49 protein-coding genes, 1 tRNA gene and 1 pseudogene (2 of these 51 only partly in view) are annotated in these 57,671 nt (G+C 49.3%); 18 read left to right on the top strand and 33 right to left on the bottom strand.

The features are described from left to right. Together DESPODRAFT_RS02120 and DESPODRAFT_RS02115 are read left to right on the top strand one after the other, a co-directional pair. On the top strand, positions 1-52 hold the end of the coding sequence (locus tag DESPODRAFT_RS02120; protein WP_004071022.1) for a hypothetical protein. 770 nt of this gene lie to the left of the window's left edge; only the last 52 of its 822 coding nucleotides appear in the window; the start codon falls outside the window, past its left edge; the stop codon is at positions 50-52. A 554-nt stretch (positions 53-606) separates the two neighbouring features. Beyond that, positions 607-2,184 carry a diguanylate cyclase gene (locus DESPODRAFT_RS02115; protein ID WP_245531994.1) on the top strand — a complete coding sequence of 526 codons (1,578 nt, stop codon included), beginning with the start codon at positions 607-609 and terminating at the stop codon, positions 2,182-2,184. On the opposite strand, the gene DESPODRAFT_RS02110 is transcribed toward DESPODRAFT_RS02115, so the two are convergent. The 6 genes from DESPODRAFT_RS02110 to htpG form a co-directional block, all read right to left on the bottom strand. Next, on the bottom strand, positions 2,181-3,014 hold the full coding sequence (locus DESPODRAFT_RS02110; protein ID WP_004071018.1) for an SH3 domain-containing protein: 834 nt from the start codon (positions 3,012-3,014) through the stop codon (positions 2,181-2,183). The genes DESPODRAFT_RS02115 and DESPODRAFT_RS02110 overlap by 4 nt on opposite strands. 209 nt (positions 3,015-3,223) lie before the next feature. After that, a tRNA-Val gene (locus tag DESPODRAFT_RS02105) sits at positions 3,224-3,299 on the bottom strand. A 54-nt stretch (positions 3,300-3,353) separates the two neighbouring features. Further along, positions 3,354-4,667 carry a hypothetical protein gene (locus DESPODRAFT_RS02100; RefSeq protein ID WP_157488391.1) on the bottom strand — a complete coding sequence of 438 codons (1,314 nt, stop codon included), beginning with the start codon at positions 4,665-4,667 and terminating at the stop codon, positions 3,354-3,356. Positions 4,668-4,669: 2 nt separating this feature from the next. Beyond that, positions 4,670-5,653, bottom strand: a complete 984-nt coding sequence (locus DESPODRAFT_RS02095) for a polyprenyl synthetase family protein (RefSeq protein WP_004071014.1) — start codon at positions 5,651-5,653, stop codon at positions 4,670-4,672. Then, positions 5,650-6,981 carry a 30S ribosomal protein S12 methylthiotransferase RimO gene (rimO, locus tag DESPODRAFT_RS02090; protein WP_004071013.1) on the bottom strand — a complete coding sequence of 444 codons (1,332 nt, stop codon included), beginning with the start codon at positions 6,979-6,981 and terminating at the stop codon, positions 5,650-5,652. Before rimO ends, DESPODRAFT_RS02095 begins: the two co-directional genes overlap by 4 nt. Continuing rightward, the gene (htpG, locus tag DESPODRAFT_RS02085) at positions 6,978-8,900 is read right to left on the bottom strand and encodes a molecular chaperone HtpG (RefSeq protein WP_004071011.1); all 1,923 of its coding nucleotides are present in this window, start codon (positions 8,898-8,900) and stop codon (positions 6,978-6,980) included. Before htpG ends, rimO begins: the two co-directional genes overlap by 4 nt. A 171-nt stretch (positions 8,901-9,071) precedes the next feature. On the opposite strand from htpG, the gene DESPODRAFT_RS02080 reads away from it, so the two are divergent. Continuing rightward, the gene (locus tag DESPODRAFT_RS02080) at positions 9,072-9,647 is read left to right on the top strand and encodes an NUDIX hydrolase (RefSeq protein ID WP_004071008.1); all 576 of its coding nucleotides are present in this window, start codon (positions 9,072-9,074) and stop codon (positions 9,645-9,647) included. Position 9,648: 1 nt separating this feature from the next. Here DESPODRAFT_RS02080 and DESPODRAFT_RS02075 read toward each other — a convergent pair whose 3' ends face one another. Next, entirely contained in the window at positions 9,649-9,897 is a 249-nt protein-coding gene (locus DESPODRAFT_RS02075; protein WP_004071006.1) for a hypothetical protein, read from the bottom strand. A 158-nt stretch (positions 9,898-10,055) separates the two neighbouring features. Between DESPODRAFT_RS02075 and DESPODRAFT_RS02070 the strand changes: the two genes are divergently transcribed. From DESPODRAFT_RS02070 to DESPODRAFT_RS02035, 8 genes are all read left to right on the top strand, one after another. Next, positions 10,056-12,176: a ribonucleoside triphosphate reductase gene (locus DESPODRAFT_RS02070; RefSeq protein WP_004071004.1), complete on the top strand. Its 2,121-nt coding sequence runs from the start codon at positions 10,056-10,058 to the stop codon at positions 12,174-12,176. Positions 12,177-12,196: 20 nt separating this feature from the next. Continuing rightward, entirely contained in the window at positions 12,197-12,943 is a 747-nt protein-coding gene (locus tag DESPODRAFT_RS02065; RefSeq protein WP_004071002.1) for an anaerobic ribonucleoside-triphosphate reductase activating protein, read from the top strand. 25 nt (positions 12,944-12,968) lie between these two features. Next, positions 12,969-13,796, top strand: a complete 828-nt coding sequence (locus DESPODRAFT_RS02060; protein WP_004071000.1) for an EFR1 family ferrodoxin — start codon at positions 12,969-12,971, stop codon at positions 13,794-13,796. Between the two features lie 141 nt (positions 13,797-13,937). After that, positions 13,938-15,059 (top strand): DNA polymerase III subunit beta, encoded by a 1,122-nt coding sequence (gene dnaN / locus DESPODRAFT_RS02055; protein WP_004070998.1) that lies wholly within the window; start codon positions 13,938-13,940, stop codon positions 15,057-15,059. Further along, positions 15,056-17,470 (top strand): DNA topoisomerase (ATP-hydrolyzing) subunit B, encoded by a 2,415-nt coding sequence (gyrB, locus tag DESPODRAFT_RS02050; protein WP_004070996.1) that lies wholly within the window; start codon positions 15,056-15,058, stop codon positions 17,468-17,470. Before dnaN ends, gyrB begins: the two co-directional genes overlap by 4 nt. Before the next feature lie 20 nt (positions 17,471-17,490). Beyond that, on the top strand, positions 17,491-18,018 hold the full coding sequence (locus DESPODRAFT_RS02045) for a single-stranded DNA-binding protein (protein WP_004070994.1): 528 nt from the start codon (positions 17,491-17,493) through the stop codon (positions 18,016-18,018). Between the two features lie 60 nt (positions 18,019-18,078). Beyond that, positions 18,079-18,558 (top strand): chemotaxis protein CheD, encoded by a 480-nt coding sequence (locus tag DESPODRAFT_RS02040; RefSeq protein WP_004070992.1) that lies wholly within the window; start codon positions 18,079-18,081, stop codon positions 18,556-18,558. Continuing rightward, a complete protein-coding gene (locus DESPODRAFT_RS02035) occupies positions 18,555-19,403 on the top strand; it encodes an HDOD domain-containing protein (protein ID WP_004070990.1) in 849 nt (282 codons plus the stop codon). Before DESPODRAFT_RS02040 ends, DESPODRAFT_RS02035 begins: the two co-directional genes overlap by 4 nt. Before the next feature lie 15 nt (positions 19,404-19,418). On the opposite strand, the gene DESPODRAFT_RS02030 is transcribed toward DESPODRAFT_RS02035, so the two are convergent. From DESPODRAFT_RS02030 to DESPODRAFT_RS02005, 6 genes are all read right to left on the bottom strand, one after another. Then, the gene (locus tag DESPODRAFT_RS02030) at positions 19,419-21,008 is read right to left on the bottom strand and encodes an imidazole glycerol phosphate synthase HisHF (protein WP_004070988.1); all 1,590 of its coding nucleotides are present in this window, start codon (positions 21,006-21,008) and stop codon (positions 19,419-19,421) included. 152 nt (positions 21,009-21,160) lie between these two features. After that, the gene (locus tag DESPODRAFT_RS02025) at positions 21,161-21,733 is read right to left on the bottom strand and encodes a hypothetical protein (RefSeq protein WP_157488390.1); all 573 of its coding nucleotides are present in this window, start codon (positions 21,731-21,733) and stop codon (positions 21,161-21,163) included. 263 nt (positions 21,734-21,996) lie between these two features. Beyond that, a complete protein-coding gene (locus tag DESPODRAFT_RS02020) occupies positions 21,997-22,839 on the bottom strand; it encodes an ion transporter (RefSeq protein ID WP_004070979.1) in 843 nt (280 codons plus the stop codon). A 105-nt stretch (positions 22,840-22,944) separates the two neighbouring features. Then, positions 22,945-23,208 carry a Txe/YoeB family addiction module toxin gene (locus DESPODRAFT_RS02015; protein WP_004070971.1) on the bottom strand — a complete coding sequence of 88 codons (264 nt, stop codon included), beginning with the start codon at positions 23,206-23,208 and terminating at the stop codon, positions 22,945-22,947. After that, on the bottom strand, positions 23,205-23,447 hold the full coding sequence (locus DESPODRAFT_RS02010; RefSeq protein WP_004070970.1) for a type II toxin-antitoxin system Phd/YefM family antitoxin: 243 nt from the start codon (positions 23,445-23,447) through the stop codon (positions 23,205-23,207). Before DESPODRAFT_RS02010 ends, DESPODRAFT_RS02015 begins: the two co-directional genes overlap by 4 nt. A 115-nt stretch (positions 23,448-23,562) precedes the next feature. Further along, positions 23,563-23,919: a hypothetical protein gene (locus DESPODRAFT_RS02005; protein WP_245531992.1), complete on the bottom strand. Its 357-nt coding sequence runs from the start codon at positions 23,917-23,919 to the stop codon at positions 23,563-23,565. A 363-nt stretch (positions 23,920-24,282) separates the two neighbouring features. Here DESPODRAFT_RS02005 and panC point away from each other — a divergent pair, with 363 nt between their 5' ends. Further along, positions 24,283-25,131, top strand: a complete 849-nt coding sequence (gene panC, locus DESPODRAFT_RS02000) for a pantoate--beta-alanine ligase (protein ID WP_040016136.1) — start codon at positions 24,283-24,285, stop codon at positions 25,129-25,131. A 6-nt stretch (positions 25,132-25,137) separates the two neighbouring features. Here panC and DESPODRAFT_RS01995 read toward each other — a convergent pair whose 3' ends face one another. Together DESPODRAFT_RS01995 and mobB are read right to left on the bottom strand one after the other, a co-directional pair. Then, a complete protein-coding gene (locus DESPODRAFT_RS01995; protein WP_245531991.1) occupies positions 25,138-25,950 on the bottom strand; it encodes a TP0624 family protein in 813 nt (270 codons plus the stop codon). A 41-nt stretch (positions 25,951-25,991) separates the two neighbouring features. Beyond that, positions 25,992-26,543, bottom strand: a complete 552-nt coding sequence (gene mobB, locus DESPODRAFT_RS01990; protein ID WP_004070964.1) for a molybdopterin-guanine dinucleotide biosynthesis protein B — start codon at positions 26,541-26,543, stop codon at positions 25,992-25,994. Between the two features lie 97 nt (positions 26,544-26,640). Here mobB and DESPODRAFT_RS01985 point away from each other — a divergent pair, with 97 nt between their 5' ends. Continuing rightward, the gene (locus DESPODRAFT_RS01985; RefSeq protein WP_004070962.1) at positions 26,641-26,841 is read left to right on the top strand and encodes a hypothetical protein; all 201 of its coding nucleotides are present in this window, start codon (positions 26,641-26,643) and stop codon (positions 26,839-26,841) included. A gap of 87 nt (positions 26,842-26,928) precedes the next feature. After that, a complete protein-coding gene (locus DESPODRAFT_RS01980) occupies positions 26,929-27,378 on the top strand; it encodes a hypothetical protein (protein WP_157488389.1) in 450 nt (149 codons plus the stop codon). Positions 27,379-27,634: 256 nt separating this feature from the next. Here the strand turns inward: DESPODRAFT_RS01980 and DESPODRAFT_RS01975 are convergent, their stop codons facing one another. From DESPODRAFT_RS01975 to DESPODRAFT_RS01925, 12 genes are all read right to left on the bottom strand, one after another. Beyond that, positions 27,635-29,500, bottom strand: a complete 1,866-nt coding sequence (locus DESPODRAFT_RS01975; protein ID WP_004070959.1) for a bifunctional acetyl-CoA hydrolase/transferase family protein/GNAT family N-acetyltransferase — start codon at positions 29,498-29,500, stop codon at positions 27,635-27,637. A gap of 8 nt (positions 29,501-29,508) precedes the next feature. After that, a complete protein-coding gene (locus tag DESPODRAFT_RS01970) occupies positions 29,509-31,236 on the bottom strand; it encodes a YcaO-like family protein (protein WP_004070957.1) in 1,728 nt (575 codons plus the stop codon). Positions 31,237-31,440: 204 nt separating this feature from the next. Continuing rightward, positions 31,441-33,588, bottom strand: a complete 2,148-nt coding sequence (locus DESPODRAFT_RS18505) for a methyl-accepting chemotaxis protein (protein ID WP_004070955.1) — start codon at positions 33,586-33,588, stop codon at positions 31,441-31,443. A gap of 110 nt (positions 33,589-33,698) precedes the next feature. Beyond that, on the bottom strand, positions 33,699-36,485 hold the full coding sequence (locus tag DESPODRAFT_RS01960) for an AAA family ATPase (RefSeq protein WP_004070953.1): 2,787 nt from the start codon (positions 36,483-36,485) through the stop codon (positions 33,699-33,701). An 11-nt stretch (positions 36,486-36,496) separates the two neighbouring features. Further along, positions 36,497-37,753: an exonuclease SbcCD subunit D C-terminal domain-containing protein gene (locus tag DESPODRAFT_RS01955; RefSeq protein ID WP_004070951.1), complete on the bottom strand. Its 1,257-nt coding sequence runs from the start codon at positions 37,751-37,753 to the stop codon at positions 36,497-36,499. Then, on the bottom strand, positions 37,750-38,928 hold the full coding sequence (locus tag DESPODRAFT_RS20510) for an AAA family ATPase (protein WP_245532056.1): 1,179 nt from the start codon (positions 38,926-38,928) through the stop codon (positions 37,750-37,752). The genes DESPODRAFT_RS01955 and DESPODRAFT_RS20510 overlap by 4 nt, the downstream gene beginning before the upstream one ends. A gap of 79 nt (positions 38,929-39,007) precedes the next feature. After that, positions 39,008-39,673, bottom strand: coding sequence for an AAA family ATPase (locus DESPODRAFT_RS20505; protein WP_216594033.1), 666 nt, complete (start codon positions 39,671-39,673; stop codon positions 39,008-39,010). Between the two features lie 71 nt (positions 39,674-39,744). Beyond that, positions 39,745-40,074: a hypothetical protein gene (locus tag DESPODRAFT_RS01945; protein WP_040015798.1), complete on the bottom strand. Its 330-nt coding sequence runs from the start codon at positions 40,072-40,074 to the stop codon at positions 39,745-39,747. Between the two features lies 1 nt (position 40,075). Beyond that, positions 40,076-41,506, bottom strand: coding sequence for an ATP-binding protein (locus DESPODRAFT_RS01940; RefSeq protein WP_004070949.1), 1,431 nt, complete (start codon positions 41,504-41,506; stop codon positions 40,076-40,078). Then, positions 41,503-41,646 (bottom strand): hypothetical protein, encoded by a 144-nt coding sequence (locus tag DESPODRAFT_RS20840; protein WP_245531990.1) that lies wholly within the window; start codon positions 41,644-41,646, stop codon positions 41,503-41,505. The genes DESPODRAFT_RS01940 and DESPODRAFT_RS20840 overlap by 4 nt, the downstream gene beginning before the upstream one ends. A gap of 14 nt (positions 41,647-41,660) precedes the next feature. Beyond that, positions 41,661-42,692, bottom strand: a complete 1,032-nt coding sequence (gene mutY / locus DESPODRAFT_RS01930; protein WP_004070948.1) for an A/G-specific adenine glycosylase — start codon at positions 42,690-42,692, stop codon at positions 41,661-41,663. Positions 42,693-42,706: 14 nt separating this feature from the next. Continuing rightward, positions 42,707-44,248 (bottom strand): leucyl aminopeptidase, encoded by a 1,542-nt coding sequence (locus DESPODRAFT_RS01925; protein ID WP_004070946.1) that lies wholly within the window; start codon positions 44,246-44,248, stop codon positions 42,707-42,709. 220 nt (positions 44,249-44,468) lie between these two features. Here DESPODRAFT_RS01925 and DESPODRAFT_RS01920 point away from each other — a divergent pair, with 220 nt between their 5' ends. The 4 genes from DESPODRAFT_RS01920 (at position 44,469) to DESPODRAFT_RS01905 (ending at position 50,366) form a co-directional block, all read left to right on the top strand. Then, positions 44,469-45,521 (top strand): radical SAM protein, encoded by a 1,053-nt coding sequence (locus tag DESPODRAFT_RS01920; RefSeq protein WP_245531989.1) that lies wholly within the window; start codon positions 44,469-44,471, stop codon positions 45,519-45,521. 254 nt (positions 45,522-45,775) lie between these two features. Further along, a complete protein-coding gene (locus tag DESPODRAFT_RS01915; RefSeq protein WP_443112188.1) occupies positions 45,776-46,186 on the top strand; it encodes a type II secretion system protein GspG in 411 nt (136 codons plus the stop codon). Between the two features lie 15 nt (positions 46,187-46,201). After that, positions 46,202-48,283: an HD domain-containing phosphohydrolase gene (locus tag DESPODRAFT_RS01910; RefSeq protein WP_004070938.1), complete on the top strand. Its 2,082-nt coding sequence runs from the start codon at positions 46,202-46,204 to the stop codon at positions 48,281-48,283. A 238-nt stretch (positions 48,284-48,521) separates the two neighbouring features. Further along, positions 48,522-50,366 carry a hypothetical protein gene (locus tag DESPODRAFT_RS01905; protein ID WP_004070936.1) on the top strand — a complete coding sequence of 615 codons (1,845 nt, stop codon included), beginning with the start codon at positions 48,522-48,524 and terminating at the stop codon, positions 50,364-50,366. A gap of 104 nt (positions 50,367-50,470) precedes the next feature. Here the strand turns inward: DESPODRAFT_RS01905 and DESPODRAFT_RS01900 are convergent, their stop codons facing one another. The 6 genes and pseudogenes from DESPODRAFT_RS01900 to DESPODRAFT_RS01880 form a co-directional block, all read right to left on the bottom strand. Beyond that, the gene (locus tag DESPODRAFT_RS01900; protein ID WP_172635713.1) at positions 50,471-53,092 is read right to left on the bottom strand and encodes a S8 family serine peptidase; all 2,622 of its coding nucleotides are present in this window, start codon (positions 53,090-53,092) and stop codon (positions 50,471-50,473) included. A 9-nt stretch (positions 53,093-53,101) separates the two neighbouring features. Further along, positions 53,102-53,269, bottom strand: a pseudogene (locus DESPODRAFT_RS22020) (DUF8729 domain-containing protein); the annotation flags it as partial. 687 nt (positions 53,270-53,956) lie between these two features. After that, positions 53,957-55,750 (bottom strand): type I restriction endonuclease subunit R, encoded by a 1,794-nt coding sequence (locus tag DESPODRAFT_RS01895; RefSeq protein ID WP_371905020.1) that lies wholly within the window; start codon positions 55,748-55,750, stop codon positions 53,957-53,959. 16 nt (positions 55,751-55,766) lie between these two features. Then, complete coding sequence (locus DESPODRAFT_RS01890; RefSeq protein ID WP_004070931.1) at positions 55,767-56,759, bottom strand: virulence RhuM family protein/type II toxin-antitoxin system death-on-curing family toxin; 993 nt, start codon at positions 56,757-56,759, stop codon at positions 55,767-55,769. After that, positions 56,756-57,058 (bottom strand): type I restriction endonuclease, encoded by a 303-nt coding sequence (locus DESPODRAFT_RS01885; protein ID WP_004070929.1) that lies wholly within the window; start codon positions 57,056-57,058, stop codon positions 56,756-56,758. The genes DESPODRAFT_RS01890 and DESPODRAFT_RS01885 overlap by 4 nt, the downstream gene beginning before the upstream one ends. Positions 57,059-57,070: 12 nt before the next feature. Continuing rightward, positions 57,071-57,671, bottom strand: partial view of a S8 family peptidase gene (locus DESPODRAFT_RS01880; protein ID WP_004070926.1) — the final stretch only. It continues 1,832 nt past the right edge of the window; only the last 601 of its 2,433 coding nucleotides appear in the window; its start codon lies beyond the right edge, outside the window — the gene reads right to left on this strand; it ends in the stop codon at positions 57,071-57,073.

Raw genomic sequence — 57,671 nt, 5'->3', positions numbered from 1 at the left:
AAGCTCCCTGATAGGTGTGCTCATGGCCGTGTTTGCTTTTATGAAAAAGTGACAAGCCCGTCTAAGAGGTAAAAAAAATCGGTGTGTTTCCTGCACCGTCAAGGTTCCAGAGGGCTCCCGCCACAGGAACGATCTAAAAATCTGGTTGCCTTCATTGAAAATGACATTGTATAACAGCCATGGGCTGAAGTGACATATCAACTGCCAGGCATAGCCCACAACAAAGCTTGAAAGATCTGAGTAACTTACCCAGGCTTTCTTATAACGGCCATGTCTTGACGGACACAACAAACAATAAAAGATGTGAGTATTGAGTATTGAGAAAACAGCTTGTTTTAAATCTCACTACTCAATACTCATAACTTTATTATAAAAGAAATTAAAAGCAATTTTATCATCTCCACCTGCACTTGAGTATAAAGAAAAATCAAAAACAGTATTGAATCAATTATTATTAACTTTTGAAAGAAGTTTAATCCTTAGTGATCTATGGGCAAACAGAAAAATAAAAACAGATATCTATTTAGTATCAGGAACCGAATTTTTATTTTTGCGGTATTGATTACGGCCATACCGTCCCTGTCAATGGGGCTTTTACTCCAGAACATGCTGCAAACCACGCTGGAGGAAAAGGTTAAGCAAAAGTTTGCAGACTCTGCACAGATCATGGAACGGGAAATTTCCCTATGGCTGAAAAAGCGGGTTTATGATCTAACCGTGTTTTCCAATGCGTCAATTGTATCGGAAACCGTTACGGCTTATCTTAACACGCCTGAAAAAAAGGCGGATGACAATAAAAAACGGCGCCAACATATCAAAATACTTGAAACCTATCTCAGTACACTGCAGCATCAATTTAAAAATTATGTCCGGATTTTTGTTCTTTCCAAGACCGGCTCTGTTATCGCCGCCTCTGAAAGCGGCGGCCGGGCGCGGCCGTTTCCCTTTCCCAATGATTGCATCGAACAGATTTCAGACAAACAATGGTTCAAGGGAAACGCCTATATTGATTCAAGGGACAAGTCGCCCCTTATCCTGATCGGTGTTCCCTTTTTTCTGGATCAACTTTATGAATACGAAACATTGCTGGCGATTGAAGTCAGACTCACGGGATTACTGCCTTTATTGGATCCGGCGAAGTTTCGAGACTCCGGAGACTGGACCTATGAAGCCCTTGTGGATATAAAAACAGGTCGGCAATTTCTGTTCGGCAGGGGGGCCAAAAAAGTGCTCAATGAAATCTCTCTGGCACCGTCTGATGACAGCCAAAAGCTTCGTGAATATGTCAACGGCAGGGGTGAACGCTTAATGGGGCTGGTCGTCCCGTTTCGAGAACTTGAATGGGGACTTTTTATTACCGAGAATTATGAAAAGGCTTTCTCCGGACTGATCAACGCCCGTCATCGAAATATTATTATTCTCTGCTGTTTTACTGTTCTGATGGGTATTGTGGCTTATCTGCTGAGCAGGCAGATCATGGTGCCGCTGTCGGTTTTAACCAGAGGGGCTGAACGGGTGGCCGAAGGTGATCTGGATGTCCGGCTTCCAGTATACCGCAACGATGAAATTGGGTTTGCAACAACCGTTTTCAATGAAATGGTGGCCAAACTCAAGCTCAGCCAGACAAAACTGGAGCAACTGGCGACAATTGATCCTCTGACGGGTTTGAATAACAGAAAACAGGTGATGAGTATCCTGCGTGATCACTACAAATATTATCGCCGGTATAAAACAGGATTTTCCGTATTAATGATTGACGTGGATCATTTTAAAGATGTTAATGATACATACGGACACCAGGCCGGAGACACGGTATTAAAACAGGTGGCGGAACTCTTTGATGAAAATCTGCGTAATGTCGACTCTGCCGGTCGGTACGGCGGAGAGGAGTTTCTCGTGATCCTTGCAGAGTCCGGAATGGATGAATCCATCCAGGCGGCAGAACGTATCCGAAAAGCCGTTGCAAGCCATAAATTTATTCATGAAGATCAGGAAATCCAAGTCCACATTTCCGTTGGTATCGGCAGAATCCAGAAACAGGACGGGGATGAGCAAAAAGTCGTCAAGCGAGCTGATATGGCGCTCTACCGTGCCAAGAATGAGGGACGAAACCGGGTTGTTTACCAGGCTGATGACGACCAACAAAGGGACGCGGCAGAGGCGGGAAAATATCTGAGCCCTTAATAAAGAAGGGAGAGATGGATCCAGCCGGTCTCGTCAGTCTCTGCCAATTTGACTTTCACCCAATCCTGTTTATGGCCGACAACAGTAACACTGCGTCCTTCTTGAAGTACTTTTTTGACACCCGCCTTAATAGACGGGCCTTTCCGGAGATTCCCGGCTGTAAACAATTTCATCTGCAAGGGCGTTAGAAAAAATATTTCCTTTTCCGGCATATCAGCGGTGCTGCTGTCTTCACCTATATCAATGCTTTTTGCCTGCGCCATCGCTTCTCTGGACAAGTAGGCCGCATTTTCATAGTTTCCATTTGCCAGTTCCTGTTTACTCTCTTTAAGGTTTTCTAATGCTCTTTCCCGAACAATTTTCTGGGACTTATTCAAGGGTTTTTGTTCCACAGTGCTGATGACGGCCGTCGCCTCGGCAATAAGGGTGGCCGCTTCCAGTTTGCTGCCCCGGGTCGCCAGCTCAGCCTTGCTTTGCGAGAGTTCTTTGATCAATTTTTCGTTCGCCTGCCGGCAGGTATCGGTTTCTTTATGCCTTGTGAGCAATCTTTGCTGTAATTTTTTTGAAAGCCGTTTCTGCTCAGCCAACTTGCAGGTCAGCTCCGCATTTTCTTTCTCTATTTGACGAATCCGCGAATCATCGACAACCGTATTTTCTTTCTCTATATTTTCTTTCTCTAATTGACGACTCCGCGGATCATCGACCACCGCTACGGGCTTTTCCACTGTACAGGATGAAAAAAAAAGCAGCACCAACAGGCCGGCGGCCACTCTTGTAATGTATTGGAACGGCATGACCTTACCACCAGCGCTGAGTGTCTTTTGAATCATATGCTTATTGTGATTCCGTAATTTGATATAGATTAAACTGCTCAATACATTGAATTGTCAGGTATCATAGGACAAGAGATTGCTTCTTATCAACAAACGTACAAAAATCCCTGAGAAGTAAAAAACAACAATCACGTTCGAATTGAAACAAAGCGGCAACAAAAATTAAAAAGCACTTATGGGTTTTCCGTAAGTGCTTAATCTTTTTATGGTTGGCACGAGCGGACTTGAACCGCTGACTTCTACCGTGTCGAGGTAGCACTCTACCAACTGAGTTACGCGCCATTAAACATATATGACTTTTAACAGACCCTTGAAATTATGTCAAGAATATTGACGCTATTCCTGCAGTCTTTCCTGAACATTTTCCTGGCCGGTCGTTTTGGCTGATCCCTGGGAAAAGGTGTCCGGCTGCGGGACAATAACTTTTGGATCATCTTGGGAGGGCTCGGAGGCCGGGTTGTTTTTTGGGGAAGCCACAAATCTTATCTTAACCGCATCATCCAAGACCATTGACACCTCAACACCGAATTCTTCAAAGGTTCTCAGCATCACGGCATTGGCAAACTGCGCTGGCGTTCCTTGGTAGGTGACCTCCATAATGGCATGGGAAGATCCAAGCTCCCGTGGCGAAATATCTTCAATCTCCCGGATGTCTTTGAGCTGACGTTTCAGGGCAATAAATCGAGTCAGAAAATTATCCCCTTCCACATAAAGATCAAAGGTTTTTCCCTCTTTCATGTTCTGGGCCCAAAACCCTTCAATTTTTTCCCTCAAGGCCTGCCCGGCGCTCTCTGATGCCTGGGCAAGTGCCTGGTCTGCGCCCCGGGTATCTGTGCTTTTGGCTGCGGCCGTGGAGGTTTCATGGATCACCTCTTTCCGGGAAGCCGTATCCAGCACCGTAAAAGCAACACCTGCCTCAAAGGTTTTTTCATTGCCCATTCGATTAGCGGACTCCCGGGCTGATGCCAGGCCAAGGACAACCATATCGGCCTTAAGGGCCTGCCCCAGGGCCATGGCAGCAGTCTGATCACCCATGGCAGAAAATACGATATTATAAGCAGCGGGGTCGGGATAATTGTTTCCGGCCACCACCAAAGGGATACGAGCCTGCTCAAATACGACTTTCAGGCTTTTTTCCGCAACGGAGGCTGCGGGGTTACCTTCCGGCTGCCACCACCAGCACCGGGGTTGCGTATCTTCAGGCCCCTGTTCTGCAATGAGCAAAAGAACCTTTGGGTTGTTTTGAACCTGGTTGAATACTCCGGCATCACGCAAACGTTTTTCCATTAGTTCCAGGCTTATCTTTGATTCTACGCCCACAAGATATGCCCCATTGTGAGCCATGCCGTTGATGACCCGGTAAGTGGAGACAAAATCCATGGTATGGGCAAGAAGCCGGTCATAAAGAACGTCAAGATTTTCGCCCAATTTCTGCTCGGAAACCACAGAGACGAATGCAATTTGAACAGCCTTTTCCAGGGCATCTCTCACTGCGGCCTTTTGAGCATCTGAAGTATCCTGGCCGTTTATTTTATGCTGTCCGATGGTGATATGGAGACTATCCTCCCGGGCAGCCATTACCCCGGGCAGGGGAAAACAAAAAACAGCAACGACAAATGAGACCAATAAAAATCGTAATTGAAGGACCATGATCATACCTTTCTGAGGATGGAATAATCCGCAATCAGCTCCAGCAAATATTTTGAGGGGGATTGAGGAAAAATATCCAGAGCCGCCCTGGCTGACTGCACATGGGCAAGGGCGCGCTTGTTTATATATTCAATGCCGCCCAGACGAATCAGACGCGTTTTAAGACTTTCAAATTCTTCCTGATCAAACTGCGGCCGGGCCATGGCGGCCAGGATCCATTCGCGTTCCAGGGCATCGGCCTTTTCAAGGCTGTAAATCAGGGGCAACGTCAGCTTGCCTTCGCGCATATCTGCCCCGGGGTTTTTGCCCAGCTGGTCGGCTGTGGCGGTATAGTCCAGCAGGTCGTCGGCCATCTGAAAGGCCATGCCCAGGTGCCAGCCATAATTTTTAAGGGCGGTTTCCTGATTTTCATCCACTCCGGCCACAATGGCACCCGTTCGACAGGCCCCCTGGATCAGAACGGCTGTCTTGCATTCTATAATTTCATTGTACTCCTCTTCTGAGAGGTCCGGATTGCCCTTTTTTTCCATCTGGAGGATTTCGCCCTGGGACATATCGGCTGTAATTTGAGCGATCACTTCAATGACCCGGGGTGATTTTGTTTTTGCGGCAATCACAAGCGCTGTGGCCAGAAGAAAATCGCCTGTGAGCACCACGGTTGCCGCATCCCACAGGGTGTGGGCGCATGGTTTACCCCGGCGTGTATCAGAGCCGTCCACCACATCATCATGGAGCAGGGTGGCGGCATGAAGATACTCAAAAATGGTGGAAAACTCGATTTCCTGTCCGGTCTGAAACCCGCACATGCGGGCCGCATGAATCATAAGCAGGGGCCGCAGCCGTTTGCCGCCGGCAAACAGCAGATGACCTGCCACCTGCCTGACCAAATCCAGATTAGGGGTCAAATTCGCTTCAAGGGCCTGCTCCACCAGCAAAAGGTCAGGGCCTGCCAGTGCAAGAATCTCTTTTTTTATATTTTTTTTCACACCATCTCCCCGGCAATATCATATTCAAATGCATCGGTTATTTTTACCTGAACCAGACTACCTGTGTCCAGTCCATCTGAATAAATAAATGTCACCCCGTCCACTTCCGGGGCCTGGAACGGGGTTCTGCCGATGTATACCCCGTCTTCTGGATTTTCTTCCACAAGAACCGGATACACACGGCCCACATGCCGGGCATTGCGTTTTTCGGAAATCTTGGCCTGGGCTGCCATAATGGTGTCGTGCCGCAATTCCGCCACATCTTCAGGGATATGACCGCTTAACTTGTGGGCGGGCAGATCTTGGGAGTCTGAATAGGTGAAAACACCCAGAAAATCAAATTCGACCTCCTGTATAAACGCCAAAAGGTCCTTGAACTGCTGATCTGTTTCTCCGGGAAATCCGACAATTATGGTGGTCCTTAACGCGGCGTCCGGATCGAGGCGACGGATATCGGAAAAAAGCCGGATAAGATCCTGCCCGGTATAGGGTCGGCCCATGCGTTTTAGGACCTCATCATGGGCATGCTGGATGGGCACATCATAGTATGAACAGATGTTGGCATGGCGTTGCACTGCTTCAATGACCCGTTCATCAAGGGTATGCGGATGGGTATATAGGAATCGAAGCCAGGCGGACGGATCTTTTTGAGCCATCTTTTTTGAAGTTTTTTCAAGAACCGTATGAAAGGCCGGGCCAGCCAGATCCAGGCCGTAATCGGTAGTGTTTTCCGCTGTGAGAATGATCTCCTTAACCCCCTTATCCAGAAGGGCAGAAGCCTCCCTGCAGATCAGCTCTATAGGCCGGGAACGCTGGCGTCCCCGCAGCGTGGGAATAATGCAATAGGTACAGTGGCGGCTGCATCCTTCGGACACTTTGATGTAAGCGATTTTTTCATTAAGAAGCTCCCGGGCCTGCACAGGGGTGTCTACCTGCCGGGCGTCGGGCTCCGGAAACAGGGTAAACGGCATCTTGTCGGTATTTTCCACGGCTTTTACGATATGGTCACAGGCTGCGGTGCCTAAAAAAGCATCCACCTCCGGCAGACTGTCCAAAAGATCCGGGTCATCCTTATATCGCTGAACAAGACAGCCGGTGACGACCAGCCGCCGGCACGAACCGGTGGTTTTAAATTCCGCCATCTCCAAAATAACATCAACCGCCTCCTGGGAAGCGGTTGAAATAAACCCGCAGGTATTAACAATAATGGCGTCAGCCTGGGCCGGATCGGTTATCATCTGATGGCCGGCGGCGACCAACCGGCCAAGCATAATCTCACTGTCCACCTGGTTTCTGGAACAACCCAGGCTTTCAAGATAAATTTTCATATAGATTTTGCCATGAGATCTCCTACAAGGGCGGAAAATCGTGACGGATTATCAAGCTTGCCGCCTTCGGAAATCACGGCAATATCATAAAGCAGATCACAATAGTCCGTAAGCACCGGATTGGTCGTATCGGATTCAAATACGGACTTGATCTTTTCCATAACCGGATGATTGACATTGACCTCCAAAGCGCGTTTCTGATCCGGGGCTTTCTGACCCGAGGCTTTCAGAATTTTCTGCATGTAAGCGCTCATGGCCCACTCGTCGCCTGCCAGACAGGAGATAGAGTTCTTGAGCCGTTTGGAGACCACCACATCCTTGACCTTGCTTTCCAGCTTGCCTTTAAGAAAAGAGAGCAGTGCTGAATACTCGTTTTTCTTTTCGTCATCCACCTTCTCCAGGTCAAGATCGCCTTTTTCAGCGCTTTTCAGTTTCTTCTCCTTGTATTCGGGCAGGGACTGGGTCACCCATTCATCAATGGGGTCCACCATGAGAAGGACTTCGTAGTCCTTTGCCTTGAGCGCCTCAAGCAAAGGGGAATTGAGAAGGGAGGCCAGATTTTCACCTGTGATATAGTAAATCTCTTTCTGGTCCTCTTTCATATTCTCAATGTACTGGTCAAGGGTTACATATTTATCGCCGGACTTGGTGGTTTTGTAACGCAGCAACGATGCCAGCCGTTCCTTGTTGTCATAATCCGTGGGGATACCGGCCTTAAGTGCCTGGCCGAACTCCTCGTAGAATTGAATATATTTTTCATCTTCCATGCCTTCAAGCACGGAAAAAATCTGTTTAACCAGGTTCTTGCGGATATTTCTGACTAGGCGGTCTTCCTGCAGAATCTCTCGGCTGACATTAAGATTCAAATCCGGAGCATCGACAACGCCCTGGACAAATCCCAAGTACTCGGGCAAAAGCTCCTTGCAGTCATCCATGATGAACACCCGTTTGCAGTAAAGCTGCATGCCGTGTTTACGTTCCGCCCGGAACAGATCAAAGGGGGCCTTGGAGGGAAGATACATAAGCACATCATATTCGGTCACCCCTTCAAACTTTTTGTGAATAATTTCACAGGGGTCATCCCAGTTATGGGAAATGTGCTTATAAAACTCCTTGTGTTCATCCTCGGTAACATCGTCCTTGGATTTGGCCCAGATGGCTTTCATGGAGTTCAAGGTCTCGTCTTTTTTGACTTTCCGATATGTCTCCCCGATGGGCTTGCCGTCTTTATCCCTGATGATCTCATTTTCAGGAATAGGCTCGCTGGTCTCCACGTTCATGATGATGGGATAGGTGACAAAATCGGAATGCTTTTTAACAATGTGGCGGATGGTGTACTCTTCGGTGAAATCCTGCTCTCCCTCTTCCGGATCTTTGAGGAATAAGGTAATCTGCGTACCCCGTTTTTCCTTGTCAATCTCTTCAAGGGTATATTCGCCCTTGCCGTCGGATTCCCACCGTACACCCTTTTCCTGGCCCGGGGCTTTGGTGTCCAGACGCACCTTGTCTGCCACGATAAACGCAGAATAAAAGCCCACGCCAAACTGGCCAATGAGTTCCGGGGAGAGGCCTGTTTCATTTTTTGATTTTTCCAGGGCTTCCATAAAGGCGGCGGTGCCGGATTGGGCGATGGTGCCGATATTGTCATTGACCTCGTCAAAGGTCATGCCGATACCGTTATCCGTAATGGTGAAGGTCTTGGCTTCCTTATCCGCAGCCAGGCGGATATGGTAATCATTGTCATCTGAAAACAGATCCGGTTCTGTCTGTGCCTTGAACCTGGCCTTGTCAATGGCATCCGAGGCGTTTGAAATCAACTCCCGGATAAAAATCTCCTGATTGGAATAAAGAGAGTGGATAATCAGATGCAAAAGCTGCTGGACTTCGGTTTTAAATTGTCTGGTTTTTTTTTCTGCCATTATATCTCCTAAGGACTTAACAGTTTAACAATTAAAATTAAATTTTTAATAATAATTGTCGCAAAAAACCAATTGTCAAGATAACGGGTTAAAATTCAAAAAGCCCCGGTTTGACAAGGGCAGATTAAGATTGTAAATTTGACTAATGGACATTGTTTAAAAGGATAGTTCATGAACACCTCCTCATATATTGAAAAAATTCATTCCGCCATTTCCTCGGCCGCCCACCCGCCGCCCCCGGATCCTGCGCTGTTTAAGCCCACAACCGTAATGGCGCTCTTTCTTTTCAGCCGGGAACCTGCCCTGCTGTTTATCCGGAAAGCGGACCGGGAGGGATATGTCTGGCGCAACCAGATGGCTTTTCCCGGCGGACACGTGGACAAAACAGACGCTTCGGCCAGGCAGGCGGCCTTTCGTGAACTTTACGAAGAAACAGGCATTGTTTCTGATAATGTGCAGTATATCGGATCGCTGGGCCATTTTCAGACCGTGAAAAACCGGGACATCCAGGCATTTACAGGTGTCTGGAACCGGAAAGATGACCTCGTTTTTGATACCGAAGAAATTTCAATGGTGCTTGAAATTCCGTTTGAAACGCTCTGGCAGACCCACCGTGAAAAAGGCTATGCCGGTCACAACCCCGGTGTTATGGAGCTGACCTATCCATATAAGGATGTGGTAATATGGGGGGTTACGGCCAAAATTGTTCATCATCTTTTAGAGGTGGTCGGAGACATATCAGGATAATTTACTCGTTGTTGCTCCTGATATTCAACCGTACATAAACTTTAATAACCAGAAAACCGGAAAGTCCGGTCAGCATCAACGGAAACCATATATGGCGGACAAGCTTAGGGTCGTCACCGGCCACGATCACCCCACTCACGGCAAAACAAAAAACCAGAACCATGGAGCAAATCAGCACCCAACAGGCGAAATTAGAATCATACCAGGGCGTTATGGTTTTTCTAAAAAACGGATTCTGGTCAAGCTGCATGGCACCCTTATTTTATTCGTGTTAAAAACACAACATATAGTATTTTCTTCTTGACACTCAACTATATATTGCGTTAGATTTGGTTTGCAGACCGGGTCTCCCCGACTGCATTCTCATCAGAGTATGCGAATATCAATCAGATTTCAAGAGGTAGTCAGATGTTTGAACAAATCAAAAAAAGAGACGGACGGGTAGCTGCGTTTGATTCTTCTAAAATAACAAATGCTTTGATCAAAGCGGGTGAAGCGACCAAAGAATTCAACGGCAGGGATGCCAAAAAAATGACCATGCGGGTACTGACCCTTGCCCGGGAACTTCAACTGGGTCCCATTCCCGAGGTGGAGGAGATCCAGGATATTGTGGAGCGGGTACTGCTGGATTCCCCATTTTATAAAACAGCCAAAGCATACATTATCTACCGGGAGCAGCACAACCAGATCCGGAAAATCGCCATCAATGAGAATGTCGGGCTCATGGAATCTTACATCAGCCGCATGGACTGGAAGGTCCGGGAAAACTCAAACATGAGTTACTCCCTCCAGGGACTGAACAACTATATCTCATCGGATATCACCGCCGAATACTGGCTCAATAAAATCTATCCCCCGGCCATCCGGGATGCCCATTATAGCGGAGATATCCATATCCATGATTTAAGCCTTCTGTCCGTATACTGTGTGGGGTGGGATCTGCAGGACCTGCTCCTTGAAGGATTCAAAGGCGTGGCCGGCAAGGTGGAATCCTCCCCGCCCAAACATTTCAGAAGCGCCCTGGGCCAGGTCGTCAACTTTTTCTATACCTTGCAGGGAGAAGCGGCAGGGGCCCAGGCCATGTCCAATTTCGATACCTTGCTGGCCCCCTTTGTCCGGTATGACGACCTTGAATACAAAGAGGTCAAACAGGCGTTGCAGGAATTTGTTTTCAATATCAATATTCCCACCCGGGTAGGCTTTCAGACGCCTTTCACCAATATCACCATGGATCTGAAAGTGCCTGCCATGCTCAAGGACACCCCTGTCATTATTGGCGGAAAATACCAGAAAGAGACCTATGCCGCATTCCAGGATGAGATGGACATGATCAATTCCGCCTTTGCAGAAGTGATGATGGACGGCGATGCCAAGGGCCGGGTATTCACATTTCCGATTCCCACCTACAACATTACTGCAGATTTTAACTGGGCCAATCCCAAATTGAAAAACATCTGGAAAATGACGGGCAAATACGGAATCCCCTATTTTTCCAACTTTGTCAATTCCGACATGGACCCCGAAGATGCGCGCTCCATGTGCTGCCGGCTCCGGCTGGACAACCGGGAGCTGCGCAAGCGTGGCGGTGGACTTTTCGGTGCAAATCCGCTGACCGGTTCCATCGGGGTTGTCACCTTGAATCTGCCGAGGATCGGGCTCCTTGCCCAGGATGAAGCTGATTTTTTCAGCCGCATGGATAAACTGATTGACATCAGCGCAAAATCATTGGGCATCAAACGCAAAATTCTTGAAAAGTTCACCGAAGGCGATCTGTACCCCTATTCAAAATTCTATTTGAGAAAAATTAAGGAAAATACAGGCGTTTACTGGCGCAATCACTTTTCCACCATCGGCGTTCTCGGCATGAACGAAGCCTGCCTGAATTTCCTGGGCACGGACTACGGCATTGCCACACCCCGGGGACAGGCCTTTGCCATCAAGGCCATGGATCATATCCGAAGCAAAATCGAAAGCCTGCAGGAAAGTACCGGTGAAATATTCAACCTGGAAGCAACCCCTGCCGAAGGCACCACCTACCGGTTTGCCAAACTGGATAAAAAGAAATTCAAACACATTATATGTGCCAATGAAGAGGAGTTCAAAAACGGCTCAGACCCCTTCTACACCAACTCCACTCACCTGCCGGTAAACTATACGGACGACTTGTTTGAGGCACTGGAACTTCAGGACGAACTGCAGACCAAATACACCGGCGGTACGGTTCAGCACCTGTTCCTGGGTGAGGAGGTCTCAGACATTGAGGCGGTCAAACACATGGTATCCAAAGTGTCCAACACCTTCCGTCTACCCTACTTCACCCTGACACCTACCTTCAGTGTCTGCCCCTCCCACGGCTATATCTCAGGGGAACATGCCAAATGCGAAATCTGCAATGCCGATACGGAAATATACTCCAGGGTGGTGGGTTATCTGCGACCGGTAAGCCAGTGGAACAACGGCAAGCAGACGGAATTTAACATGCGCAAGACCTATACCGCCCAGAAGACGGCGGCAAAGATGGCATCATAACCGTTCGGAAAGGGTTGCCCATGGATATTGGCGGATTTCAAAAAAACTCCCTGATTGATTTTCCGGGAACCATAGCCTGTGTACTGTTTACCCGGGGGTGTAACTTCACCTGCCCCTATTGTCATAATCCGGAGCTTGCTGCCCGAACTGCCGGTCCCTGCGGGAGCGGCAGTTCGGGTTTGAATCAATTAAACTTGAACCGATCCGAGAGTACGGATCAAAAAAAAATTTTTGAATTTCTCGATAAACGCAAAGGCATGATTGAAGGGATTGTTATTACCGGCGGAGAACCCACCCTTCAAGCGGACCTGACGGATTTTATCCAAACGGTCAGACAGATGGGATATAAAGTCAAGCTGGATACCAACGGCACGGCCCCCAGGATCATAGACGCGCTTTTTGACCTGGGGCTTTTGGATTATCTGGCCATGGATATTAAAACAGATATAGACCACTATCCCATGGTAATGAAAAACCCCGGACACCTGGATCGGGTCATGGAAAGTATTTCACTGATCATGGCAAAAGCGCCGGCCTATGAATTCAGGACCACTTGCGCAAAGCCGTTTGTCACGCCTGATATCATGAAAAATATCGGCAGGATGATCCGGGGGGCAGCATCCTATGTACTCCAGCCCTGCTCCCGCAACGTGAATTTGCTGGATCCGAATTTTGCCGCCGTGGATGATCATTTTCTAAACGCCGATGATATGGCGGCATTGAAGAGCGCCGTTTTACCTTTTGTGGAAAATACCAGGATACGATAGAACACAAGATATGGAGGTTTCAGGTATGAAAAAAATCACCCTTATATATTTCAGCCCCACCAAAACAACCGAAACGGTTCTTAGGGCCATAACCCAGGGTCTTGCCCGGAGTCTGGAAATCAGTGGGTCCGAAATAACCGCCGTCAATTTCACCCGTCCGGAGAGTCGAAGCACCGTGCTTGCGCCCTTTGATCACAATGATATCGTGCTCCTTGGAGCGCCGGTGTATGCCGGCCGCGTACCCGCGGATGCCGCGAATTTTTTTAAAAACCTGACGGCTTCCAACACCCCGGCCATACTCACCGTGGTATACGGTAACAGGGAATATGATGACGCTTTGCTGGAACTTAAGGATATCGCGTCGGTATGCGGATTTATCCCGGTTTCCGGGGCGGCCTTTATCGGCGAACACTCTTTTGCAAGCACAGATATTCCCATTGCCATGAACCGGCCGGATGAAAACGACCTGAAACAGGCCGAAGACTTTGGCAACAATACCGGAAAGCTGCTAAAAAAGACCAAGGATTTAAAGAAAATTGCAGCCTTAAAGGTACCGGGAACTTTTCCGTACAAAGAGGGCATGGGCAAGGGTGCCCCGGACTTCATTGAGGTGACGGATGCATGCACAAACTGCGGGACCTGTGCCACGGTTTGTCCGTCAAAAGCCATTGATCCGGAAAACGGGTTTGCCACCATTGCGGCAGACTGTATTCTATGCTGCGCCTGCATCAAGGCATGTCCGGAACAGGCACGGTTGATGAAGGACGGCCCCATCAAAGATAAGGCCAGGTGGCTGAACGAAACCTGTTCAACCCCCAAACCGGCCCAGGTCTTTTTTGCCGCAGAACCCTGAATTTTTTATCTGCCGCCACCATCCTGAACAGGCCCGTAACGCAGAGTATCAAGGCGTACCGTCGCTGCCATTTCTCTTGATAACTCAGACAGTTTATTATAGACTTAGCGGGTTTAACAGATGATAAAAAAAGGATTCTAAATGAAATTTTCCTTCAATAAAAAGGATATCCTGGAAGTTCTGGCAAAAATTCAGGGTATAACCGGCAGAAAAACAAATTTAAAAATCACCTCAGATATTTTGATCAAGGCGGTTGAATCAAAGATAACTATAACGGCCAATGACCTTGAAACGGTTTTCACCGGCACCTATGAGGCGCAAGTCGACACCCCGGGGCTTCTGTCTATCAACTCAAAAAAATTCTTTGAAATCATCAGAGAATATCCCAATGAAAATATCAGCATCAATGAGGTTGAAAACCGGTGGGTTGAAATAGGATCCGGGGACAGTGTTTACCATATTGTCTCCTCGGATTATGAAAACTTTCCTGAAACCCCTGTGATTGAAAACGTCAACTTCATACAAATTGCAGCCAAAGACCTGAAAAAGATGGTGGCCGTATCTTCTGTGGTGGGATACCTGAGCGATGAAAAAAGGACCTATGTCCTGGGTTCCCTGATTGAAAAAGCCGTGGTCGACGGAGAGGAAGTGCTGCGGATCGTTTCAACGGATTCAAGAAGGCTTCACTGTTTTGATGCGCCGTTTACCGGAGATCTTGATCTGGGAAGTTCCCGGGTAATCATCCCCAAAAAAGGGCTGGTCGAACTTGGAAAATTCATTGATTCTGACATTGAAACCATCAACGTAGGCGCCAAGGACAATCATTTCGTGTCCCAGCGGGCCAATGAATCCATCATGATCAAACTACTCGAAGGTGACTATCCGGACTACAGGCTTGTCATGAATTTCGAGGAGATGATTCCCATTGAAGTTGACCGGGCAATGTTTCTAACACTGATGAAACGGGTATCCATCCTTACCTCGGAAGATTATAAAAGCGTTATATTCAACTTCACGGAAAATAACCTGACCGTTACCATCACAAACCCTGAGATCGGCGAGTCAAAAGAACAGCTCATGGTTGGTTTTTCAGGAGAAGAGATCAAAAGCGCATTTAACCCGAGGTACTTCATGGACGCCCTCAATCTGTTCGAAGACGAAATTGTGACATTGAACATCAAAGACAGCAAAAGCCCCTGCATCGTTAAAAGCATGAAAAACAATAACCTTATCTGCGTAATAATGTCCATACATATATCATGAATAAAAACCAAGGAAGTAAAGATTACGGCGCAGGCGCCATCAAAGTTTTAGAAGGCCTTGAAGCTGTCCGGAAAAGACCGTCCATGTACATCGGCAACGTGGATCTCGAAGGCCTGCACCATCTGGTATATGAGGTGGTGGACAATTGTATTGATGAGGCCATGGCAGGATATTGTGATACGGTTCTTGTCACCATCCACGAAGATATGTCGGTGAGCGTGGAGGACAACGGCCGGGGTATCCCGGTTGAAATACACGAAACCGAACACATACCGGCCTGCGAGGTGGTCATGACCAAACTGCATGCCGGCGGAAAATTTGATAAAGGTGCCTATAAAGTTTCCGGCGGCCTTCACGGTGTCGGTATCTCCGTTGTCAATGCCTTGTCCGAACGTCTGATCATGGAGGTGTTCAAAAACGGCAAAATATACAACCAGACCTATTCCAAAGGGCACAAACGCACTGAACTTGAAGTCATAGGCGATACGGAAAAACAGGGAACCAGGATCACGTTTTCCCCGGATTTCACCATTATGAACCAAAATGAGTTCAGCTATGACACCTTGTCCCGGCGTATGCGGGAACTGGCTTTTTTGAACAAAGGGATCAAAATCGTCATAGAAGACGAGCGATCCGCCCAGAAGGATGAGTTTTATTATGAAGGCGGAATCGTCTCCTTTGTGGAATATCTGAACCGGTCCTGTACGCCCTTGCACGATCCCATCCACATTGAAGGGGATAAAAACGATGTCCAGATAGAGGTGGCCATCCAGTACAATGACACCTTTAAGGAGAAACTGTACTCTTTTGCCAACAATATCAGGACCATTGAGGGCGGAGCCCATGTATCCGGGTTTAAAGGTGCCCTGACCCGTACGGTGAATGCCTATATCTCAGGCAACGCCACTCTGCCCAAAAACATGCAGAGCATCAAGATCAGCGGGGATGACATGAGAGAGGGGTTGGCCGTCATCATCTCGGTCAAGCTTATGGAGCCCCAGTTTGAAGGCCAGACCAAAACAAAACTGGGCAACAATGAGGTCAAGGGCATTGTTGAATCGCTGCTCAATGAAAAACTGGGCCAGTTCCTGGAAGAAAATCCCAATGTAGCCAAAAAGATCATCGCCAAGGGTGTGGATGCGGCACGGGCCAGGGATGCGGCCAAACGGGCCAGGGAGCTTGCCCATAAAAAGGGAACATTGCTTGACTCCACATTGCCCGGCAAACTTGCCGAATGCCAGTTTGCCGATCCTGCAGAGCGTGAACTCTTCCTTGTGGAGGGCGACTCTGCAGGCGGCTCTGCCAAACAGGGCCGGGACCGCAGATTCCAGGCCATCCTTCCGTTGAAAGGTAAAATCCTGAATGTGGAAAAGGCCCGGTTCGACAAAATTCTCAGAAGTGACGAGATAAAAAATATCATTACGGTTCTGGGCACAGGCGCGGGCAGGGAAGAGTACAACATAGAAAAAATCCGCTATCATAAGGTAGTTATCATGACGGATGCGGACGTGGACGGCTCCCATATCCGGACCCTGCTTCTCACCTTTTTTTACCGCCAGATGCCGGATCTGATATCAAAGGGCTATCTGTATATTGCCCAGCCCCCGCTTTTCAGGGTGGGATCAAGGAAAACCGGCGTATACCTGAAAAATGAAAATGAATACGCCGATTACCTGATCCGCAGAATTTCATCCCAGAAACAGATCGTGATCAACGACCAGGACACGCCCCTGACCGAAGATGAATTCTATGCATTTTTGCTGAACATGACAGACTACTACAACAGCATGAACCAGCTCCACAAACGCGACTTTGATACGGATCTTCTGTTTACCCTGATCACGGAAGGGGTCAGTTCAAAACGCTTCCTGGAAGAAAAAAGCAACCTTGAGGCCCTCTCCATGACCTTGAAGGACAAAGGATATACGCCCCGGGATATCGAATTTGACGAGGAACGAAATATCTATGAAATGGATATTCTGGATAACGCAGGACAGACAAAGCTGCTGCGTGTGGGAAGGGAAATCCTTGGCACTAACGACTACCAGAAAATGCGCCAGGCTTATGAAAAAATACAAGGCCTGAACCGTCCGCCCTTTTCCCTTTCCTCGAAGGCGGCTGATGCAAAAACAGTAAATATCCTTGAAGATTTACAGGGTCTGTACGAATTTCTGATGGCCGAAGCCAAAAAGGGGATCAATATACAGCGCTACAAAGGTCTGGGTGAGATGAATGCAGACCAGTTGTGGGAAACAACCATGAATCCGGAAAAACGGATTATGCTCAGGGTGGATATTGAAGATGCGGAAAAAGCAGACGAGATATTTACCCTGCTCATGGGAGAAGAGGTGGAACCCCGGCGCAATTTTATCCAGAAGCATGCGCTGGAAGTCTCTTCCTTAGATTATTAAATAGTGAAGGAGAGTTGAATATGGCAGGTTTAAACAAAGTCATCCTCATCGGTAATTTGGGAAAAGACCCTGAAATCAGGTATACCCAGCAGGGACTGGCAGTGGTAAATTTTTCACTGGCCACCACTGAAACCTGGACCGACAAAAACACGGGGGAGCGCCAGGATAAAACAGAATGGCACAGGATTGTGGTATTCGGCAAACAGGCTGAAACCTGTGAAAAATACCTGTCCAAGGGAAAACAGGTTTATATTGAAGGGCGGCTGCAGACCCGAAACTGGGAAAAAGATGGCCAGACACACTACACCACGGAAATTGTCGTTTCAAACTTTATGTTTCTAGGCAGCAGGGATGGCGGCGGCCAGTCCGGTCCAGGGGAATCAGATTACCAGAGAGGCGGATATCAGAATCAACCGAATTCCGGCGGTCGTGGTGGATATACCCCAAACCGACCTGCGCCCAATTCAGATAATTTCCAGGGACCTGCCCAGCCCGGCACGCCAGAGGGGTATGACCAATCCGTTCCGGACGATGATATTCCGTTTTAACGATTTTTATCATATTGAGAACGCGTCCCGCCGGTACTTACTCTAAAGAATCGAGGCAACATGGAACACATCGTAGGTATAGCAGATATGAAAGTCAGCAACCGGAGCGGTGATACCATTGTGACATACTCGCTTGGTTCATGCGTCGGGCTTGCAATATATGATCCCCAGGCCGGAGTCGGAGGGATACTTCACTATATACTTCCGAACTCCGCCATTGATGAAATAAAGGCAAAAAGCAATCCATTCATGTTCGCTGATACCGGCATCCCGGAGCTGTTTAAACAAGTATATGCACTGGGTGCTGAAAAATCCAGAATTAAAGTCTTTGTTGCAGGGGGAGCTGAAATTATGGAACAGGAAGGAATTTTCAATATCGGCAGACAAAACTATTCAGCACTGATGCAGATATTGACCCAAAATAATCTTTCCATCTGGAAACAGGCTGTTGGGGGGTATTCAAACCGGGCAATAAAAATGGAGATAGCCTCCGGAAAGATTTATTTGAAAACATCCGGATTAGGAGAGGTGCAGTTATGAGCAACCTGCAAATAGTGATCAAGGAAATAAAAAATTTAAAACCTATTCCTGCCGTGGTCAACTCCCTTTTGGAAATCATAGATGACCCCAATTCATCCATGAAAGACATTACTAAAATCATCCAGTACGATCCTGCCATTACCGCAAATATCCTTCGAACTGCCAATTCCGCATATTTTGGTTTGAAACGCCCCGCTGAAACCATCCAGGAAGCCGCCATGATGCTGGGTACAAACCATGTTGTGGACCTGGTAATGCTCAAGCTATGCAGCCAGGCAGTCAAAGGCACCCAGAAAGGGTATGATTTGCACGAAGGCGCGTTATGGAAATATTCCGTATCGTCGGCCCTCATTGCAAAACAGGTGGCTGTCCAATTGGATCTGCCGAATAAAAACAGCATATTCACCGCATCACTTCTCAAGGATATCGGCAAAACCGTTCTGGATAAATTCATCCAGGATGCCTTTGAAAAAATCTCCAATCTGGTAATTAATGAAAACTTCAGTTTTATGGAGGCTGAAAAACAGATTATCGGCGTGGACCATGCCGAGCTTGGCGCAATGATTGCCAAAATATGGAAGTTCTCCCCCAGAATGGTCGGAATCATCCGTAACCATCATCTTAGCAGCGAGACCATGGTCAGGGACAAGGATCTCGCTGTGGTCTATCTATCCGACTGTATATGCATGATGATGGGCATGGGGGTGGGGGCGGACGGACTTGCGTATCGGTTCCATCGGCAGGCCATGGACCATATTGGTATTTCAGCCGAAGATACATTGAAAATTATCGCAGACTTCGCCTGCCGGATGGAGGAAGTAGAAATGCTGTTAAAGGTTGCCTGAACCTTTAATCTCAAGTCACTTTCGCACCTCAATGCCCTGTTCGGCAAGATGCTGTTTCACTGACTGGATGGGCACTTCTTCCCGGTGAAAGATACCTGCGGCCAATGCCGCTTCAGCCTTTGTACATTTAAACACTTCGGAAAAATGCGCCTCACACCCGGCACCGGAAGAGGCAATCACCGGGATAGTGACATTGCTGCGCACGGCATTGATCAGGTCCAGATCAAACCCGGATTTTGTTCCATCCTTATCTATGCAGTTGAGCAGGATTTCACCGGCCCCCAACGCTTCACAGGCCTTTGCCAGGGCCACGGCATCAATATCCATGGCTTTCCGGCCTCCGCTCACCGTACACTGGTACCAGCAATATACTTCACCGTTAGGGCCTTTTTCCCCGGATGTCACCTTGACCACATGGTGCTTGGGTGCATCTTCCGGGGAAGCGACCCATGCCCTTTTGGGATCAACGGAAATCACCACGGCCTGGGCCCCGTAAACCCTTGAAATCTCTTCAATGGCTGATCTCTTTGTTTTTTGCCCGGATTCAAGGTATGCCATGGCAATATACACCGCATCAGATCCAATGGAAACCTTATCCGCACCGGCCCTGAAATACCGGGACGCAACATCCAGGGACGAATAGTGCCGGCCCCGGGCATCTGTGAATTCCCGGATACCCCCGCCAATGGTCAGGGGCACAAACACCTGCTTTGAGGTTTCTTCCAGGACCTTTAGCATGGGCATATCTTCCAGGGGAAAATCCCTGAATCCTGTTATATTTAAAAAGGTGATCTCGTCAGCGCCCTGCTCGTAATATTTTTTGGCCAAAGCCACGGGTTTGCCAAGATTTCTAACACTGCCCGCTTCCCTGACATCATACTGATCCCCTTTGGTGACCACTAAATCCCCAGTGTCGTTGGACCGGACATCCAGGCAGGCAATCACCCGTTTTGACAGGCCTTTAGCCGGTATGTCAGCAGGCCCCCGGGCTTTAAGGCTATCTGAGTGGATGAAATTATCAAGTAGCTTCATGCCGGCAGCCCCGCTTTTTTCCGGATGGAACTGGGTGCCGATAATATTGCCCTGCTGCACAGCCGAGGCATAAGGGTAATCATAGGTGGTGGTGGTCAGGATAACGTCCGGATTTTCGGGCACGACATGGTAGGAATGGACAAAATAAAATTTTGTATCCGGTTCCACCCCGTCAAGAAAAGGGGAGTCCTGTTTGATGTGGATTCCGTTCCACCCGATGTGGGGCACGGACAGTTCAGTTCTGAAACGTTTCACCCGGCCTTTAAAAAATCCAATGCTCTCGTTGGGGACCAGTTCTTCCTCACTGCCCTCAAACAGGGCCTGCATACCCACGCAGATGCCCAGAAACGGCCGGTCAGCGTTGAGATATTCCCGCAGAGGCGCGACAAACCCACGCGCATGAAGGATTTCAAGCATGGCCCCATAATTGCCGACACCAGGGAAAATAAGCCTTTCTGCTGCCAGGATATCTTCAGGTTTCTCAACCATTTTAATGCTGCCGCCCATTTTTTCCACAGCATTGATCAGGCTGCGGACATTACCCGCCCCATAGTCTAATACGGTAATTTTCATAATTTTATTCCAGACGCTGTTGTTATATAAATCATAGCTTGTTAGGTTTTCACTTCCATCCGGCCTTGGGTTGTTTTTTAGTTCACCAATTTTTTCTAACCGTTTAACAAGATGCTGTTTAGGTATTTTCTTAAAATTCTCATTTCTTTTCTTTATGTAGATTTCATTTTAGAAATATCCAACCGAAACAATAAAAAACTTCTGGCAAAAATTAAACAAAATAGTCCGTTAATGCCAAGCCAAAAACTGTCGAGGAAACCACCAGGAATCCATCGTACATCTGCCTGGTCGAATAAATCCCAGATTAGATGAGAACCTAGGCCGACGCCAAAACCCACAACAATCAAGGTCAGGAATACCGATTTGAAAGGTCTGGCAACAAATAAAATTAAAAAGAACAATAATCCACTGTGAAAAATTGGATTTCGATGTTGCCCAATTCCTAGCAATGTAATATCCAGATCTGAAAAAATTGTTCCGAAATAACATGGAATAAGTGAAATAAAAAACATAAATATTAATCTGATTTTTGAACGAACTGAGTTTGAGAAAGTCAATACAAACCCCATTAAAGAGAGAATTCCAACCAAGCTATGTGCTGCTCGATATGAACTTTTCTGATCAAAAAAATTCAAGACAAAAAAATTAATTGTAATTGCTATGGCTAAAAATAGTCCAAGTATCAGAAATGCTTGTTTCGTTTTTTTAATAGCGTCTATAGTCATTGCATTCTCTTTTAAAGAAATAACGGCGCGCTGAGCAGAACTGTTCTGCCGGCGTTTTGTGGTGTGCCGGGCACGGCACATCTTATTAAAAGTGAGTCAAATGTATAAAATTCAAATACATTTGGCAAGTCTTAGATCCAGCCGGATGGAGGCGGGGAGTGTGGGAGGGCTCCTCAGTGATGGGGAGTCCTATCCCGATTATGTTCTTTACCTTTCAAGATTGCTGAGCTTATCGCTTTTGGAACATTGCGCTTAAATCAGCATTACAACACCGCACCACAAAACTTGCAGTGGCGGGCATCGGCATCGTGACCTTCAGCGCTGCACTCCGGGCAGACCTGGGTGGAAACTTTACGGCCGAAAGCCCGCGACATTTCCACGGTCACAATACCAGTAGGCACGGCGATGATGGCATAGCCGAGAATCATCACCATCGACGCCAGCGTCTGGCCAAGGACAGTTTGAGGCGAAATATCACCATATCCGACCGTAGTGAGGGTAACGATTGCCCAGTAGATGCTGCGTGGAATGCTGGTGAAGCCATTGCCTCCGCCCTCAATGACATACATCAGTGAGCCGAAGATGACCACCAGGGTCATTACCGTGTAGATAAAGACGGCAATCTTGTGACTACTCGCCCGCAGCGCCTTCATAAGGAGTCGCGCCTCCCCGAGATAGGGGACCAGCTTCAGGATACGGAAGATGCGCAGGATGCGCAGAATTCGGATGACCAGCAGGTACTGGCTTCCCGGCAGGAATAGGCTAACGTAGGTCGGGATGATCGCCAGCAAATCGACTACTCCATAAAAACTGCCCGCGTATTTGAGTGGCCGGCCGACACACATAAGTCGCAAAAGGTATTCGACAGTGAAGATAATCGTAAATACCCACTCGATCGCATAGAGCAAGCTGCCGTAATGTGACTGCACGGCAGCGATACTGTCAAGCATCACCGCTATAACACTGGCCAAAATGCTGACAATGAGCAATACGTCGAATCCTTTCCCCAACCGGGTGTCGGCCTCGAAAATCACTTCATGCAAAACGGTTCGCCAGTGGGCCCTCGGAGGCGTTACCTCGTGGCCAGCATCCTTCGGCCATTTCATGGCTCTACTCCTGATGGTGTTGGGCGGAATCAGGGGATCCGCCTAATTTAAAAAACAAGTGGTGTGGGAGGCGCCTCAGTGATGGGGAGTCCTATCCCGATTCTGTCATTCATAATGTGTCCACATGCGGAGAACTTTAACAATTTTATCAGCATTTATAACTTGGTATACGATTCTATGTTGAATATTTAATCTTCTTGAATATGCACCAGATAAATCACCTACAAGTTTTTCATAAGAAGGGGGTGTTTGGTATGGGTTTTCCTTTAAAATATCAATGACTTCCTCTGCTTTTGACTTTAACCCCGATGTTGATAGTTTCTTTGCATCCTTCTGAGCTTGTTTGGCATAGACAACTTTCCAAATCACCAGTCAAGATCCTCACTGCAATCTTCTACTGGAGTTGACATTCCATCTTGTATGGATTCACGCATTCCAGGGATGTTAAGTAAAAACATTGTCTCTTGAATTGATTTCCAGTCTTCTTCAGAAAGAAGGACCGCATTCCCTCTCTTTCCTGTGATGATAATTGGCTCATGGGATGATGATGTCTGATCAATAAGCCTGTAGAGATTTGAACGGGCTTCTGTTACCGATAATATTCTCATATATACCTCCTTGTATCTTAAACCAACATAACTGTACGGCATGCCGTACGCTTTGTCAAGGTGGTAGTTTTGAGACAGAGCGCGGTGCTGACCGGCGCTGTGACCCCCAAGATTACTAATCCGGTGACACCTTACCTATTTTCCTTCGACCTGGCTTCTTTGGCCTGAGCCGTCTGTCTAAAATAGTCTCCAATTGCTTTACAAAAGTCGTTTTTCCCAAGGGTCGGCCGTTACGTTCATGCTTTCTGAACAATTCGATTTCAGATTCCTTAATATCCGAAGATAAAAAATCATCCCAAGATTTATTAACAATCTCAAGCAAGGGTCTTGTTTTGACAAGAACGTCATCCTTTTCATTCATATGCGCCCCGGCGCTACTCCATTTCCAATCCTCAGGACGTTTTACAAGACCGGCACGGACCGGGTTATACTCGATATACCGCGTGCATGCCGGCAAGTAACTTTCTTCCATGATAAAGGATGCAAACCGCCCCTACCATAAATGACCGCGCCAATCTTCCCTGAAATTGATCATTCTGGTATATCGCCGGTGTGCTTCCCCAACGGCCAGATTTAATCCATCCTTGATTTCATCATGCAGATCCCTGTGAATCTACTGATTTTAGACATGGTCATGGCCCCTCTCCATTTCGGGACTTGAGACCTACAAACGGATCAAAAAAATCCGACCGTCCCAGAAAGCCATTCTTGCAAGTGGACATTCGGAATCAGAAGATGTATTAAAAACCCTGTCTATAGTAGCAGGAGCCTTTGTTAAAAAACCCTATACCATACTGGATATGGGCATTGCCGTAAAAGAGGAACTTAACAGATGATGGATATTTTAAAAACAAAAGCGGATATGCAGGCCTGGTCTGCTGCAAAAAAAAGAGAGGGAAAGACCATCAGTTTTGTACCCACCATGGGATACCTTCACAAAGGACATGTTTCGCTGCTTGAAATAGGCAAGCCTTTGAGTGATGAGCTGGTCCTGAGCATTTTTGTCAATCCCACCCAGTTTGCCCCCAATGAAGACCTGGACGCCTATCCCAGCAATATTCGCAATGACCTGGATCTGGCACAGCAGGCAGGCGTAACAGCTGTTTTCCTTCCGGATAAAAACGAAATGTACGGGCCAAACTACCAGACCCGCGTCTCTCTGGACCATCTTCCCCAGTACCTGTGCGGCCGGTCCCGCCCTGTCCATTTCGGGGGAGTGGCCACGGTGGTGACCAAACTGTTCAACATTGTCATGCCTGATGTGGCGGTTTTCGGAAAAAAAGACTTCCAGCAGCTTGCCATCATCAGACAGATGGTGAAGGATCTGGATTTCAATATCCAGATCATCGGCGGGGAGATCATCAGGGAAGAAGACGGGTTGGCCATGAGCTCCAGAAATGCCTATCTTACGCCGGAGCAGCGTACTTCCGCGGTCTGCCTTTCCAAAGCCATCAGCCTTTTAAAACAAAGGGTTGCCAAGGGCATCCGGTCTGTTCCGGATCTTGTCAGGGAGATGGAAGCCTTTATACTCTCATTTGAGCACACCCGGATTGATTACATTGAATTGTGCAATCCCCGGACCCTTGAGCCGGTGGAAACCGTCCAGGCAGAAACCCTTGTGGCCCTCGCCGTACAGGTGGGAAAATCAAGGCTGATTGACAATGCCCTGATTGAAGCGCCCTGATCTTTTTTACACTGGCGGTTTCACCACGACAATCACCCGGCACTCCTTTAAAAAGATGTGGCGCTCGGTCTCCCTGTCCAGGGTTTTGGCGTCTGCCATGCTCATCACAATGGCGCCGATTTTGTCCCCGGTTTTTCTTAATGCCTTGATCACCAGGGGATTTGAACCGATTCTGGCAGACGCAAGGGCCTGGTCCATGTCGCACAGATAGGCGCAGACCCCGTTTTGAACGGCAAATTCCCGACTTATAAAAACAGAGGAATAGATTTCCCTGCCCTGTTCACTGACAATGGTGGGATAAAGTAAGGGCTCAAAATTTAACGTTCTTGCATCCACAATCAGTCCGGTATATGGCTTGGCACCGGCTGAAGGCGTCTTGTCAACCGGTTCAGCCGACCCCTGCTTCAGTTCGCTGATCTTGGGAATCTCCCGGATGTGGTCCGGAAGCACCAGTTGAAGAAATCGGCCATAGGATGTGGCCTCCACCCAAACTTCCACATCCAGGGCAGATGTATACAGTTGACGGCAAACCCGCGCATCCTGGGCAACCTTCTCAATCCCGGCAAGAATGGCATCATGGGTTGATGCGTATTCCCCAACCGTGAGATCCCCTGAAATTTTGATCTGCTTGAGAATGGCAATTAGGTTCCGGGTGGCACAAGCTCTGGCAGACCCAGGCATGGCCACAGCCTTGCCTTCGGCATTGATTTCGGGGGAGGCATGGCCTGTGGCCGTGAAAAGGCCGGTTGTCCAGTCTATGTGCCCGTTTTCAAGGGATTGAAGACAATTGGGCAAGGCTTTTGCCGTAAACATTGTCATGCCCAAAACAAAGCTCCCTAAAATAAGTATTTGATGGGGTTTCATCCGTTAAGCTCACTTGCCTGATGGGGAGATTTTCTGGAAAATGAAGCAAGAAAATGGTGTTCAAGCAAATCAGCAATTGATTTTATATCCTCTAACCCAAAACAGTTTTTTTTTTCGGGCCGGATATCCGTATCTGTCACAAAAGCAACAAGATTAGGGTCTTCAAGACATAAAGGTGCTTCATGGGGGCTATTTTTCCTGAACACCTCAATTTTGGGAAGAGACAATGTCTTGAATCCTTCAGCAAGAATAAGATCCGTATCACCCAGATAGTGAAAAAATTTCTCTTCGTCCGGACGGGTATCCTCTTTTACCAGGGCCACCTTTGTATCCGTCACAAGAAGTGAGGCAACAGCACCGGCATTTTTATGCCGCCAGCTGTCCTTTCCCTTTTTGTCAAAATTTAAATTATGATGGGTATGTTTCACAGATCCCACACGAAACCCGCGTGCGCTGAGCTCTCTGATCAACTTTTCCATCAACGTGGTTTTTCCTGAGTTGGATTTGCCGACAATTAAAACAACCCGAGGCGTTTTTTTACTGTTCATATACACAGCCTTGAATGTTTTTTATTCTTGAACCATGGATTAAATACGGCTAAGGTATAAGATGCACATGTAAAAAAGTCAAGAAAAGGAGGATATTATGGATTTATCTTATATTTGCGTTAATCATAATTGCTCGTTCCCGGGGGCAAATCCCTTTGAAGTGACATTCAAATCAGAATCCATCATGGATGAAAATAATGTTGCAAGCCTGTTCTGCCCTTTTTGTCGAAGTGAACTCATGCTGGTACGGGTTCCGGATGTATTCCCGGAAAAATTACCAAAGGACAACACAATATAGCACAGTTGAATCAAACCGAATGTGTTTGGGCTCGGCCTGAAAACCAATGACTCTCTACCCTGCGTGGGACGCCGAACCTGGAGGACGATGACGAAAGCCGTGCATAGGCCACGCCAACCCAGAACCGGAAAATATTCGATGCGTTACTCACCGTCTATCAACGATAGCCCATGCTGTCTGGCCTTCCTTGCGTTCATCCTGCTTCTTGCCGTGGCAGCTTGTTCGACGGGACAACCGGAGATGAATAAGGCGGGCGGCGAATTTGACGCGGTGAAGACTGCCGCCCCCTCCGTCAGCAAAGTCGACAAACTGCAAGGTCGTTGGCGATCCCGAAGCGATACCTGCGCAACCATCGAGATCAAGGGGAACATCTTCTTGTCGCTATACAACGAGGAGATCGTGAGCAATGGGGTCTTGACGTTTGTAAACAATTGCCAAGAGCGTTTTCACGACCCTCAGGGTGAGTTCTTCATCGTTTCCAACGAGGCTGATGCTCTTTGTTACCATCTCACCGTGGTCGGGGACACCTTTCTATAGTACGTATACATCCCTCGCGGTACGACCTTGTCCTACGAACGGATCGAATAGCGGGTCTGTCCTGCATGCCACAGGCGTTGATTGTGGGCGGTTTTCGGCTGCATCCGCAAGGGGTTTCATCTGGGCACACACAAGATAAATTAACACTGTTTCAATAAGAGGGTTAAATATCGAAATAAAATACTGGGGAGAGCCCTTAACACAAATTTTAAAGTCAGAGGAAAAACTCATAACTATTTAAATAGAACAGGTATGATCAGCCGGGTTTTGTCAGATCTATGCTGATGGCGTAAGCGCCACCGTCAAGTTTGGCGGTCAGCGGGTATTCGCCTTTTTCAAACACCTTGAGCATGGCCCGGTTGGAGGAGAGAACATCTGCGGTGATTTTCACGGCCCCGCGCTCCTTTGCCAAACGGGTAAGCATCTTCAAGAGAAAGGAGGCAATGCCAAAACCCTGGTAGGCCTCGTCCACAACAAAGGCCATATCCATGAACGGCTTGTCCGGATGCTTGGCAATACGTGCCTCGGCAATGATGGTCTGGTTGCCGGGTTCACCCACAAGGCCCACCACGGACAGCACCTCTCTGTAATCCACATTCACATAGGCCTGCATTTTGGCATGGGGCATGGCTTTGATGGGTGAAAAGTAACGGTAGTAAATGGCGTTATCGGAAAATCGGTAAAACAGCCTGCGCATCTGCTCTTCATCCGACGGCTTGATGGCCCTGAACCGAACCTGCAGATCATCTTTGAACGTATGGATGGTTTCGATCTCCTTGGGATAAAAATGGGCCGAATCGGCAATGAACATCTGGTCCGGGTAAAGCAGGTTCTCTTTTTTGCCGCCTTCCACTAGCTCTGTGCGGTCTTCGGGATGGGCGATCTCAATCAGGGCCTGGGCCCGTTCCCGCAGGCTTCTGCCCCTGATGTGGGCCACCCCGTATTCCGTGACCACAAGGTCAATGCATTCCGGAAAACTGAGCTGGTCCGGGGTATCATCCAGAAACAGACGGATATTTGGCGCGCCATCCCTGTTCCGGCTGGGAAGGGCCACAAGATTATACCCGCCCTGGGAGAGTTCGGCACCGTTCAGTATGTCTGCAATCTGGCCCGGATCTGCGGAAATATTGGCAGATTTCGCGTAAAGAGCCACTCGGCCCGACAGGGCCACCCGCCGCACCGGCAGGACCATGACAAATTTTTTGTTACGCCCGATCTGCAACGGATTGAATATCTTGTCAATGCCCTGGAACTCCACCATGGGATTTTTGTCGAGCCACGCCATCAGTTTTTTGGAGCCCAGGGCATAGGTGGTCAAAGACCGGCCCAGGAACATGCCCTTTTCCCGGTTGGTAACCGCCCCGCTTTCAGCAAGTTCCATGAGCGCATCCGTGAAAAACGGCGTATGAATGCCCAGGTTTCTTTTCTTTGCCAGGTGCCGGGCCAGGGCCTCGTAAATGGGACCGTAGGTAAAGGCAATGCATGATCCGTCATCAATCACCGAGGCGGCATTTTCAGCGATTTTGTCAAACACCGGCGCCACGGGGTATCTTGGAAAATAAAGGGGTGGAACCCGGGCCTGGACCAGCATGTGAAATTCACTTATATGAACAAAGGTGTCCCCGAGGGTAAAGGGAGTGTGTTCATTGATCTCAGCCACAACAAAATCGGCCTGCTTCATCACCTGTCTGGCCACATCCACACCAAGACCAAAGCTGCAATAGCCGTTTTCATTGGGCGGGGTGATCTGGAGAAAAGCCACATCAATGGGTATCAGTCCTTCTTTCATGAGCAAAGGAATCTTGGAAAACCGGGCCGGAATCAGATCCACCCGGCCTGCGGTGATGGCCTGGGCCGACACCCACCCGGAAAAAAAGGTCTTCAGGCGGTACCTGTGGGATTCCAGTGCGTTATAGGATACGGCATCTCCGAAACTGAGCAACTGGATCAGGGTCAGGTCCTCCAGATTGCAGCCTTCGGCGCTCATCAGCGCATTCACAAGGGTTCTGGGTTCGGCGGTTCCCGTGCCGATAAAAATGTGCATGCCCGGCGCAATCCTGGACAACACTTTATCCGTGGAGACACAATGTGTTTTCCAGGCTGGTGTTTTTTTTCTGAACATGACGCAGGCTATTTTTTTAATTTTTTAATATTATCCCGTGCAAATTCAATGCTTGGGTCTATTGTTAAAGCCATTTCATAAAATTTGATTGCAAGCACCGGTTCTTTGAGTTCCCGGTAACAGGACCCCATATTGGCATAATTGATGGCCAGGCTTGGGTCCACATCCAGGGCTCTTTCAAAATAGGTAACAGCGGTTTTAAAATCCTTTTTCATAAAACAGCAGGCACCGGCGGTGTTCAGGATGTCAGGGCGCTGGGGATCGGCATTAAGGCCTATTTGACATGTCTCAAGGGCCGGGTCCAACAGTCCCAAATCTTTCTGGGCCGCAGCCATATGGGAACAGATATCAGGCAGATTGCGCCTGGCAGGCCCGCGCTCAAGGGCCGCCCGGAACTGTTTTATGGCATCTTCGCCCTCTTCCAGGGCGCTGAACATCAATCCTTTGTAGAAACTGGTGTAGTATTGCCCCGGGATGAGTGATTCCAGTTCATCCAGCTGGTCTATGGCCAATATGGGATGGGAATTTTCCGTGATCAGCCGGGCGGCAAACATGCCCACGCTGGCCTCGTCAGCCCGCTCCCTGAAATGGGCGCCCGGCATTATGGTGTAATAGGCCGGGATATCCAGGCCGGGATGGGTGGTGCAAATGGAGAGCAGATGAAAGCCTTTGTCCGCCAGAATCCGGATCAGGTTTTCCACTTCCACCTTCATGTTGTCCGCAGACAGGTCCGGCAGATCCGCGGCATCCACCATGGTTTCAGGATGGGTGATATAACGGGCCGCGTCTATATCCGTGAATTTCGGCAGACCGGATGCCACATAATTGGACCCGGAATTAAAGTCCCCGGCAAGCTGGGCCACTTCGGTCAGGGCCCGGCCCATGGCTTTTTCCGGGGACGGGGCCGTGCCTGCGGTCCATACGATCTCGCTTGTATCCGGAAAGGTGGCCGGGTCCCAGGCCAGCACCGCTATGGTGGGAATGCCCGTGTCAAGGGAGAGATCGCTTGCATAAATCCGGATACCCTGGGTTTCATATTTGGCAAGAAGTTCCCGGATAAGGGGATCTTTAAAAGAGTCCAGACGGATGCCGGGCACCTTTAATTTTTCCCGGGATACCCGGGAGCTGACGTGACGCTCCACAAGCTCACAAATGCCCTGGGTCAACGCTTCTTCCGTACAGTTGCCCGCACTTGGACCGTTGAATTCATTGATCATATAAAACCAGTTAAAGGGGATATTCACCTCTTTTTTATCGGTCAGATCATAACCTTTGGTCCATTGGAGGGGCAAAGAATCAAATATGGGTTTAACCTTTAATGCCTCGGCTTCATCGTCATGGACGGACTGGGTGATCAGGGCATAATCCAGGGCCTTTTCGCCAAGCTGCTCAGGCGTGGCATGGATAAAGTTTTTTTCATCTTCGGCAAAGGAAAAAAAGCTGAACCGTTCCACCAGTTCCATGACGGCACTGGCCTCGGACTGTTCCGGTGTTCCGCCTTTGCCCATCTGTTTATTGGTGCCGGTCACCCGTTTTGCATCCGCACCACACTCACTGTAAAACACCGGAATATCCAGGCGGCCGTTGTCGATGCGCCGGGTCCGGCTTAAAATGTCAAGGTCCAGGGCAGCGGCCTTTTCCCGGAACCGCCGGACAGTTTCTGAAGGAGAGATGATCTTATCCTGGTCAAAGGTATAATTTTTCGGGGCGTCTTGGAGTATAATTTCATAACCCATGGGGTTCAAAACCTTTCTACTTATAATTTATAGCTTTCAAAGTATTACTGCGCTGTAAAAAGGCTCCACCTTACCATGAATTGTTGCCGATTTCATCATGATAGCGCCTGTACGGATTTAAAAAAAAACAGGTGGAAAGCAAAACCGATTTTCATCTGCTTGAGTTGGGTAAATCTTTCTGGATGAGGCGATCATGATTCAAATCTATATTTTAAATCGGCCAACCATTTCATCGAGTCTGGCAGCAAGCTTGGAAAGTTCTTCAGCACTAAGTTTGACCTGGCCGCTTCTTTCAGCGATTTCTCCTGATGAGTCATTCACTCCCGTAATATCCTGAGCAATTTCTGCTGAGACCGCTGAACTCTGATTCACATTTGAGTTAACTTCTTCAATACCGCTGGAGGCTTGAGCAATATTCTGGGCAATTTCACGTGTCGCTGAAGACTGTTCTTCGACCGCCGTAGCAATTGTAGAAACGATATCGTTTACATCAGCAATGACCGCTGAAATTTCTTCAATGCTGCTCAGAGAGATTGCAGAACTTTGCTGTATATCTTCAATCCTTTTTTTGATATCCAAAGACGCCTCGGATGTCTGCTTTGCAAGATCTTTAATCTCACTTGCAACAACTGCGAATCCTTTTCCTGCCTCTCCTGCTCTTGCCGCTTCAATGGTTGCATTTAAAGAGAGAAGATTCACCTGTTCGGATATATCGGTAATCGTCTCCACCACTTTACCAATGGCGTTGGCAGAGTTGCTTAATTCGTTTATGATGGTTGTGGACTCATCTGCTTTAGACACGGCATTCAAGGTTATGCTTCGTGCTTTTTCTGCACTCCCGGCTATTTCGTTTATGGTTGAGTTCATCTCTTCTGCTGCACTGGCAACGGTATTCAGGTTAATACTGGATTCTTCCATTGCCGCTGCCACGGAACTCATGTTAGAGTTCATTTCCTCTGCCGCTGCGGCAACAGCATTTGCACGCTGGGATGTTTGATCTGCGCTGTTTGACATATCATCAGCAATTGAGGCCATCTCTGTTGATGATGATGAAAGGGTTTCTACATCCTGTTTTATATCTGTTATCATTTGGTGCAGCCTTTCAATAAATTTATTAAAACTTTCTGATAACAGACCGACTTCATCCTTGGTTGAGACTGGCAGGCGGATCGTCAAATCACCTTCTCCTTCTGCAATATCTTTAAGGCCGCCTGCTGTATTATTTATTGGTTTTACGATTGCCTTGACTACAACAACAGATACAGCTATCAGAACTAATAAAACGGCAACAAACAATATGGTAGATGCCTTCATCATTGACGAAACAGTGTCTTTAGATTCTATCGCCAGCCGATTAACCTTTTCAGCCTCTTCCTGTGCTAACGAAATATAACTTTGCGACAGCTCATCACTTTGAGTCCCTATGACGTCGATCACATCACGGGTTTCACTGAACTTATCCAAAGAAGCGATTTCAATTTTGTTCAGTTTGTCGCGGTTCTCCTTTAAAGTACGGCTAAGCTTTATGGCTTCACGACTGGCAGTTTTCCAGGTTTCATAAAACCCTTTAAACTCAGTATATTTATCCATCATTGCTTGATCATATTCAGCAGAAGCTTTCCCCATCCGTTGGCCAACCTGTTCAATGTTTTCAGCATTATCAGAGTCATAAGAAGCAAGGATTTTCAAATCCTGCGCAAACGTTGCCCGTATTCTTGCCTCCATAGCCTGATAGGCATCACGATCTGCATTGACCACAAAATTAACAGCTGTTGCGTATCTCAGACTATTCTCGGAGGAAGCGGCTATTTTAGCTTCAAACATTTCTGTGATCTCATTCATCAATGCCCGCATTGACGAAAATGATTTTTCGGCAGTTCCTATAATTTCCTTCCGGGTACCATAGGTTTCACTGTATTCATGGCACAGAGCAATCGTTTCCCGACTTAATGCCTGCCATTCGGGAAACAATTTTTGGAATTCATTATAGGTGTTAAGCATTTCTTGGCTAAAGGTTGCTGAAGCGCTCTTGATCCGGTCATGAACCTGCTGGATATTTTCCAGATTACTTGCATCTGCTTTGTTTATAGCCTCGGCATCATGTGTCCCTTTTGCCTCTAATTGGGCGACATATGCCTGATAAGCATCCCTGTCTGCGTTTAAAGTAAGAGAAACGTTTTTACCGGAGTTTTGTAATTGGGAAATGAGGGCATTCACTTTTCCAAAAGCAGTCACAATCTTCTCTGAACTATCAGCCACTGATGATATAACCCAGGCAGCGCCTCCACCAATAATCAACATTGTTAAAATTGACAAGGCCACCAGCATTCCTATTTTTAATTTAATTCCCATTGGTCCCCTCCAATTTTTGTTTTCCTTGTTTTTGATTTCGATAGGACGGTCTTGATCACCACAAAATTTTGCATAAAGGTATAATTTATACCTCATGAAAGTTTTTGGAGTCAATACAATTTAAATACGTTTACCCTGAATGGCTGCGCCAGCTGATTCATCTTCAAGTTAGCCAGCTTCTGGGCCTCGATAGCTGTCTGCTTTTCCTTTATCCGCTCTTTTGCAGCGATATTCTCACTTAACTTGTGCTTGAGACCGGCAATGATGTCGCGCAGTTGTTTCAGGACCTCCTGGTGTTCCTTGAATTGGGGCTCGAGCTCTTCCAGCGACTTGTCGGTGATCTTTCGGGCCATCTCGGTGGTCAAGCGCATTTCCCGATCCTTCTGCCTGGCTTTGAGATCTGTTTGACGCTCATCCAGATCCTTGGCCCTGGCCGTCAGCACCGCCCGATATTCAGAGGGCAATACGGCCGCCAAAAACTGTTCTTCATCTGAAAAACCAACGGGCGCGAGCGCTGCGGAGAATTCAGTTTCAAGACCTCTCCGTTCCGGCTCTCGCAGGTCGATACGTTTCTTCAGAGATTCGACATGGGCCTTTGCGGTATTCGATTTTTGCTGAAGTTCATTGTGCCGTTCTCTGACCTGTTTTTCGGCAGCTTCGGCATCAGAAACCGCCTTGTTTAAACGGCGCTCCTCATCGTCGGGATTCTTGTCGCCGTATAGTGCGTTACGCGCTTTACTTCCGGCGGCGAGTTCCTTTTTCAAGGTATCCAGACGCTCCAGCTTTTCGGCCAGGGCGGTGCTTTGGGTTTCAATAACCGCATCCAGGCGATTCACCTCACTGTCGATGTCGGCAATCTGTTTCTCGATGTCCGCCTTTTTCTTGACCTGGGTCTGCCACGCCTTCAGCCGCGCCTTGAGGGATTGGATCAGTGATGAAATGTCCGTTTCAGGGATCTCCGCAATACCAAGGGGCAGGAGTTTGGTAGAGACGGCCTGCATGCGTTCGGCAAAATCGGCACGGAGTTTCACCAGGCCGTCCTTCACCTCGGCCAGGGCGTTCTCAGCGGCCTTCTTATCATTAGCCGCTGCTGACTCCAGCTTTTCAGCCTTCGTCAGATTTTTACGGGCCAGAGTTTCAGCTTCTTCGCGTTGCTTGATGGCGGATTCCTGGTCCTCGGCTTTGCTGATCAGCCTGGTCAGGGCGTCGATCTTCTGTTCGGTTTCATCGGGGATGGGTACATTCCCTTCCGCAAAGGGGTGTTCGGTTGCGCCGCAAAGAGGACAGGGCTTGCCGTCTTCCAGTTTTGCCCGGTGATCTTCAAGCTCCGCAATTTTGGTCAGGAAGGCCATTTCACGCAGCAGGGTGTCCTTCTCGGTGCGGTATTCCCGCAACAAGCGGTCTCCCAGCAACTGCCTCAAACCATCCTTGCCCTCCTGAAGCTGTTTTGAGGCGTCCTCCAGCTCCTGCTTCCGAATGCCGGATTGCTTCTGACAGTGTTCGAGTGACTTTGTGGCCAGTTCCCGAGCTGTCGTGGACGCTTCTTGATCCGCCTCTTTTTGGACGATTTCTTTTTGCTTGGAGATCAGGCCGCCGAACTGTTCTTCAACGCCGGCCAGACCGCTGATCAGCCATTCATCCTGTGCATGCGCCTTGATGTAGCGGTCCACAAGCGCCAGCGTCTCCTGAGCTCTGGATCGTTTTTTCTGCGCTTCGATCAAGGCTTTTTTGTCTGCATCAATCTTTGCCGCATCCCTCTCAGAGACCGCATCTCCTTCGGAAACAGCCTTTTTCTGATCGGCAAGTTTCTGATCAAGGAAGCGAACCTTCTGCAATGCAGGCGCTGCCGATTTCAGATCTTCTTTAGTCCGAGCGGTTTGTTGCTCAGCCGATTTCAGTGCCTCGGCCTCTTGCCTGGCAAAGGATTCCAGTCCGGGAAGAGCCTCTTCCTCCGCTTTCAAGCCAGCTCTGTCATGCGCCTGCTGTTTGCGGATGGCGGTGAGCGTTGCGTATGCGCCGTCCAGTGAGGCGGCACTCAAAGCCCGGCCCAGCTTTTCACGATCCGGTTTGAAGGCCTCGATATCGCCCTGCAGCTTGCTCGCTTCATCGGCCAGATTGATGATTTCCGTCTTCAGCCCGTCGATGGTGGTGAGCCAGGCAATGGCCTTCCCGGTCTCAGCGGATTTGGCGGCAAGGTCTGTCTCTTCCTTCTGCTTTGTCTCGAGTGCCTGCCCAATCTCTTGTTCCTGCTCCGGCTCAAGAATCACGATACCTGCTGTTTCAGCCTGGAGCTGGTTCAATTTTTCCCGCTCCCCGCGCCGGCGCTCATGGACACGGATGGATATCCGGCTGTAGATCTCTGTGCCCGTTATCTGCTCCAGGATCGGAGCCCGATCATCCGGTGCCGCCTGAAGAAACGCGGCGAAGCCGCCCTGGGCCAGCAACATGGATCGGGTGAAACGATCAAAGTCCATGCCGGTAGCTGACTCGATCTGGTCGGCTACACCTCTGATCTTGGATTCAAAGATCTCCCCGGAATCGGCATTGGCAATTTCGTGTTTCGGGGCCTGGAGTTCGCCATTCGGCTTCTTGCGTGCCCGGTGTTGGCTCCAGTGACAGCGGTAACGCCCAGACTGAGTTTCGAAGGTCACCTCGGCAAAGCATTCCCCGGTCTGGCGGGACATGATTTCGTTTCCGCTCTTGGTGACCTTGTTCAGGCGAGGCGTCCGCCCATAAAGGGAGAGGCAAATAGCATCAAGGATCGTGGTCTTCCCCGCGCCGGTGGGGCCGGTGATGGCGAAGATGCCGTCAGACGCGAAGGCCGGGTGCATCAGGTCGATTTGCCATTCGCCGACCAGTGAGTTCAGATTCTTGAAGCGTACCTGCAGTATTCTCATCGACAGCCTCTCTATTCGGCCTGCACATCGTCTTCATAGAGAGACGAGACCGTTTCCTGGTAGGCCCGAAGCAGCTCCGGCCGCTGCTCTTCAGGCACCTCATGAACGGCAAGGCATCGTTCGAACACGTCGTTCACATTCAGGTCGTCGAGTGTTTCCTCTGCATGGATTTGTCCCAGCACGCGGTCGATGATGCGGTTGTTCTTTATCCGGAGGATTTGCATCCGGGTGCCTGAAATTGCAGCCTCCAGGCGCTCACGCAGGTCGCCAATGACCTCAATGCCGTCATAAATGACTTCAAGCCAGGCCCCTGATCGATTTGGGTCGTCCGTTGCCGATAATTCAAGGATGCGGGATGAGATGCCGTCCCAGTCTCCCTTGACGCGCTCAAGCCTTTGAAACACCGGCACGTCGATCAGTTGTACGGATGCAGCTGTGCTGTGACCCTCTATCTGATCAAAGGCAACCAGGCAAACGCTCTTCTGCTGTTTTGCCTCTCCAAACCCCATGGGCAATGGAGAGCCGCTGTACCGTATGATTTCGGAGCCGTTCACCTTTTGCGGGACGTGGAGGTGCCCCAGCGCCAGATAGTTGAAGCAGGCAGGAAAAATCCCGGCTGTCACATGGGCCAGGGAGCCCACATAGAGTTCGCGCACGCCATCACCATCGACGGTTTGTCCGCCAGCGGTGAACAGATGTCCCGTGCCAATGATGGGAATATCGGCCCCGAGTTCCTCGCGCTTCTGTTCAGCCAAGGCAGCGACGGCGGCGTAATGGGTGCGGATGCCGTCAATCAATTTCCGCTCCTTCTCCTCGACGCTCTCCCCCGCTTCCGCCACGCGGATATCCCTGTCTCGGAGATAGGGCACGGCACAGACAATCAATTCCGGAGCGTCCTGCTCATTACGGAGTACCAGCACTTCGTCTTCCGCGGATTCCGTGCTGCTACCGACCACGTGGACATCCAGGGCTTTGAGCAGCTCCCTGGGAGCATTCAGAAAGGAGGGCGAATCGTGGTTGCCCGCGACAACGACAACATGCCGACAGGATGAGGCGGCCACCTGGCACAGGAACCGGTAATAGAGCTCCTGGGCGCGATTGCTTGGAGCGCTGGTGTCAAAGACATCACCCGCCACCAGAAGGGCATCAATTTCATTTTGCTGAATCGTTTCAGCCAGCCAGGTCAGAAAGGCCTCGAATTCCTCGTAGCGTTTTCTGCCGTAAAGAGTGCGGCCGATGTGCCAGTCGGATGTATGAAGGATTTTCATGGAGCCCCCTCGGTTGTCACAGCCTTTCCTTCGAGGTGTTCTTTGTTCTCTCCAACACTATTGAGCAAAGCCAAATACTGATCCCTATCTTCTTTCAGCCTTGCAATGATTTGTCGCGCTGCGGTCTGCATCTCTGGCACTTCAATAGGTGTTGCCCCACGCTCGAAAACACCACACAAATGCGAATATTCGTTATTGATTCTGTCCGTTAAAACGGCAGGTATCTTTTCCTCGCCGAAGAAAAGGCGTAGAGTTTCCTCCATCATACCTTGGTCTGGGTACTTGTAATAGAGGTAAACCTCGAAAAACTTTCTAGCGTTGTTTCCGAAGTTGTAGAAAGTTGTGTAGTTGGTGTCGTCAATAAAGTCGATTGCTGCGCACTTGTGTATTTGATGGAAAAGATAATTGAATTCGGTTACGTATTCTTTCAAATAATGTGGCATTACTCCGATGGTGGATGTTTTATCTTGCCGGGTAATTATAAAATAGCCTTTTTGATAGTCCTTCTTCTTGCCATCTACGTCGATAAATTTTCCGCTCAGTCTCTTTAAATATTTTAAAAAATCAAGATTGTGTGTTGATACAAACAACTGTTCGAATCTTCCGCTGGAAACAACCTCAGTGCTTAGCAAGCTGTAAACGAAAAAGATATGATTCCCATCGAGCGATGAGATCGGATCGTCAATCCAGATGATCGGCTTTGAATCCTTGGTATCAATATCGTCAAGTTTTGCCAGAAAATAGCAAAATGCCAGCAAGCTGCATTCGCCTTCACTCAGGTGGTAAGCCTTCTTGCCGTCCCGAATGATTTCAAACCTGATACGCTTGGATTCCTCCCCAACAACTTTATCTTTCTTGGCCTCTATCGTGAGAAACTGGTGCCCGAAGAAGTTGTTCAAATATTCATTGACCTTCCTTGCGCCCTTTTCCTCGTCGTTCAGTTCGCGCTTTTTGGCTGTAATCAGCTCTTGTTTATGACGGAGGTCTGCTTCAATGCGTTTCTTTTCTTGCTCGGCTTTATTGAGCTTGTCCTTGAGGTCTTCAATGGCAGCAAACTGATTTTGGTATTGGATGGTGACGAGATAGTCTGATACTTCCTTGAGCCGTAACGCCTTTTTTGCTTTTGGATGCTCCGTACTTAACGAGTTTGAAAACTCATCGGATTCGTTCCGAATCTTATTATATGAACCCCATACGGCAACCAGGTCGCCAGAGTCATCTTCGGGTTTTTCAAATGACTTTGGGTTGAGGATGTCATCTTTCCTGCAGGAGTGTCTTTTCAGAGATCAATTTTTCACATTGTGCCAGATGCTCATCGGTTGGCAGTTGATAGTTTACGTTTTGAACTATTCCAATATCAGTTTTAAGTTTTTGAATATTGTAATTTTGGTCTCCAAAACGCTCCGGGTTATACTTAATGCCGATTTTCCTGTCGGTCGCCTTGTCGCCTAATTGTTTATCTAGGTCATCGGTGGCTGTTTTATGATTACCTCTAACGACATCGAAATCTGAGATCGCTTTTTTCTTCTCGGCATATAAACCTGTCTCTTTTCCCTCCTGCTTTGAGCCAATCTCACCTTCAAGCGCTTCTATTTCCTTCTCGATTTTGTTGTTGTCGTCTCCAAGAATGGCGAACGGTTCGATGCTGTCGTCAGGATCCGAGATGAATCGCAGATTATCCCGAACAAAATCTTCGTTGAAAACTCGAACAACTCGACCATGTCCAGCCAAGAAATTATGGGTAACATTAGTTCCATCTTTAAAGCTCATCTGAAATTCAGCAGATGTATATTTATTTGAAAGAAATCCGGTCTCAAGAGCTCTCCATATTCGTGAAACGGTTGTTTTGCCAGAATAGTTGCGACCATATAATATATTAATTTTTTTAAATTCAGCGACATTCTTGTCTTTATCCTTCACGGAGGATGCCTAATGAAAATCCTGAAAGACTGCCAAATTTTTCATAGAATCAATTCTTTTAATTCCGCTGCTCATTTCACCATCCCCCTCAGCCGGGCAAACAGCTTGTCAATATATCTGTCCCGGTCATTGGTCATGAACAGCACGTGCATATCCTCGAGCTCGTCCTGTGTGTTATCCCATTTCAGTTGCGGGTATCGCGTCCAGGAAAGGATGAAGCTGTTGAGGATCACGGTCGGGTCTTTCAACCGTTGCTCGACATCCTTGATCCGCTTGTGGAACAGAACCTTCTCGCTGGCGGGGCCTTCGTACAAAAGACCGTGCGGCTCGATGAAGGTGACATACTGTTTTCCGCCAACCAGCATCCACAGGCGGCTGCGAAGTTGTTCGGCGCTTGGCATGTTATGGGTTCTCCTGATTCAGTTGCTTTAAAATGGCGTTGCCTTTGGCGGTAAGACGGTATTTCTGCAGTCGGCTGCTGGGCTTGTCCGGAAGCGTATATTCAATTTGCTGTTGTTTCAGCAAATCCTGCAAGGTGCGCTTGAATGCGCCCGTTTTTGACTGCAATCCAAGCTTTTCCGCTAAAATATTGGCTGAAATCTCATTCTCCACAGCGAGTATTTTCAACACTTCAATCGACTGGGCCCCTGACTGGGCCCCTGACTGGGCCCCTGACTGGGCCCCTGACTGGGGCGATGTTAGAAAGACGCCAGGTTTTCGTCGGATAGTTGTCACCCACTCGCCCGCATCAAGATGGATGATCGGCTCCGGAAGCCCGGCTTGCCGGCAACGCTGAATCATGTCTCGGATGCCGGTTCCCATGCGTTCGATGTTTTTGGTCAGATAGAGCGGCTCGGCAATCAGCGGGTTGGCCGGGACGGAATGGTGCGGCTGTTTGAGCTTTTCCAGCGTCAGGCCGGGCGGCATGCTACCCGGATTCCAGATCTCCAGCCGGTCCTTGAACAGCATCACCTGGACGCTGGCGTTGCTGGTGTAGTCGCGGTGGCAAATCGCGTTGACGATGGCCTCGGACACCACCTCCTGCGGGATTTCGTAAGCCGTAGGCACCTGTACGCCTTGGGAGCGGTCACCCGTCCAGAGATCGACTTTTGAGAGCACAAAATCCTTGGCCTGTTGAATAAGTTCGAAGAGCGTTCCCTTGTAGACCTGATACGAGGGAATAGGCTTTTCCACCTCGAAGCCGTGAAAATGGGCGCACCTGACCTCGGAGGTGATTAGAAAGCGTTGTGGTTTTTTACCAAAAAGCAGGACGGCGGCATGAGTAGGCCGCCCCTTGTCGAGCAGATTCAGGTGGGACAGCACATCCTCAGGCGGCGTGTCCTCGGGCAGGGGGAAGCTGCGTCCACGCCGGGCCAACAACAGAAACCGAGAAATGCCTTCCAGATCCAGATCCTCCAGCGTGGCGTTGCGACAGAAGGAGGCATCGAAGGGGGTAAAGCGGATCAGTTCCTGCTCTTCCAGAAGCTTGACAAGACTGGCATAGACGGCGGAGAGCAATTCTTCGGGAGAGTTGACGCGGCGGCGGATCAGTTCGGAACTGGCCTCGCCGATCAGCGCCTTCATTTTCGGATGCCGCCTGGAATCGTCGGTTCCTTTGACATAGATCAGGCGCGTCTTGCCCAGTCCGGTCGCCTGGCGGAATTCGCGATGGGTCGGTGAGAGCCCTTCGCCATCCTCCCAACCGTATTCATCCTGGTGAGGATTCAGGTCTACACATGCATCAAATAGCGCACGGCCAAGGCGGTCGACACCGGTGCCGCCGACCCGGCTCAATTCATGCGCGTAGTAGATTGCATGGTAGTCCGTAATCATTCTTCCGAATCCTTTTTATTGCGATCAGCCGCACCGCCAGCTTTTACCCACCCGTCGACTTCGTCTTTCTTATATTTAGGCAGGAGTCGATTGTCAAACGCTTTAGCCCGGATGCAGCAGCATGCGGATGAATATTTCACGCAGGTAATCCCGCTCAAACGCAGATCAATTCCATGAATTTAAGATTGGCCCGGGGGAAAGGAAACCGGTGAAGCTCGTCTACACGGACCCATTTATGGTCAATGGGACCATTGAGAGTCACCCGGCCCGAGAGATAATCGCAGAAGAATACATCCATTTCTATTTTAAAATGGGTGTATGCATGAAAAACCCGGGTTAAAAATTGCAGATTTCCGGTCTCAACACCGGTTTCTTCCCGGATCTCACGGATGCACGCCTGTTCAGGGGACTCTTTGGGTTCCACCTTGCCGCCGGGAAATTCCCATAATCCGCCCAAAAGCCCGTCCAGTTTTCTTCGGGTGATCAGGACTTTTCCGTTTTTCCTGACAATGCCGGCGGCAATATGAACCGTGGGCACCTTTTTTTTCTCCGTGCGCCTGGGGAAAAGAGCTGTTGCCTGCTGTTCGCAGGCGCAACATTCCCGGACCAGGGGGCATGCGTCGCAATCCGGACGTCTAGGGGTACAGACCAGGGCGCCAAGCTCCATGATCGCCTGGTTGTATGTGCCGGGATCTTTTTCATACAACAAACTTGCGGCAATGGCCTTGTATGCGTTATGGGCAGCGCTGTGATTTACAGGCGTGTCAACGCACAAAAGCCTTGCCAGGACCCGCTTGACATTTCCGTCCACCACGGCATGGGGCTTTGACCCGGCAATGGAGAGCACAGCCGAAGCAATATAATCCCCCACACCCGGAAGATTCTTAAACCCCTTATAATCATCCGGAATAATGCCACCCATATCACGGACCACAATACCGGCAGCCTTGTGAAGGTTTCTTGCTCTGGCATAATACCCAAGGCCCTCCCAGGCCTTAAGCACGGTTTCAAGGTCTGCGGCAGCAAGGTCTTTAAGATCAGGCCAGGTTGCCATGAACTTGTGATAATAGGGGATCACGGTTTTAACCTGGGTCTGCTGAAGCATCACCTCGGAGACCCATACCCGGTACACGGGGATATCCCCGCGCCAGGGAAGCTGCCGGCAATTGGCCCGATACCAGGCCATTAAGGCGGTTTGAACTATTTTACTTTGCCTGTTTTCCAGTTTCGCACCAAGTTAATAAATGTTCTGGTGGCGGTTCCCGAAGGCCCTTTGGGAATATACGCCTTTTTAGTAAAATCCCATGCCGTGCCTGCAATGTCCAGATGCGCCCAGGGGGTTTTGCCCACAAAATTTGACAGATACGCGGCCGCAGTTATGGTGCCGGCCGGTTTCCCCCCGGTGTTTTTAATGTCCGCCACCTTGGATTCAATCTGTTTTTCATAATTTTTATTCAAGGGCAGTCGCCAGACAGGTTCCCCGGCCAGATTCCCGGCCGCCTCAACCGCTTTGACCAGGGCGTCATTGTTGGACACAAGCCCGGTATAATGATGGCCAAGGCCGATGATGACCGCGCCCGTCAGGGTCGCTGCGTCAAGTACACAGGTGGGCTCAAAAGTTTCAATGCCCCAGGCCAGGGCGTCGGCCAGGATAAGGCGGCCTTCGGCATCGGTGTTGATCACCTCACTGGTTACCCCGTTGTAGTGGGTGATAATGTCTCCGGGGTGAATGGCCCTGGACCCGGGCATATTATCCGTGGCAGGAACGATGGCCACAACCCCCACATCGGGCTTATCCAGGGCCACGGCCTGCATGGCGCACATCACCGCCGCACCGCCGCACATATCGTATTTCATCTCCTGCATACCCTCAGACGGCTTGATGCTGATGCCCCCGGAATCAAAGGTCAACCCCTTGCCCACAAGGAGAATGGTTTCCGTTCTGTTTTCCGGCAAATATTCAAGGACCACCATGCGTGCCGGTACATAGGACCCCTGGTTGACGGCAAGAATCCCCCCCATGCCCATCTGTTCCATCTCCTTTTTTTCCAGACACCGGTAACCCAGTCCGGTCTGTGCGGCAAGCTGTTTGGCATATACCGCAAAATCGGCAGAAGTCCAGTGATTGCCCGGCTCATTGGCCATATCCCGTGCCGTACAGGCGGCAAAGGCTGAATTTTTTGCCTTTTCAATACCCTGGCATACGATATCAGGATCATCTTTGCATACAAATTCTATGGCACCAAGGCCGGGATAATCGGTTTTCTTTTTGGTGCTTTCCTTATATTTTTCAAACCGGTAATCTCCAAGGATAATGCCTTCGGCCAGGGCACCCGCAGAGAGTTCCGGATCACTTATGGCCGGGGAGAGATGCTTTGAAGTCGGCAGACAGACAGCCACATCCTTAGCCTTCACCGATGCACACACCTTGGCAACTTCTCCCCCGGCCTCCCGCAGCATGTCCAGGGCAGCCCCTGTCTCCTTTTCCTTATTCACAGGGCCTGTACCTAAGACCAGAACCCGGAGGGCAGAGATGTTTGACCCGGGCGGCGGGTAAAACAATATCTGTTCTGCAGCCTTGCCGGAAAAATCCTTCAACTCAAACGCCTTTTTAACCTGGGGCTCTACAGCGGCATCGCATGCAGGCATTTTGCCCTTTGCCTCCACGGCAAAATAAACCAGAAGATCGGTTTTAATTGTTTCAGCAGCTTTGGTGGTGGTGGTGATACGGTCTTTTTTCATGGGGACATCTCCGGTTTTTTTTAAAAATTCAAAATCCATTGAAATTTACCATAAAACCCGGGCCAGGTAAAAAAATTATATTCCGCATGCGCCATTCAAAATTGATATTGAACTGCAGGCAGGTTGGATCAATGATTGCCCGCCAATTCTTTGCAATGGGTTGACTTCCGGAATATGATCAGCATTTTATAATAATCGACAATCAAGATTACAGGATGTAATGATGAGCCAAGACTACCCGTTTGAAACCGGCATATACCGCCCGCCCAGTGAAGGGGGCAGCGCTTCCCTGCTGGTCCGCTTTACCCGCAACTGTCCCTGGAACCACTGCACCTTCTGTACCATGTATAAGGGAAAAAAATTTAACCTCAGACCCCTGGAGGAAATTAAAGCCGACATCAATGCCATGGCACAACTTGTTGTCGATCTCCAGGCTGAATCAAAAGCCCTGGGGCACGGCGGCCAGGTCACCCGGGAGGCTATTCTGGCATTGCTTGACAAAGCCCCTGGCTTAAACCACCATCCGGGTGCGGATATGCTGATCCAGTGGATGGCGGTGGGCGAAAAGACCGCATTTGTACAGGACGGCAACTCCTTGATCATGCCGCCCCAGGACCTGATTGCGGCACTGATCTATCTTAAGCAAACCTTTCCCTCCATTGAAAGAGTCACCACCTATGCAAGGGCCCGGACCCTGGCCCAGCGGTCAATTGAGGATTTGAAAGCCATACGCGCAGCAGGTCTCAACCGGCTCCACCTGGGCCTTGAAACCGGAGATGATGCCCTGCTCAAGCAAATCAAAAAAGGCGTAACGGCGCAAGGCCATATTGAAGGGGGTAAAAAGGCCATGAAAGCCGGCTTTCAGGTATCGGAATACTGGATGCCCGGCCTTGGCGGCAAGGAGATGACAGAGCAACACGCCGAAAATACCGCCCGGGTCCTCAGTGAGGTCAATCCCCACTATATCCGCTCCCGGCCCTTCAGGCCGGCTCCCGGCACACCGATGTCCGACCAGGTCAACCAGGGGCAGATCACCCTGCTTGATCCCCGGGAGCAATTGCTTGAACTGCGCCGCATGGTCCGGAACCTGGATGTAACATCCAAGGTTTGCTTTGACCACATGGGCAATTACTGGCGAACAGCCTCGGGCGAACTGGTCTTGCATCATGAGTATGAAGGATATCAATTCCCGGATGAGAAACAGACGGTCCTGGACCGCATTGAACTGGGTCTTGCCTTTAACCCCAAACCTGTCCGGCTGCTTCATCTGTAATGTTTGATGTCAAATTTCAAACGACTCATCTGGAGGATTCTGTTCAGGTCAATTTTATTTCTTGCCAACGCGCCCAAACAATTATATACTTTTCGGATTCTTTCACAAGGGTTCGTCTTCTCAACGCTCAGGGAATGCACCCATATAAAAATACGCCGATGCTATTTATCATACGCTTTCTTTTCAAATTAAAACGCCAAACCGGCCTGGTGAACGGCTCTATCAAAAAAGGCGGGTTTACCCTCATTGAATTGATGATCGTCGTTGCCATTATCGGAACACTGGCCGCCATTGCCACGCCAATGTATCTTAATATTAAACACAAGGTCCGTGTGACCATTGCCATTTCAGACATTAAAACCATTGAAAAATCGCTACTGGTTTATTACTTTGACTTTGATAAATTTCCCTCTAACCTTGCGGCAGTCGGCATGGATAATTTGACGGACCCCTGGGGTAACGCATATCAATATATTCCCGTGGAAGGGACCCCGAAAGGAAAATTGCGAAAGGATCATTTCATGGTGCCTGTAAATTCAGATTATGACCTGTACAGCATGGGGCCGGATGGAAAGAGTGTGGCCCCGTTTACAGCCAAAGCCAGCCGGGATGATATTGTCAGGGCCAATGACGGCGGGTTTGTCGGGCTGGTTTCAAATTATTAATGGAGAGCAGAATAGATGCGAATCGGACGATCCCTGTTTCAAAGCAAAGTGGGCAGAAGAATTTTTATTTTATTTGTGATGTGTGCGCTCATTCCCATTCTGTGTCTGTCTGTGATTTCCTATATCCAGGTGTCCGTCCAACTTAAAAAACAGAATGCAAGAGATCTACAGGATGCGGCCAAAGTCCATGGCATGGCCATTTATGAGCGACTGCTGCACCTGGAAAGAGATATGCAGTTAAGTCTGTTAAAATCTGACCACTCAGATGCCTTTGCCAAAAAATTTCTTCCGCACTTCAATGCCATGGGAGTGATTGACAGTGCAGGGCAAACTGAACGCTTGTTCGGCCAGTTTCCAGCTTTTTCAGATGCGTTTCTCAAAAAAGCCACCAGTGTATCCCAGGATAATACCGCCTTGATCTTTGAAAACAACGATAAGGAAAAAGCGGCTCCGGCCAAAGCGTATATGATAATGAAAGCTGACAAAACAGGTATCCTGGTCGGAGAAATCGATACGCTGTATCTGTGGGGAATCGGACATCAAAATCTCCTGCCGCCCATGACGGATCTATGTATAACGGATCAGTACCGGAAGGTTCTGGTTTCATCATTTCCCCTTACCGAGGAGCTGCGCCGCCATCTGGCCAGGGATACCGAAAATGACCAAGTCCGGCTATTAGAGTACAATGATCAAGGAGAAAATTATTTTGTCAGTTACTGGTCCATGTTTTTAAAATCAAACTTTGATGCACCGGTATTGAACGTACTTTTAAGAAACCCGAAGAAAGAAGTACTCAGCGCATTAGCCCAATTTAAAATTATTTTTCCCTTGATCATTCTGCTTACGGTATGGATCGTTCTTCTGCTGAGTATTGTCCATATACGCAAAAGTCTGGTCCCCCTTGAAGAAATAAAAAAAGGAACCCAGCGAGTGGCCCGGCAGGACTTTAATACCCCTGTCGAGGTAACAAGCGATGACGAATTTGAAGAGGTCGCCCAATCGTTTAATATCATGGCAGAACAACTCAAGCGGCAATTTGAAGATCTGAATACGCGGTCGAAAATTGATCGGGAGATTTTATCTTCACTGAATACCGCGCAGATCATCAACACAGCATTAAAACGGATGTTTCTTTTTTTTGAATGTCATTCTGTCACCCTCTGTCTGGCCGCTGAAAAAAAACCGGAAACCTTTCACGGATTCATTCTGACGGATTTGAAAAGGAGAAAACCAGATGAAATATTTTTCGATCTGTCCAAAACCGATCTGGAACAACTGGCAAGAATAGAGGAGCATTACATTGCTTCCGATCAGGGTTTAGTCAGGCGAATAGCCGCCAAGGCAGGTGTTGCCATTGACGAGTACCTGGTGGTGCTCCCCATGATGATTGACGAAAAGCTCAAAGGGATCATCACACTTGGATATGAACAAGAAAAATCATTCTTGAACAACGAACTCAAACATGCCCGTCAAATTACCAATCAGATCACCGTGGCGTTGTCCAATTCTTTTCTGGTGGAAGAAATGGAACGGCTGAATGTAGGGACCCTGGAAGCCCTGGCAAGAACTGTGGACGCAAAATCTGCCTGGACGGCCGGTCACTCGGAACGGGTCACAACGCTTGCCATGAAGATCGCCGATGCCATGAATATGGAACAGCAGGAAATGGACAACCTGCGCCGGGCAGCCTACCTGCACGATATTGGCAAAATAGGCATCCCTTTGTCGATTTTGGATAAACCCGGCCGTCTTACCGACGAAGAGTACGATATCATCAAGGATCATCCATCCATAGGGGCAAAAATTCTGGAACCAATCCACGCATATGCTGAAGCAATTCCTATTGTCCACCAGCACCATGAAAAATTCGACGGTACCGGATATCCACGGCGCCTTGCCGGTGAAGATATCTGTATCGGCGCCAGAATCCTGGCTGTTGCCGACGTATATGACGCAGTCGTCTCTGATCGGCCATATCGAAACGGCTGGCTCAAGGAAAAATCGATAAAAATGATTACAGACAATTCCGGAACCCATTTTGACCCCAAAGTGGTGGATCTATTTCTGGCAGTCATTTCAGATCTGGGATTGACCTAATAATCCAAAAACTTGAGAATCTGAGAACCCGCGCTTGAATTCTCACTTTTCTTTTAAAACCGTATATTTCAAGACCTGCCATCTTGCGTATAATTATTAAATCATACGACTCTTCTTGACAGGAAATATCTTTATATTCTATACAGTTACCGTAATTGTTAGATGTTAACAGCTTTCACGGCAAGGCGTTTGCCTGCGGTGAAAGCAAATTGAACAGTGGAATCAATGGAATACGAAAATGAAAACAGGCAATATTAAAAAACAACTGACTATTTATCTGCAATTAGTCCTGATTCTGGTTTTCTCCCATGTATCAGGCGTTGTCACATATGCCGCAGAGGAGAATGCGGCAAAGACCCATGATGAAGCGATTCAGCTTCAGGTGCTTGAATGTTTGAACCTGATAGCCGTATCCTTAACCCATATCATGACTTACAATGACAAGGTTATTCTGGATCAGGAATACAATATGATCATCAATAACCTGAATTTAAGCAACATCCCTGATGCCGACCTCATCACGCTGCTCCAGGAACTGATGGATCTGCTTACCTCCTCAAAAATCAATGATTATGACCGGGAATATCTTCTCAAAGATTTTGATAAAAATGTTCAACACGAACTTAAAAACAGAGTCAAATCACTTGTTTTTGATACGGATCTTGTCATCAATCCCTACAACACGATTTTAGCGGCCTTTGTCGCAACAGGCTCCTTCTATTTTAACTACCGATCCCAAATGGACACATACATTAAAGAAAAAGAGAAAGGTAAGTGGGCCATTGAATCAAAGACCATGCAGGAACTTAACAATTTCTACAAAAAATTGCTCAAATACTCCTGGACGCTCATGAGAAAATACAACTTGCCCGATACATGGCGACTGGATGAAAAACAGCTGAGGAACTATACCAATATTTTAAAAGAGCCTGATCTTACCAAACGCTGCAGGAAATTAGAGCGGATTGAAACCAGCTTTCAGAAATTTCCGCCATACTGGTACTACCGGGGCCAGTCAGCCCAGGAAATCGGACGCACCAAAGAGGCTCTCCACTGCTTCCTCCAATTCCAGCGGATACACCAGGGCATCCTGAGAAAAGACCCGTACGCCGCTTCAGTTGCCATGTGCAAAACAATGCTCATGAAAAATTCAAATTCTGATGCGATAAAACGCGATCTGGCGCTGATTGTGTCCAATTCCGATGATAATGACTGGGGAAACCTGCTTTTTGCAGCCCTCCAGTACGGTCGCCTGGGGGATTCCGATACCGCAGGCAAGCTCATTTTACGTAATCTGGACAACGGGCACACAGCCTTCATCGACACGCCCGACATGGTTAGAACCGTTGGGCCTGCGTTGCTTTTAAACACCCCAAAGGATGTGTTCAATCGCATCATCGACGTGATTCTTAATAACGATACGGTTAAAAATTACGATGTACTCTGGCTCTACGGTCAGACCCGCAACAGCGATATTTTAAAGAAGATACGCCTTGAATTTGACAGGGTTCTGCTCCAGACCACAGGCAAGTCATTTTTAAATCCTCTGAATATTTTCAAAGATAATAACCTGTTAGTGTTCTTGCCGACACGGTGGGTGAACGGCACTTCGCTGGTGACATTGAAACTTGAGGACGAGTCTGGAGAAATAAAGATCAACCCTTCGGATACCGAAATACTGGATAATTTCCCCGAAATGACCCTGTTAACATTTAAAGATGTATTTTCAGTGAAACAACTTATAAAGAAAAAACAGGCCGTTGACATATCAATAACATTTATTCATGAAAAGCTGGACAGGGATAAAAGGGATATAAAAGATTACACCATCGAGATGGTGTTTCAGTCGGATATCGTCAGTTCCAAGGAAGCGTCGGAAAAAGAGATGAAGTACCTCAATACCCTGTTTGAAGGGAGAATCCCTGAAGCTATGAAGATAGAAAAGAAAAAAGACGACAAACGATTGACTGTCTGGTTCAGCAAAAAGAAAATAATTTTAAACGGCGAGGCCTTTGACTGGAATGATGACGGCTTGATCATAAATCAGAAAAAAGCGCCCATTCCCGACTCAGACTTGAAATGAGCATGTCATGATGCCAGGGATCTTATATTAAAACGGCATTTCTGCTCCGCATACGGGACAAGGGCACCTTGAATTTTTTCAAGGTGCCCTTATCAAAGCCGTTGTCAGAACCTTATGCGTAGCCCCCACGCATTGAGCTTGCCTATGTCACGACCCGCGTGATCAGATACGGACAGGGTCCACTCTCCTTTGGCGGATTCGCCGATGAGAGGGGATAAAGCGGGGGTCGTGCCTGTGTCGAATGTACGGATCAAGTTATCCCGATTGCCTCCGGTCCGCTCGTGTACTGTGACTGTCTTCCCGGAAGGCGCCGAGAGCACCACTCGCAGATCACCGATATAGGTATGGGTAATATCCACCTGGAGTTCAAGTTCCCGGACCGTACCCGCCCGACCCATCTCCAAGGTGTGGTAAATACCCTGGGCATCATTATCGGGAATGTGTAGACCGGGTGCCGCCTTGAGTTCCTCCCAGTCATCCGCCTCGGGCGCGATCTCTAATGTCCAACTACGCAGGGTGCCTTCATCCATCCGCGCATGATCGGAGACCGACAGCCGCCACTCCCCAGCAATCGACTGGCCAATAAGACCCGCCAGAGCGCCGGTCGACTGTACATCGTAGCGGCCATGGAGGTCTTGTCTGGAGGCACCATTACGATTGTGTAGAGTGATCTGGGTACCGGCAGGTGAGATGAGATCGACTTTGAGATCCCCGATATAGGTATGCCGGATATCAACTTCCACCGCCACAGTTGCGATTCTGCCTGCCTGGGTCAGTGAGATGGCGTCATAAACACCGGCCGGATCCTGGTCGGGAATCGCCAGGCCTGGCTTACTTTCGGCACGAATCAAACCGCTTTCATCAGGCTGACCCAAAGCGCCGACAATCACCAGGGCGAACGCCTGATTTGGTTGGGGTACGTTGGATGCCACGACCTCGATACGCCAGGAACCGGGCAAAGGCGTGGAGACCTGCACCATTTCGACATTGTTATTGGCATCCATGGTCAAGGTTCCGTCGACTGATGCGTTACCGACATGGCGTTTACCGTCTGGTGCCGTCAAAATGAGGTTCAGGTTGTTGACCAGATGCTCGCCGGGATAATCGCTGTACGCCATAACCACCCGTAGCGGGATGGCGTCGCTCTGGATCAATATCTCGCGTGACCATATCTCACCGGTACTCAGCCCCTGCGCCACATCAATGTATTCGATTGCCGAAGATGCCTGGGGTGCCAGTGCACCATCCAGATCCAGACGCCCAAACCCCTGCGCGTTATCACAGACAGCCCCCGCTTTGCCGATATCTGGAAGCCGTTTACTCCCGGCAATCAACGTCGCCTTGATTAGAGCGGCGGAAGGATTGGCAATACCCTTGTCACGTCGCAGGAACTGCCTGACCAGGGTGGCGGCCCCGGCAGCCAGCGGTGTGGCCATGCTGGTTCCCCCCATATAAAAATACTTGCGGGAACCGGGAAAAGCCGCCCAGGCATTGTTGTTTGCTGCAATCCTGCTGGAGCGGGTGGAGAGCACGAATGTGCCGGGCGCCACCAGATCGGGCCGAATTCGCCCATCCTCGGTGGGCCCCCGGCTACTGAAGGCCACTACCTGTTCAGGGTTGTCCGCCATGGGTGCGTTACGGTAAGGCGCAACCGGGTAGTCGTCGGACCACCATAAACCGTATTGCTCGCCATTAAAGTTGGAACGTTCGTTTTCGCTCGCGCCCACACAGATGCAGTTCTTGGCCGTGGCGGGAGAGGTAACGCTCATGGGGTTGATTTTTCCGTCTCCATCCTGGTCCGTACCGTCATTTCCGGCGGCAACCAGCACACAAAAGTCCTTGTGGTCCCACACGAAACGATCAAGCTGTTCGCTTTGAGGGTCGTACTCACCGGGATCACCCCCACCCCACGAATTCGAGTGGATACGCGCATTGTGAGCGTAAGCGTCGGCAAAGAGGGTGGAAATATTGTCGGGGATACCCGATAGCAGATAACGACCAATCGAACCGTAATAGCTGGAATCCTCCCATTTCATCTCCTGCTCAATAGCCTGGAATACCAGTCTTGCCCCATGGGCCAGGCCGCGGATGGGCCCCTCTGTGCCGCTCAAACCATGGCTGGCGCTGCCGTCGCCGAGTACGGAACCGGCAACATGTGTGCCATGACCGCTGTCAAGATCGGCAGGGCCATCGTCGGCCCCGGGATTTTTGATATAGGTTGCATAATAGGGGTTGATCGGGTAACTGAGCATCGCGTGTATTCGGCCGCTGAAATCCGGATGTATCGAGTTGGCGTCACCGGTATCCAACCCGGTATCACACACGGCCACAACTTCTCCTGATCCATCCAGGTTCAAACCGGTTGCACCGGTAGCGATGGCCGTTCGCATCAACCTTCCGGCCACATCGTTGCTGGTCCGCTTGAGACTATGCTCCCGGATCGAACGGACACCGTGGACCGCGGCCAGATCCCGAATCCGCTTTATCCCTCCTTTTCCAGCAGGAACCCTCAAAATCATGATCCGTGCATCCGGATCCGACCGAAGCATCTCAAAACCAAGAGCCTGCACCTGTGGCTCGGCCTGCTGCTGGGTTTCGCTGTCAAAAAAAGTCACCGAATACATCCCCGGCAACACCCGGGTCCGGGGCAACTCACCCTGCACCTCATCCTTTTTCCGCTTGACCCCGGACAAAACGGATGGGGCGACCCGATCCTTGTGGCTCAAATGTCCTGACCAGCGCACGTACGGAAGGGCGGCAATGCGTGAAATACATGCATCGTCCGCACGCACGACATAGCTGAACGAGGCGTGTGGCACCTGTAGCTTGCCGCCTGCGGCCTCAACGCCCTGCAGCCATTCCTGTTTGATGGGGCCTATAAACTGGACCAAATAGTGATGCATTCCCGGCGATAGCTTTCCCTCTCCCTTATAAGCAGGATGAGCCCGCATCCGCCCCCCCGAATCCAGACGCGGCAGCTCAGTATCGATATCCCGCCGACCCACGGGAAGCACGTATTGGTCCGTGATGTCCTCCACAGGATAACGGCTGGCCAGCGAGTCCACCAGCTCCTGGGGCAGCCGAGTCAGTAAAAAACCAGTATAGCGCTCGATGACAGGAATTTGATCGGAAAGTTTATCCTGTTCCGATCCGGAGCAAAAAACTTTTAATGTACGTTCCATGATGGACCTCTCGATTCTAACAGGTAAATGATAGTGATCGTTTATGGCCTTGTAAAAGCCTTTTGATATCGGTCTCAATAATACCGATCTTTCCTAACTGCAGATTAAACTACAAGTGCTATATTTGCTCTCCGGCACTGCAATTTGGTCTATATCCAAAACGTTGGGTTCATTCGGTGTGCGGTGTTCTTAAAAGTGAGTCAAATGTAATGGATTTCCAAACATTTGGCAAGTCTTAGACCCAGCCTGATGGAGGCGAAGGGCGTAGCGGTAGTGCAACGGGGTACGGGCGACGGTGTGCTTCGAAAGGAAGCAGCCTTGCTGAGGCAAGGTACGGCGAAGGTACGGGATGACGAACAGGAATCGGGTATAAGGCGCACATACCGGGACGAGTCTGCACCACAAGGATCAGAGACCGAAGCGGAGCACAGGGGCGGAGCAACTCGTAATACCCAGATAGTCAACAACAAGGCCCCCGGGTTTGTCCTTGTAGACCCGGTTCACCCTGGCGATGGCCTGCATCAGGTTATGGCCTTTCATGGGCTTGTCGATATACAGCGTGTGCATGCTGGGCACATCAAAGCCGGTCAGCCACATGTCGCGGACAATCACCAGCCTGAGCCCGTCCTCCGGGTCCTTCATCCGGTCCGCCAGCACCCGCCGCTGATCCTTGGTGGTATGATGTTTGGCTATTTCAGGGCCGTCGGAAGAGGCCGAGGTCATGACCACCTTGATCTTTCCCTGTTTCAGATCACCGCTATGCCACCCGGGCCTGATTTTGATGATTTCTTTATATAAATCCGCTGCAATGCGGCGGGACATGGCAACAACCATGGCCTTGCCTTCGGGGAACACCTCCTGCCGCGTTTCAAAATGATCGACAATATCCCGGGCTACCTGTTTTACCCGGTTGTCGCTGCCCACCAGCGCTTCAAGCTGGGTCCATTTTGCCTTGGCCTTCTGGGTTTCGGTGAGATCCTCCTGGTTCAATTCCTCGTCCAGTTCGGCAACCAGCTTTTTGCCCTCTTCGCTCAAGATGATTTTGGCCAGCCTGCTTTCATAGAAGATTCTGACCGTTGCCCCATCTTCCACTGCCTGGGCAATATCGTACACATCGACGTAATTGCCGAACACCGCCGGGGTGTTGACGTCGGTACTCTCAATGGGTGTGCCGGTAAATCCAAGATAGGTGGCTTTAGGCAATGCGTCCCGCAGATACTTGGCAAAGCCGTAGACTATTCTTTTGCCGACCACTTGGCCGTTTTCATCCTTGTCATCAATGAGCTTGGCCTTGAAGCCGTACTGGGTCCGGTGGGCCTCATCGGCAATGACGATGATGTTTTCCCGTTCCGACAAGGTTTCATATACATTGCCCGCTTGGGGTTGAAACTTTTGAATGGTGGTAAAGACCACACCGCCTGACGAGACCTTGAGGAGATCCTTTAAGTGGCCTCTCTCTTCCGCCTGGACCGGCTCCTGGCGCAGCAGTTGTTTTGAGGCGGCAAAGGTCTCAAAAAGCTGGTCATCCAGATCGTTGCGGTCGGTAATGACCACCACCGTCGGATTATCCATGGCCAGAACGATCTTGCCGGTATAAAAAACCATGGACAAGGACTTGCCGCTTCCCTGGGTGTGCCACACCACCCCGCCTTTCCTGTCCCCCACCGGCTGAGCGCCCACTCCGGGAAGGCCATAACTTTCCGGGGATTCCCTTACCTCAAACACCTCTGATACGTCTTTAGGATTTGCCCCGAAACCGGATGCCCGCAGCGTGGATTCCACTGCCCGGTTAACGGCATAATACTGGTGATAGGCGGCGAGTTTTTTTATCGTTTGAATGGTGATGATCCCCGTGTCCCTGTCTTCCTTTTTCGATTTCTCAAACACGATGAAATGGCGGATCAGGTCCAGCAGGGTTTTCATCTCCAGCATTCCCTTGATCAGCGTTTCCAACTGGCCGATCAGCGGTGAGGCCTCCACCTTGCCGTCTGCAGTTTTCCAGGCCATGAATCGGGTGAATCCGGCGGAGATGGAACCTGCTTTGGCTTCCAAACCGTCGGAAGCAACCATGAATGCGTTAAAGGTAAACAATCCGGCAATGGACTGTTTGTAAGTCTGAAGCTGCCTGAAGGCCGATTTGACCGTGGCGTTTTCATCAACCGGATTCTTCAGTTCAATGACCATCAGCGGCAGGCCGTTAATAAACAGGTGATTTTGCTCATAGACCGCCCTTGTGTTCAGGGGCGAGAATATTCATGATCAACCGGATCATGGTTTCCTTTTGTTTGGGGTCGGACTCCGCCACCAGCAGGGTCAGGGCGACAAGGCCGGAATCGTTGATCACGGGCTCTTCTTTGCGGTTGAACAGGCGTCCGTTCCGGGCCATGAAATCTACGAACAAAAGAGCGGCGCTCCGTTTGTTGCCGTCGGCAAACGGGTGATCCTTGACCATAAAATAAAGAAGATGGGCCGCCTTACTTTCCAGGGTGGGATAAGCGGGTTCTCCGAACACGGTTTGGTCCAGATTGCCGAGAATCGCCTTTAATCCATTGTCTCGGTCCAGGGCGAACAGATGGGTGGCTTCCCCGCGTCCGATGAGGGTTTGCTTGAGCGCTGTCAGTGAGTCCCTGGCCTCTTTCTCCGTGGGCAGGGTTCCGCCCGGTTGGCCTTCCGGATCGGTCAGAAGCCCTTCGTCGTATCGTTGCAGCCACAAAAAGGTTTGGGTGTAGCGGCTGATGATCTCCACCAGCCCGCTGCCCGACGCGGCGGTGACGGCCGTGGATCGGGCAGCCTTGCGGATCAGTGCCAGGGCCTGTTCCAGCTCGGCGGCGTTTTCTGAGAATCGGGCTTCATTGAGGGTATAGCCCTGGAGCAGATACCGGCGCAGCACCTGGGTGGCCCAGCGCCTGAACCTGACACCTTGCGGGGATTTGATCCGGTAGCCCACCGATATGATCACGTCAAGATCATAAAAGGCGACAGGGCGGTCGGAATTTGCAATATGCAATTTTTGCATATTGCTTTCTTCGTTCACCTCGCCTTCATTCAGTGCGTTTCGGATATGGCGTGAAACCACGGATTGATCCCTGCCGAAAAGCTCGACCATCTGAGCCTGGGTCAGCCAGACCGTGTCCGTTTCCAGACGCACATCCAGGCTGATCTTGCCGTCCGGGGTTTGGTAGAGGGTGATGGGGTTTTCCTGATCATTCATATCGCCACCCGTACCTCGCCGCTCATCAGTTTGAAGGCCTCATTGTTCGCAATTAGTTCCGGGGAAATGAGTCGCTGAATCAGTTTTACGGCGTCTTCCCGGCAGTCCTGCGGCACGGTCGGATTGATTCTGCCAATCGCTTTGCGCAGTCTCTCAATCAGCAGCACATCTTCAAAGGATTCCCGCTCCGGGGTTTCACCGTCAGGCGCAATGGTTGGGCCGTAAATATAGTGGTTCCCGGATTTCTCCAGCAGTTCGATGGTGAATTTTTCAATTGCGGATTCGGTTATTTTGTTCATATATATTTGCGCCTACCTCGACAATGCCTCGACCCGAACTCGTGTTTGGATACTCGTCCTTATTTCAGTGTATAGCGATATTTCTTTCTCGTGTTCAAAAGCTACGGATATGCAATAATCCTGTATTCTGTTTTCATCGGTGATCCATTTGTTGAAGTTCAAGAGAACAAGTGAAATAGGGCTGGATGGCCTGCTTTTTGGGTCCCGCTTGTACACTTTCCACGCCTTTTGATGACAACCTGCCTTTCTTGAATTGGGGCCGGGAAAGAAATCAATTTCAAACTTCTTCAAGCCTTCAGGCACTCCCGTCTGTTCAGTCTGTTCCTTAATGACGCCATATTTTTCGATCAGTGACTGTGGGTTGATCGAATGGAAGACATGAAACTCCATCCGGTTTCCGAGGTAGCTGTCCCCTCTTGTCAACCTCGTTTCAGGATTAAAAGTGAGGGTAATGATTATTTTCTTTTTGCCGGGTTCCGCAAAGAAAATATCGGGAAGATTAAGAGCGTAGACATTCATCTGGTTTAAGCCTATTTGCCCCTCATCCCAGAGGATTGCCCTGTTGTTGAATGAGTTGACTGCACGTTCAAAGTCGCTTAGACCATACCCGCAA

This window comes from Desulfobacter postgatei 2ac9 (assembly GCF_000233695.2).
Taxonomy (GTDB): domain Bacteria; phylum Desulfobacterota; class Desulfobacteria; order Desulfobacterales; family Desulfobacteraceae; genus Desulfobacter; species Desulfobacter postgatei.
The sequence above is the reverse complement of the archived record's forward strand: the minus strand, read 5'-3'. Positions and strand labels throughout refer to the sequence as shown.

Excerpts from the sequence above, each read along its gene's own strand:
- DESPODRAFT_RS02115 (WP_245531994.1), top strand. The coding sequence starts at position 607 with ATGCTGCAAACCACGCTGGAGGAAAAGGTTAAGCAAAAGTTTGCAGAC.
- DESPODRAFT_RS02110 (WP_004071018.1), bottom strand. The coding sequence starts at position 3,014 with ATGATTCAAAAGACACTCAGCGCTGGTGGTAAGGTCATGCCGTTCCAA.
- DESPODRAFT_RS02100 (WP_157488391.1), bottom strand. The coding sequence starts at position 4,667 with ATGGTCCTTCAATTACGATTTTTATTGGTCTCATTTGTCGTTGCTGTT.
- rimO (WP_004071013.1), bottom strand. The coding sequence starts at position 6,981 with ATGAAAATTTATCTTGAAAGCCTGGGTTGTTCCAGAAACCAGGTGGAC.
- htpG (WP_004071011.1), bottom strand. The coding sequence starts at position 8,900 with ATGGCAGAAAAAAAAACCAGACAATTTAAAACCGAAGTCCAGCAGCTT.
- DESPODRAFT_RS02080 (WP_004071008.1), top strand. The coding sequence starts at position 9,072 with ATGAACACCTCCTCATATATTGAAAAAATTCATTCCGCCATTTCCTCG.
- DESPODRAFT_RS02075 (WP_004071006.1), bottom strand. The coding sequence starts at position 9,897 with ATGCAGCTTGACCAGAATCCGTTTTTTAGAAAAACCATAACGCCCTGG.
- DESPODRAFT_RS02070 (WP_004071004.1), top strand. The coding sequence starts at position 10,056 with ATGTTTGAACAAATCAAAAAAAGAGACGGACGGGTAGCTGCGTTTGAT.
- DESPODRAFT_RS02065 (WP_004071002.1), top strand. The coding sequence starts at position 12,197 with ATGGATATTGGCGGATTTCAAAAAAACTCCCTGATTGATTTTCCGGGA.
- DESPODRAFT_RS02060 (WP_004071000.1), top strand. The coding sequence starts at position 12,969 with ATGAAAAAAATCACCCTTATATATTTCAGCCCCACCAAAACAACCGAA.
- dnaN (WP_004070998.1), top strand. The coding sequence starts at position 13,938 with ATGAAATTTTCCTTCAATAAAAAGGATATCCTGGAAGTTCTGGCAAAA.
- gyrB (WP_004070996.1), top strand. The coding sequence starts at position 15,056 with ATGAATAAAAACCAAGGAAGTAAAGATTACGGCGCAGGCGCCATCAAA.
- DESPODRAFT_RS02045 (WP_004070994.1), top strand. The coding sequence starts at position 17,491 with ATGGCAGGTTTAAACAAAGTCATCCTCATCGGTAATTTGGGAAAAGAC.
- DESPODRAFT_RS02040 (WP_004070992.1), top strand. The coding sequence starts at position 18,079 with ATGGAACACATCGTAGGTATAGCAGATATGAAAGTCAGCAACCGGAGC.
- DESPODRAFT_RS02035 (WP_004070990.1), top strand. The coding sequence starts at position 18,555 with ATGAGCAACCTGCAAATAGTGATCAAGGAAATAAAAAATTTAAAACCT.
- DESPODRAFT_RS02030 (WP_004070988.1), bottom strand. The coding sequence starts at position 21,008 with ATGAAAATTACCGTATTAGACTATGGGGCGGGTAATGTCCGCAGCCTG.
- DESPODRAFT_RS02025 (WP_157488390.1), bottom strand. The coding sequence starts at position 21,733 with ATGACTATAGACGCTATTAAAAAAACGAAACAAGCATTTCTGATACTT.
- DESPODRAFT_RS02020 (WP_004070979.1), bottom strand. The coding sequence starts at position 22,839 with ATGAAATGGCCGAAGGATGCTGGCCACGAGGTAACGCCTCCGAGGGCC.
- DESPODRAFT_RS02010 (WP_004070970.1), bottom strand. The coding sequence starts at position 23,447 with ATGAGAATATTATCGGTAACAGAAGCCCGTTCAAATCTCTACAGGCTT.
- DESPODRAFT_RS02005 (WP_245531992.1), bottom strand. The coding sequence starts at position 23,919 with ATGGAAGAAAGTTACTTGCCGGCATGCACGCGGTATATCGAGTATAAC.
- panC (WP_040016136.1), top strand. The coding sequence starts at position 24,283 with ATGGATATTTTAAAAACAAAAGCGGATATGCAGGCCTGGTCTGCTGCA.
- DESPODRAFT_RS01995 (WP_245531991.1), bottom strand. The coding sequence starts at position 25,950 with ATGACAATGTTTACGGCAAAAGCCTTGCCCAATTGTCTTCAATCCCTT.
- mobB (WP_004070964.1), bottom strand. The coding sequence starts at position 26,543 with ATGAACAGTAAAAAAACGCCTCGGGTTGTTTTAATTGTCGGCAAATCC.
- DESPODRAFT_RS01985 (WP_004070962.1), top strand. The coding sequence starts at position 26,641 with ATGGATTTATCTTATATTTGCGTTAATCATAATTGCTCGTTCCCGGGG.
- DESPODRAFT_RS01980 (WP_157488389.1), top strand. The coding sequence starts at position 26,929 with ATGACGAAAGCCGTGCATAGGCCACGCCAACCCAGAACCGGAAAATAT.
- DESPODRAFT_RS01975 (WP_004070959.1), bottom strand. The coding sequence starts at position 29,500 with ATGTTCAGAAAAAAAACACCAGCCTGGAAAACACATTGTGTCTCCACG.
- DESPODRAFT_RS01970 (WP_004070957.1), bottom strand. The coding sequence starts at position 31,236 with ATGGGTTATGAAATTATACTCCAAGACGCCCCGAAAAATTATACCTTT.
- DESPODRAFT_RS18505 (WP_004070955.1), bottom strand. The coding sequence starts at position 33,588 with ATGGGAATTAAATTAAAAATAGGAATGCTGGTGGCCTTGTCAATTTTA.
- DESPODRAFT_RS01960 (WP_004070953.1), bottom strand. The coding sequence starts at position 36,485 with ATGAGAATACTGCAGGTACGCTTCAAGAATCTGAACTCACTGGTCGGC.
- DESPODRAFT_RS01955 (WP_004070951.1), bottom strand. The coding sequence starts at position 37,753 with ATGAAAATCCTTCATACATCCGACTGGCACATCGGCCGCACTCTTTAC.
- DESPODRAFT_RS01945 (WP_040015798.1), bottom strand. The coding sequence starts at position 40,074 with ATGCCAAGCGCCGAACAACTTCGCAGCCGCCTGTGGATGCTGGTTGGC.
- DESPODRAFT_RS01940 (WP_004070949.1), bottom strand. The coding sequence starts at position 41,506 with ATGATTACGGACTACCATGCAATCTACTACGCGCATGAATTGAGCCGG.
- mutY (WP_004070948.1), bottom strand. The coding sequence starts at position 42,692 with ATGGCCTGGTATCGGGCCAATTGCCGGCAGCTTCCCTGGCGCGGGGAT.
- DESPODRAFT_RS01925 (WP_004070946.1), bottom strand. The coding sequence starts at position 44,248 with ATGAAAAAAGACCGTATCACCACCACCACCAAAGCTGCTGAAACAATT.
- DESPODRAFT_RS01920 (WP_245531989.1), top strand. The coding sequence starts at position 44,469 with ATGATGAGCCAAGACTACCCGTTTGAAACCGGCATATACCGCCCGCCC.
- DESPODRAFT_RS01915 (WP_443112188.1), top strand. The coding sequence starts at position 45,776 with ATGATCGTCGTTGCCATTATCGGAACACTGGCCGCCATTGCCACGCCA.
- DESPODRAFT_RS01910 (WP_004070938.1), top strand. The coding sequence starts at position 46,202 with ATGCGAATCGGACGATCCCTGTTTCAAAGCAAAGTGGGCAGAAGAATT.
- DESPODRAFT_RS01905 (WP_004070936.1), top strand. The coding sequence starts at position 48,522 with ATGAAAACAGGCAATATTAAAAAACAACTGACTATTTATCTGCAATTA.
- DESPODRAFT_RS01890 (WP_004070931.1), bottom strand. The coding sequence starts at position 56,759 with ATGAATGATCAGGAAAACCCCATCACCCTCTACCAAACCCCGGACGGC.
- DESPODRAFT_RS01885 (WP_004070929.1), bottom strand. The coding sequence starts at position 57,058 with ATGAACAAAATAACCGAATCCGCAATTGAAAAATTCACCATCGAACTG.